The 57671-nt window shown below is 60.1% G+C and carries 47 protein-coding genes and 1 tRNA gene (1 of these 48 running past the window's edge); 24 read left to right on the forward strand and 24 right to left on the reverse strand.

The annotated features are described in order from the left end of the window. Positions 1 to 224: 224 nt before the first annotated feature. The 5 genes from ASC74_RS15570 to ASC74_RS15590 all read right to left on the reverse strand — a co-directional run bounded on the left by ASC74_RS15570 (position 225) and on the right by ASC74_RS15590 (position 5156). Positions 225 to 701, reverse strand: coding sequence for a hemerythrin domain-containing protein (locus ASC74_RS15570; RefSeq protein ID WP_056742219.1), 477 nt, complete (start codon positions 699 to 701; stop codon positions 225 to 227). Between the two features lie 254 nt (positions 702 to 955). Beyond that, positions 956 to 1252 carry a hypothetical protein gene (locus ASC74_RS31135; RefSeq protein WP_082555830.1) on the reverse strand — a complete coding sequence of 99 codons (297 nt, stop codon included), beginning with the start codon at positions 1250 to 1252 and terminating at the stop codon, positions 956 to 958. Positions 1253 to 1438: 186 nt separating this feature from the next. Further along, positions 1439 to 2782 (reverse strand): cation:proton antiporter, encoded by a 1344-nt coding sequence (locus tag ASC74_RS15580; RefSeq protein ID WP_056742223.1) that lies wholly within the window; start codon positions 2780 to 2782, stop codon positions 1439 to 1441. Positions 2783 to 2930: 148 nt separating this feature from the next. Continuing rightward, positions 2931 to 3788: an SDR family oxidoreductase gene (locus ASC74_RS15585; RefSeq protein WP_056742225.1), complete on the reverse strand. Its 858-nt coding sequence runs from the start codon at positions 3786 to 3788 to the stop codon at positions 2931 to 2933. 213 nt (positions 3789 to 4001) lie between these two features. Beyond that, complete coding sequence (locus ASC74_RS15590) at positions 4002 to 5156, reverse strand: MalY/PatB family protein (protein ID WP_056742226.1); 1155 nt, start codon at positions 5154 to 5156, stop codon at positions 4002 to 4004. Positions 5157 to 5379: 223 nt separating this feature from the next. Between ASC74_RS15590 and fdnG the strand changes: the two genes are divergently transcribed. The 7 genes from fdnG (at position 5380) to ASC74_RS15630 (ending at position 14457) form a co-directional block, all read left to right on the forward strand. Next, positions 5380 to 8445: a formate dehydrogenase-N subunit alpha gene (gene fdnG, locus ASC74_RS15600; protein WP_156400826.1), complete on the forward strand. Its 3066-nt coding sequence runs from the start codon at positions 5380 to 5382 to the stop codon at positions 8443 to 8445. Next, on the forward strand, positions 8446 to 9381 hold the full coding sequence (gene fdxH / locus ASC74_RS15605) for a formate dehydrogenase subunit beta (RefSeq protein ID WP_056742230.1): 936 nt from the start codon (positions 8446 to 8448) through the stop codon (positions 9379 to 9381). After that, positions 9378 to 10031, forward strand: coding sequence for a formate dehydrogenase subunit gamma (locus ASC74_RS15610; protein WP_056742231.1), 654 nt, complete (start codon positions 9378 to 9380; stop codon positions 10029 to 10031). The genes fdxH and ASC74_RS15610 overlap by 4 nt, the downstream gene beginning before the upstream one ends. Before the next feature lie 5 nt (positions 10032 to 10036). Then, positions 10037 to 10963 carry a formate dehydrogenase accessory protein FdhE gene (gene fdhE / locus ASC74_RS15615; RefSeq protein WP_056742233.1) on the forward strand — a complete coding sequence of 309 codons (927 nt, stop codon included), beginning with the start codon at positions 10037 to 10039 and terminating at the stop codon, positions 10961 to 10963. A 63-nt stretch (positions 10964 to 11026) separates the two neighbouring features. Then, positions 11027 to 12451, forward strand: a complete 1425-nt coding sequence (gene selA / locus ASC74_RS15620) for an L-seryl-tRNA(Sec) selenium transferase (RefSeq protein WP_056742235.1) — start codon at positions 11027 to 11029, stop codon at positions 12449 to 12451. After that, complete coding sequence (gene selB / locus ASC74_RS15625; RefSeq protein WP_056742237.1) at positions 12448 to 14355, forward strand: selenocysteine-specific translation elongation factor; 1908 nt, start codon at positions 12448 to 12450, stop codon at positions 14353 to 14355. The genes selA and selB overlap by 4 nt, the downstream gene beginning before the upstream one ends. 6 nt (positions 14356 to 14361) lie before the next feature. After that, positions 14362 to 14457, forward strand: a tRNA-Sec gene (locus tag ASC74_RS15630). A 6-nt stretch (positions 14458 to 14463) separates the two neighbouring features. On the opposite strand, the gene ASC74_RS15635 is transcribed toward ASC74_RS15630, so the two are convergent. From ASC74_RS15635 to phbB, 5 genes are all read right to left on the reverse strand, one after another. Further along, entirely contained in the window at positions 14464 to 15804 is a 1341-nt protein-coding gene (locus tag ASC74_RS15635) for an OprD family porin (RefSeq protein WP_056742239.1), read from the reverse strand. Between the two features lie 63 nt (positions 15805 to 15867). Beyond that, complete coding sequence (locus ASC74_RS15640; protein WP_056742241.1) at positions 15868 to 16521, reverse strand: hydrolase; 654 nt, start codon at positions 16519 to 16521, stop codon at positions 15868 to 15870. Positions 16522 to 16660: 139 nt separating this feature from the next. Next, a complete protein-coding gene (phaC, locus tag ASC74_RS15645; protein WP_056742243.1) occupies positions 16661 to 18364 on the reverse strand; it encodes a class I poly(R)-hydroxyalkanoic acid synthase in 1704 nt (567 codons plus the stop codon). Between the two features lie 96 nt (positions 18365 to 18460). After that, complete coding sequence (locus ASC74_RS15650) at positions 18461 to 19636, reverse strand: acetyl-CoA C-acetyltransferase (RefSeq protein WP_056742244.1); 1176 nt, start codon at positions 19634 to 19636, stop codon at positions 18461 to 18463. A 57-nt stretch (positions 19637 to 19693) separates the two neighbouring features. Continuing rightward, the gene (gene phbB, locus ASC74_RS15655; protein ID WP_056742246.1) at positions 19694 to 20440 is read right to left on the reverse strand and encodes an acetoacetyl-CoA reductase; all 747 of its coding nucleotides are present in this window, start codon (positions 20438 to 20440) and stop codon (positions 19694 to 19696) included. Positions 20441 to 20696: 256 nt separating this feature from the next. Between phbB and ASC74_RS15660 the strand changes: the two genes are divergently transcribed. Beyond that, positions 20697 to 21734 (forward strand): AraC family transcriptional regulator, encoded by a 1038-nt coding sequence (locus tag ASC74_RS15660; protein WP_056742248.1) that lies wholly within the window; start codon positions 20697 to 20699, stop codon positions 21732 to 21734. Positions 21735 to 21758: 24 nt separating this feature from the next. Here the strand turns inward: ASC74_RS15660 and ASC74_RS15665 are convergent, their stop codons facing one another. Further along, positions 21759 to 24224 (reverse strand): DUF3141 domain-containing protein, encoded by a 2466-nt coding sequence (locus ASC74_RS15665; protein ID WP_056742250.1) that lies wholly within the window; start codon positions 24222 to 24224, stop codon positions 21759 to 21761. Positions 24225 to 24479: 255 nt separating this feature from the next. Here ASC74_RS15665 and phaP point away from each other — a divergent pair, with 255 nt between their 5' ends. Next, positions 24480 to 25049, forward strand: a complete 570-nt coding sequence (gene phaP / locus ASC74_RS15670; RefSeq protein WP_056742252.1) for a TIGR01841 family phasin — start codon at positions 24480 to 24482, stop codon at positions 25047 to 25049. Between the two features lie 94 nt (positions 25050 to 25143). On the opposite strand, the gene ASC74_RS15675 is transcribed toward phaP, so the two are convergent. The 10 genes from ASC74_RS15675 to ASC74_RS15720 all read right to left on the reverse strand — a co-directional run bounded on the left by ASC74_RS15675 (position 25144) and on the right by ASC74_RS15720 (position 38326). Beyond that, a complete protein-coding gene (locus ASC74_RS15675; protein WP_056742255.1) occupies positions 25144 to 27165 on the reverse strand; it encodes a nitric oxide reductase activation protein NorD in 2022 nt (673 codons plus the stop codon). Beyond that, positions 27166 to 27981, reverse strand: a complete 816-nt coding sequence (locus ASC74_RS15680; protein WP_082555829.1) for a CbbQ/NirQ/NorQ/GpvN family protein — start codon at positions 27979 to 27981, stop codon at positions 27166 to 27168. Further along, positions 27981 to 29351 (reverse strand): cbb3-type cytochrome c oxidase subunit I, encoded by a 1371-nt coding sequence (locus ASC74_RS15685; protein WP_056742327.1) that lies wholly within the window; start codon positions 29349 to 29351, stop codon positions 27981 to 27983. Before ASC74_RS15685 ends, ASC74_RS15680 begins: the two co-directional genes overlap by 1 nt. Positions 29352 to 29366: 15 nt before the next feature. After that, positions 29367 to 30227 carry a c-type cytochrome gene (locus ASC74_RS15690; RefSeq protein ID WP_056742257.1) on the reverse strand — a complete coding sequence of 287 codons (861 nt, stop codon included), beginning with the start codon at positions 30225 to 30227 and terminating at the stop codon, positions 29367 to 29369. A 378-nt stretch (positions 30228 to 30605) separates the two neighbouring features. Beyond that, the gene (gene phaR, locus ASC74_RS15695) at positions 30606 to 31148 is read right to left on the reverse strand and encodes a polyhydroxyalkanoate synthesis repressor PhaR (protein WP_156400827.1); all 543 of its coding nucleotides are present in this window, start codon (positions 31146 to 31148) and stop codon (positions 30606 to 30608) included. 203 nt (positions 31149 to 31351) lie between these two features. Beyond that, positions 31352 to 32620, reverse strand: a complete 1269-nt coding sequence (locus ASC74_RS15700) for an OprD family porin (protein WP_056742261.1) — start codon at positions 32618 to 32620, stop codon at positions 31352 to 31354. A gap of 128 nt (positions 32621 to 32748) precedes the next feature. Beyond that, positions 32749 to 34521, reverse strand: coding sequence for an acyl-CoA dehydrogenase C-terminal domain-containing protein (locus ASC74_RS15705; protein ID WP_056742263.1), 1773 nt, complete (start codon positions 34519 to 34521; stop codon positions 32749 to 32751). 64 nt (positions 34522 to 34585) lie between these two features. Next, entirely contained in the window at positions 34586 to 36256 is a 1671-nt protein-coding gene (locus ASC74_RS15710) for a cation acetate symporter (protein ID WP_056742265.1), read from the reverse strand. Then, a complete protein-coding gene (locus tag ASC74_RS15715) occupies positions 36256 to 36582 on the reverse strand; it encodes a DUF485 domain-containing protein (protein ID WP_048393398.1) in 327 nt (108 codons plus the stop codon). Before ASC74_RS15715 ends, ASC74_RS15710 begins: the two co-directional genes overlap by 1 nt. A 121-nt stretch (positions 36583 to 36703) precedes the next feature. Beyond that, entirely contained in the window at positions 36704 to 38326 is a 1623-nt protein-coding gene (locus ASC74_RS15720) for an acyl-CoA synthetase (protein ID WP_056742267.1), read from the reverse strand. 231 nt (positions 38327 to 38557) lie between these two features. On the opposite strand from ASC74_RS15720, the gene ASC74_RS15725 reads away from it, so the two are divergent. From ASC74_RS15725 to ASC74_RS15745, 5 genes are all read left to right on the forward strand, one after another. Continuing rightward, on the forward strand, positions 38558 to 40834 hold the full coding sequence (locus tag ASC74_RS15725; protein ID WP_056742269.1) for a PAS domain-containing sensor histidine kinase: 2277 nt from the start codon (positions 38558 to 38560) through the stop codon (positions 40832 to 40834). Positions 40835 to 40838: 4 nt separating this feature from the next. Beyond that, positions 40839 to 41474, forward strand: a complete 636-nt coding sequence (locus ASC74_RS15730) for a response regulator transcription factor (protein ID WP_046049845.1) — start codon at positions 40839 to 40841, stop codon at positions 41472 to 41474. A gap of 78 nt (positions 41475 to 41552) precedes the next feature. Beyond that, the gene (locus ASC74_RS15735; RefSeq protein ID WP_056742270.1) at positions 41553 to 42653 is read left to right on the forward strand and encodes an AI-2E family transporter; all 1101 of its coding nucleotides are present in this window, start codon (positions 41553 to 41555) and stop codon (positions 42651 to 42653) included. 157 nt (positions 42654 to 42810) lie between these two features. Then, the gene (locus ASC74_RS15740) at positions 42811 to 43275 is read left to right on the forward strand and encodes a MaoC family dehydratase (protein ID WP_056742272.1); all 465 of its coding nucleotides are present in this window, start codon (positions 42811 to 42813) and stop codon (positions 43273 to 43275) included. Between the two features lie 100 nt (positions 43276 to 43375). Then, the gene (locus ASC74_RS15745; RefSeq protein ID WP_056742274.1) at positions 43376 to 44560 is read left to right on the forward strand and encodes a patatin-like phospholipase family protein; all 1185 of its coding nucleotides are present in this window, start codon (positions 43376 to 43378) and stop codon (positions 44558 to 44560) included. Between the two features lie 229 nt (positions 44561 to 44789). On the opposite strand, the gene ASC74_RS15750 is transcribed toward ASC74_RS15745, so the two are convergent. Together ASC74_RS15750 and ASC74_RS15755 are read right to left on the reverse strand one after the other, a co-directional pair. Beyond that, on the reverse strand, positions 44790 to 45116 hold the full coding sequence (locus ASC74_RS15750) for a nuclear transport factor 2 family protein (protein WP_056742276.1): 327 nt from the start codon (positions 45114 to 45116) through the stop codon (positions 44790 to 44792). 69 nt (positions 45117 to 45185) lie between these two features. Beyond that, positions 45186 to 45833, reverse strand: coding sequence for an MliC family protein (locus tag ASC74_RS15755; RefSeq protein WP_056742329.1), 648 nt, complete (start codon positions 45831 to 45833; stop codon positions 45186 to 45188). 274 nt (positions 45834 to 46107) lie between these two features. Between ASC74_RS15755 and ASC74_RS31870 the strand changes: the two genes are divergently transcribed. From ASC74_RS31870 to otnI, 6 genes are all read left to right on the forward strand, one after another. Next, positions 46108 to 46275 carry a hypothetical protein gene (locus tag ASC74_RS31870; protein ID WP_177338862.1) on the forward strand — a complete coding sequence of 56 codons (168 nt, stop codon included), beginning with the start codon at positions 46108 to 46110 and terminating at the stop codon, positions 46273 to 46275. Beyond that, positions 46268 to 47173, forward strand: a complete 906-nt coding sequence (gene ltnD / locus ASC74_RS15760; RefSeq protein WP_046049850.1) for an L-threonate dehydrogenase — start codon at positions 46268 to 46270, stop codon at positions 47171 to 47173. Before ASC74_RS31870 ends, ltnD begins: the two co-directional genes overlap by 8 nt. 27 nt (positions 47174 to 47200) lie before the next feature. Beyond that, entirely contained in the window at positions 47201 to 48493 is a 1293-nt protein-coding gene (otnK, locus tag ASC74_RS15765) for a 3-oxo-tetronate kinase (RefSeq protein ID WP_056742278.1), read from the forward strand. After that, positions 48490 to 49128, forward strand: coding sequence for a 3-oxo-tetronate 4-phosphate decarboxylase (gene otnC / locus ASC74_RS15770; protein ID WP_056742280.1), 639 nt, complete (start codon positions 48490 to 48492; stop codon positions 49126 to 49128). The genes otnK and otnC overlap by 4 nt, the downstream gene beginning before the upstream one ends. Before the next feature lie 189 nt (positions 49129 to 49317). Beyond that, positions 49318 to 50778, forward strand: a complete 1461-nt coding sequence (locus tag ASC74_RS15775; RefSeq protein ID WP_056742282.1) for a GntT/GntP/DsdX family permease — start codon at positions 49318 to 49320, stop codon at positions 50776 to 50778. Between the two features lie 21 nt (positions 50779 to 50799). Next, positions 50800 to 51582 carry a 2-oxo-tetronate isomerase gene (otnI, locus tag ASC74_RS15780; protein ID WP_056742284.1) on the forward strand — a complete coding sequence of 261 codons (783 nt, stop codon included), beginning with the start codon at positions 50800 to 50802 and terminating at the stop codon, positions 51580 to 51582. A gap of 4 nt (positions 51583 to 51586) precedes the next feature. On the opposite strand, the gene ASC74_RS15785 is transcribed toward otnI, so the two are convergent. Then, on the reverse strand, positions 51587 to 52405 hold the full coding sequence (locus ASC74_RS15785) for a DeoR/GlpR family DNA-binding transcription regulator (RefSeq protein ID WP_056742286.1): 819 nt from the start codon (positions 52403 to 52405) through the stop codon (positions 51587 to 51589). A 214-nt stretch (positions 52406 to 52619) separates the two neighbouring features. Between ASC74_RS15785 and nspC the strand changes: the two genes are divergently transcribed. The 4 genes from nspC to ASC74_RS15805 all read left to right on the forward strand — a co-directional run. Further along, entirely contained in the window at positions 52620 to 53717 is a 1098-nt protein-coding gene (gene nspC, locus ASC74_RS15790) for a carboxynorspermidine decarboxylase (protein WP_056742288.1), read from the forward strand. Between the two features lie 27 nt (positions 53718 to 53744). Then, entirely contained in the window at positions 53745 to 54980 is a 1236-nt protein-coding gene (locus tag ASC74_RS15795; RefSeq protein WP_056742289.1) for a saccharopine dehydrogenase family protein, read from the forward strand. 318 nt (positions 54981 to 55298) lie between these two features. Next, complete coding sequence (locus ASC74_RS15800) at positions 55299 to 57020, forward strand: type I secretion system permease/ATPase (RefSeq protein WP_056742292.1); 1722 nt, start codon at positions 55299 to 55301, stop codon at positions 57018 to 57020. Beyond that, positions 57013 to 57671, forward strand: the 5' end (the start) of a protein-coding gene (locus tag ASC74_RS15805) for an HlyD family type I secretion periplasmic adaptor subunit (RefSeq protein WP_056742293.1). The gene runs 709 nt beyond the window's last position; 659 of the gene's 1368 nt are visible here — the first part of the coding sequence; its start codon is at positions 57013 to 57015; its stop codon lies beyond the right edge, outside the window. The genes ASC74_RS15800 and ASC74_RS15805 overlap by 8 nt, the downstream gene beginning before the upstream one ends.

Here is a 57671-nt window from a genome sequence, read left to right on the forward strand (position 1 = left end):
CCCGGCCATGGATGGCCGATGGCGGCGGGCCCACGGAGCAGGACCGGAGCGAGGGCATGCCGAGCCTAGGCGAGGCACCGAACGACAGGGGCAAGAGCCCTTTGGTTACTTTGGGGCTTTTCCAAAGTGACCCGCCGTAAGGGCGGAACCCTAAGCCGCCATCACCGCAGAAACGGATATGCCCCCAACCTCAAGTGAACAGGGCCTTTGGGTTCCCGCCAGCATCAAGCCGCCAAATTGGCTGCGCTCATTTCTTTCTTGTACTGAATTTTCAAACTTTCCATTTGCGCACCCAGCTCTTCAAGTGTGGCTTTACCCAATAGTTTTTTAGCCTGAGGGAACATCTCGGTTTCCTCTTCTTCAATGTGATGTTCCAGCAGTTCCTTGACCACTTTCACCCGACCGGCAAATTCCGGGGTGGACGGATCGGTGACTTTCAGGTCTGGCAGCACCAGGGAATCAACGGTGCGATGTTCTTCCTTGGCTTCGTAATACATGACGTCCTGTTCCTTGCCCCCGGCTTTCTTGTACGCCGGGTACAAGACTTCTTCTTCGAGACGGGTGTGGATGGCGATCTCCATTTCCAGCTTGGCCAGCAACTCGCCGCGCTTTTTAACACCACGCTCGGTGGATTCGCTTAATTGGGTCAGGATGCCTTTTACGCGTTCATGGTCGGCTTTCAACAAGTCTATGGCGTTCATGGTCGAGTCTCTCAAATAGTCAGGGGGTGAGCGCGAACGGTCTCAAGGCCGCAGGTCGCTCAATGTCCTGGAGCATTTGTCGTGCCGGTTTGCCGGATCGATAACTTGTTTATAAAACAATAAGTTATAGTGACTGATGGCGAACTGAGGTCATGCAGCCTGCATGAGTCCGGATATTCGCTCATGCAGTTCGCAGTGGAGCATTGATGTTTCAGACAATAAAAAGCCCGGAGACTGAGCCGGGCTTTTCAAGTTCAGGATATGGGTTCGGGTTGCTGGAGCGAACGATGAGCATTTTGCGTAGAAATCGAGACAGGCGGGAAATCTTCGTTGAGCAGCCGCAAGTGCTCGATCGCTTCCTCGAACTTCAAGTCGGCCTTCCTTCGCATGGCCTGATAGCGATCAAACCGTTCCACATCCATGTCGCTATCCTCGAGCAACGCAAAGGCGCTACGGTTCAGCGCTTGGGCCTCTTCAAACATCTGACGATTACGTTCCAGGGCGAAGGCCCGGCAGGCTTTGATTTCATCGGAGGTGGAATAGTGAATCATGACCAGCACCTGATTTTCTCGAGGTTCCTGTTGAAAGGTATCGACGCCGCAGGGGAACCGAACCTGGCATGTCCCGCCGTGCAAAAGCTGGGTGGGATTAACGTGTGACCTGCGGGATCGCTAAAGGATTTCAAATTTATTAGCGAAGAAATTCGATAATTCATGCCGTAAATACTCACAGCCAAATCAAAAAAACTGTTTTTTTTGCCGTTCATATCGAGCCAGGATTGGTTGAGTGCTGATCCCGTGGAGGAGAATGCTGAGCGCGACCACGGACAACGTCAGGTCGGTACATAACGTTGCAATCGAATCGCCCAACCCATGGTTCAGGGCATAAAACAGGTAATACAGACTGCCGATGCCGCGTATGCCGAACCAGCCAATCAACATTTGCTGGCGCCCGTTGAGCAAACTGCGCCAAGGCATAGCGACGACGCTCAGTGGCCGTATCAGACAAAACAACACGCCAGCGATCGGCAACGCACGCCAGTCCCAATGCGCCATCAGCACCACGCCGAGCAGCGTCACCAGAAAGACCTCCATGGCCCGTTCCACCAGACTGCCAAAGGCGAGCATGTCGCCCATCATGATGCCCGCCGCGACCTGAGTGTCTTCAAGGCTTGCGGTATCACCGTGAACCGCATGTTGCGGCTCGACGTTCTGATGTCCCACAACCGGTTGAACAAGATGCTCGGCAGGAAGCTCGTCGTTGCCCGTGGATTTGACTTCTTCGTGGCGCAAACCCAGGCCGGCGGCGAACACCGACAAAAAGCCGTAACCGTGAATCGACTCGGCCCCGACATACGCCAGGGCAATCAAGGCGAGGGCGAGGTAATCATTCGGAGAAAGGGTGCTGTCGTCATTTTTGATGCGCATCAACAAGGTCAGGCGGCCAATGCCGCGTCCCATCCAGTAGCCGGTGAGCAAACCGGCCGGGACTGCCCATAACAGACTGTGCAGCACCCAGTCGCTCAGCCAGCCGGGGTTGCCGTCGTGTTGCACCAGCAGCAGGCCGAGGATGACAAACGGGAAGGCGATCCCGTCATTGAGCCCGGCTTCACCCGACAGCCCGAAGCGCACGCTGTCGTCATCCCGGGCGTCGTTGACCTGCACCAGGGCGGCGAGCACCGGGTCGGTGGGCGCCAGAATCGAGCCAACCAACACGGATACGCCCCAGGACAATTCGAAACCGTAATGCAGCAACAGGCTGACACCGGCAATGGTCAACACCATGACCGGGCCGGCCAGACCGTAGGCAATGCGCCAGTTTTTGTTCCTGAGCGGCAAGCGCAACTTCAAACCACAGACAAACAACGAAAACAGCACCGCGACTTCCGTCAGGTGCTCCATCCAAGTGGACGCATCATCGGTGTCCAGTTTCAACAGCCCGAACCCCGCGGGCCCGATGGCTATACCCAGCACGAGGCACACCGCCGACGTAGTCACCGGCATCCATCGCAGGTACGACGACGTCAGTGCCAGCGTCAGCAGCACCGCCCCCAACACTGCCACCCACAAAATGAAACTCATGCTCGGTACTCGTCGGGTGCGTGCCGCTATGTAGAGCCTTTGGCGATCAACCGACGGTCGCGCGCAGGTATTCAGGCGTCAATACGTTGAACCATAGCAGGATCATTGAGACCAGGAGGGTGACCAGCACCAGCAACCCGGGTTCAACTTAAAGCATCGGCTTGCCACCGGTGATTCCATAGCGCTGCCCCGTGATGTAACTGGCCTCATCCGACGCCAGCAACACATAAATCGGCGCCACTTCCACCGGTTGACCCGGCCGGCCGAGCGGGGTCTGACCACCAAAGTTCTGCACTTCTTCATCGGGCATGGTCGAGACAATCAGCGGCGTCCAGATCGGCCCCGGTGCCACGCAGTTCACCCGAATGTTCTTCGGCCCCAGCATCTGCCCCAGGCCAGCGGTGAAGTTGGCAATTGCGCCTTTGGTGGTGGCGTAAGGCAGCAGGGTCGGTTTGGGCATGTCGGAATTGACCGAGCTGGTGTTGATGATCGAACTGCCGGGTTTCATGTGCTTCAACGCGGCCTGACAGAGCCTGAAAATGGCGGTGATGTTGACGTCGAAGGTCATCACCCATTCTTCGTCCGGGATGTCCTCGAAGTGTTCGTGGGTCATCTGGAACGCGGCGTTGTTGACCAGCACATCGATCCGGCCGAAGCGTTCGACCGTCTTGTCCACCAGCGCCTGGCATTGGGTTTTCTGCGCCAGGTCTCCGGGAAGCAACAGGCACTGCCGGCCGGCCTGTTCGACCCAGCGTGCGGTTTCCTGCGCGTCTTCATGTTCATTGAGGTAGGCGACGGCGACGTCCGCGCCTTCACGGGCGAAGGCGATCGCTACGGCGCGACCGATGCCACTGTCGGCGCCGGTGATCAGGGCAATCTTGCCGTCCAGTCGGCCTGAACCCTTGTAGCTTTGTTCGCCACAGTCGGGGTACGGGTCCATTTTCTTTTGGGACCCGGGGACGGGTTGGCTTTGTTTCGGGAAGGGTGGTTTTGGATAGGCAGTCATTGGGAAATCTCCGTTCGCAAGGCAGAAGAGTCAAAGGGTTGACCCTGGTGTTTTGCCTTGAGTTCGGTTGGATTTCAGAGCGCTTGCGACACTCTGGAAAACACACTAGACCCCTGTGGGAGCGAGCTTGCTCGCGATGGCGGAGTATCAGTTGACATAAATGCTGACTGTTGTGACGCCATCGCGAGCAAGCTCGCTCCCACAGGGGATGTGTCAGGCGTTGCGATTGAGCAAACTGCGCTCCATCCGCGCGATGCCTTCTTCCAGCAATGCCCGTGGGCAGCCGAAATTCAGACGCACGAACTGTTTGCTGTCATCACCGAAATCCAGACCAGGGCTCAACCCGACCTTGGCTTGCTCAAGGAAAAACTGCTGAGGGTTATCCAGTCCCAGCGCCGAGCAATCGAGCCACGCCAGATACGTGCCTTGCGGGATATTCATGGTCACACCCGGCAGTCGGGTATTGACCGCTTCCACCAGATAATCCCGATTGCTTTGCAGATAAGCCTTCAACCCGGCCAGCCAAGGGCCGCCTTCGCTGTAGGCGACGCGCGTCGCTTCCATGCCCAACGGGTTGACGCTGTCGACCATGCCGCAGCGGGCGTGGTTGACCTTTGCACGCAAAGCCGAGTCCTGAATAATCATGAACGATGTTTTCAGACCGGCGATGTTGTAGGCCTTGCTCGCCGACATCAGCGTGATGGTGCGCTTGGCGATTTCCGGGCTCAGGGAAGCCGTCGGAATGTGCACCCGACCGTCGAAACACAGCTCGGCATGAATCTCGTCAGAGATGATCCAGGCTTCGTGCTCCAGACAGATGTCGGCGACCGCTTGCAGTTCTTCTCGCGGGAAGACTTTGCCCACCGGGTTGTGCGGGTTGCTCAGCAGCAGCGCACCGCCACCGGTCAGCGCCTGATTCAAGGCATCGAGTGGCGTGGCGTAAGTGCCGTCCGCCAACGCGTCGAATTCGAGTTCAACCTTGTTCAATCCCCAGTGACCCGGCGCATGACGCAGCGGCGGGTAGTTCGGGACCTGAACCACGACGTTCTGCTGCGGCTGGACCAGCGCATTCAGCGCCATGTTGAACCCCGACTCCACGCCCGGCAGGAAAATCAGTTCCTCAGGCAATACGCGCCAGGCGTACTTGTTCCACAGATCGGCGACGATGGCATCGCGCAAGTCATCCTGGGCCACGCTGTAGCCGAGCATCGGGTGTTCCAGACGTTTTTGCAGGGCCTGGATGATCACCGGCGGTGCGGAGAAGTCCATGTCGGCCACCCACATCGGCAACACGTCGGCCGGGTAACGGCTCCATTTGGTACTGCCGGTGTTGTGGCGGTCGAACACCTGATCAAAATCGAAAGTCATGCTCAGTCTCATAAAAAGCGTGGTTGAACGTGGGGCAATGATAAACGCCAAGGACCTGTGGGAGCGAGCTTGCTCCCACAAGGTATTGCCCGATGGTCGGTTTTCACACAGTCAGTTCTAACATTGTCTACAGTTTTAAGTGTCGGCAGCCAGACTGCCGCAACCGTGATTGTCCAGAAAAACCCGGCAAAACTACCGGGTCTCCACCTGACAGGAGTGCACGATGGACCTCAACCGTCGTCAGTTCTTCAAGGTCGCTGGTATCGGCCTTGCGGGCTCGAGCCTCGGCGCGCTGGGCATGGCCCCCGCGACTGCCTTCGCCGAGCAGGTGCGCCACTTCAAGCTTGCCCACACCCATGAAACCCGCAACACCTGCCCGTACTGCTCGGTCGGCTGTGGCGTGATCATGTACAGCCAGGGCGATGCCGCCAAGAATGTCGCGCAAAACATCATCCACATCGAAGGCGATTCCGACCACCCGGTCAACCGCGGCACCCTGTGCCCCAAAGGCGCCGGCCTGCTGGACTTCATTCACAGCCCCGGTCGCCTGCAGTACCCGCAGGTGCGCAAGCCCGGCACCACCGAGTGGACGCGCATTTCCTGGGATGAAGCGCTCGATCGCGTCGCCGACCTGATGAAGGCCGACCGCGACGCCAACTTCATCGAGAAGAATGCCCAGGGCCAAATGGTAAACCGCTGGCTGACCACCGGTTTCCTCGCGGCCTCGGCGGCGTCCAACGAAGCGGGTTACATCACCCACAAAGTGGTTCGCAGTCTCGGCATGCTGGGGTTTGATAACCAGGCGCGTGTCTGACACGGCCCGACGGTGGCAAGTCTTGCCCCGACGTACGGCCGTGGTGCCATGACCAATACCTGGACCGATATCGGTAACGCGAATCTGATCCTGGTAATGGGCGGCAACGCAGCAGAAGCGCACCCGTGCGGCTTCAAATGGGTGACCGAAGCCAAGGCGCACAACAAGGCACGCTTGATCGTGGTCGATCCGCGTTTTACCCGGACCGCCTCGGTGGCCGACTATTACGCGCCGATTCGCACCGGCACCGACATCGCCTTCATGGGCGGGCTGATCAACTACCTGCTGACCGAAGACAAGATCCAGCACGAGTACGTGCGCAATTACACCGACGTGTCGTTCATCGTCAAAGCCGGTTATGGCTTCGAAGACGGGATCTTCAGCGGCTACGACGCGGCCAAACGCAGCTACACGGACAAGTCCGGCTGGGGTTATGAACTCGGTGATGACGGCTTCGTCAAGGTCGACCCGACCCTGCAAGACCCGCACTGCGTCTATCAATTAATGAAGACCCATTACAGCCGCTACAACATCGAACTGGCGAGCCAGATTTGCGGCATGCCGGTGGATGCCATGCAGAAGATCTGGGAAGAAATCGCCACCTGCTCGCAACCGGGCAAGACCATGACGATTCTCTACGCGCTGGGCTGGACGCAGCACTCGATCGGTTCGCAGATCATTCGCAGCGCGGCGATGGTGCAATTGCTGCTGGGCAACGTCGGCATGCCGGGCGGAGGTGTCAATGCCTTGCGCGGGCACTCCAACATTCAGGGGCTGACCGACCTCGGTTTGCTGTCCAATTCACTGCCGGGCTACCTGACCTTGCCGCAGGATGCGGAGCAGGATTACAACGCCTACATCGTCAAACGCACGCAAAAACCGTTGCGGCCGGGGCAGCTGTCCTATTGGCAGAACTACGGCAAGTTCCACGTCAGCCTGATGAAAGCCTGGTACGGCGCGAATGCCACGCTTGAAAACCGTTGGGCTTATGACTATCTGCCAAAACTGGACATCCCGAACTACGACATCCTCAAAGTGTTCGACCTGATGGGCCAGGGCAAGGTCAATGGCTACATGTGCCAGGGCTTCAACCCCATCGCCGCGTTGCCAGACAAAAACCGGGTGATGGCGGCGCTGGCCAAGCTGAAGTGGCTGGTGGTGATGGACCCGCTGTCCACCGAGACCTCGGAGTTCTGGCGCAATGTCGGACCGTACAACGATGTCGAAACGGCCGGCATCCAGACCGAAGTGATTCGCCTGCCCACCACCTGTTTCGCCGAAGAAGACGGCTCGCTGGTCAACAGCAGCCGCTGGTTGCAATGGCACTGGAAAGGCGCCGACGGTCCGGGCGAAGCGCGCACCGATGTGCGGATCATGAGCGAGCTGTTTATCCGTCTGCGCCAGCGTTACCAGGCCAACGGCGGCGCTTATGCCGAGCCGATCCTGAAACTGTCCTGGCCGTACAAAATTGCCGAGGAGCCTTCGCCGGAAGAACTGGCCAAGGAAATCAACGGCTATGCCACCGCTGACTTCACCGACGCTACCGGCGCGGCGATCAAGGGCAACGCGCAACTGGCCGGTTTTGGCCAGCTCAAGGACGACGGCAGTACGGCTTCCGGTTGCTGGATTTTCTGCGGCAGCTGGACTGAAGCGGGCAACCAGATGGCCCGGCGTGACAACAGCGACCCGTATGGCATGAAGCAACATCAGGGCTGGGCCTGGGCCTGGCCGGCGAACCGACGGATTCTCTACAACCGCGCTTCGTGCGACCCGCAAGGCAAGCCGTGGGACGAGAAAAAACGCCTGGTGTGGTGGAACGGCAAAGTCTGGGGCGGCACCGATGTGCCGGACTTCAAGGCCGACTCGCCACCGGAAGCCGGGATGAATCCGTTCATCATGAACCCCGAAGGCGTGGCGCGGTTCTTTGCCGTCGACAAGATGAACGAAGGGCCTTTCCCTGAGCATTACGAGCCGTTCGAAACGCCGATCGGCATCAACCCGTTGCACCCGGAAAACAAGAAAGCCACCAGCAACCCGGCGGCGCGGATCTTCGATTCGGTATGGGATTCCTTAGGCGTGGCCAAGGACTATCCGTATGCCGCGACCAGCTACCGGCTGACCGAGCATTTCCACTTCTGGAGCAAGCATTGCAAGCTCAATGCGATTGCCCAACCCGAGCAGTTCGTCGAAATCGGTGAAGTGCTGGCCAAGGAGAAAGGCATCGTGGCCGGCGACCGGGTCCGTGTCAGTTCCAAGCGCGGGCATATCGAAGCGGTGGCGGTGGTGACCAAGCGGATTCGACCGTTGCAGGTCAACAATCAGGTGGTGCACCAGATCGGTATCCCGCTGCACTGGGGTTTTACCGGGCTCACGCGCCACGGTTACCTGACCAACACCTTGGTGCCGTTCCTCGGCGATGGCAACACTCAGACCCCGGAATCCAAGTCATTCCTGGTCAACGTGGAGAAAGTCTAAATGGCCAGCCAAGACATCATCGCCCGTTCGGCCACCACGACCGTCCCGTCCTCGGTACGCAATCAAGAGGAAGTGGCCAAGCTGATCGACACCACCAAGTGCATTGGTTGCAAGGCTTGTCAGGTCGCCTGTTCGGAATGGAACGAGCTGCGTGACGACGTCGGCCACAACCTCGGCACCTACGACAACCCTCAAGACCTGAGCGCAGATACCTGGACCTTGATGCGCTTCACCGAGCACGAAACCGACGCCGGCAATCTGGAGTGGCTGATTCGCAAGGACGGCTGCATGCACTGCGCCGAGCCCGGTTGCCTGGCGGCGTGCCCGAGTCCGGGGGCGATCATCAAGCACGCCAACGGCATCGTCGATTTCGACCAGGATCATTGCATCGGCTGCGGGTATTGCATCACCGGATGCCCGTTCAATATCCCGCGGATCTCGCAAAAGGATCACAAGGCCTACAAATGCACGTTGTGCTCGGACCGGGTGGCGGTGGGGCTGGAGCCGGCCTGCGTCAAAACCTGTCCGACGGGCGCCATTGTGTTCGGCACCAAAGACGACATGAAAGAACACGCGGCCGAAAGGATCGTCGACCTCAAGAGCCGTGGCTTCGAACACGCGGGTCTGTACGACCCGAGTGGCGTCGGCGGTACTCACGTGATGTATGTGCTGCACCATGCCGATGAGCCCCGGTTGTATGCCGGCCTGCCGGACCAACCGACTATCAGTCCGCTGGTGGAGCTGTGGAAAGGCGTGAGCAAACCCTTTGGGTTGCTGGCCATGGGCTTGGCGGTGCTGGCCGGGTTCTTCCACTACGTGCGCATCGGGCCGCAGCTGGTCGAGGAGGACGAACACCCGACCATCCCCGATCCCGCCGTGCATGAAATCGATCCATCGGTGCACACCTATGATCCGAAGGGGCAGGACAGGCCATGAACGACAAACCGATCCTTCGCTACACATCAAACCAGCGCACTAACCATTGGCTGGTGGCGATTCTGTTTCTGATGGCGGCACTGTCGGGGCTGGCGTTATTCCATCCGGCACTGTTCTGGCTCAGCAACCTGTTTGGCGGTGGGCCGTGGACTCGCATCCTGCATCCGTTCATGGGCGTGGTGATGTTTGTGCTGTTCCTCGGGCTGGTAATCCGTTTCTGGCGCGCGAACTTTTTTATCAGCAACGATCGGTTGTGGCTGAGGCGAGTCGGGCGGGTGATCAAGAACGAGGAGGAGGGCGTGCCACCCATCGGCAAGTACAACCCTGGGCAGAAGCTGCTGTTCTGGACTTTGCTGATTTGCATGCTGGTGCTGCTGTTCAGCGGGCTGGTGATCTGGCGTGCGTATTTCAGCGAGTACTTCGGCATTACAACGATTCGATGTGCGATGCTGCTGCATGCGTTGGCGGGTTTTGTGCTGGTGCTGAGCATCATCGTGCACATCTATGCCGGGATCTGGATCAAAGGCTCGGTCAACGCCATGTTGCATGGCTGGGTCAGCCGCGCCTGGGCGAAAAAACACCATGAACTCTGGTACCGCGAAGTGACCCGCGACGAGCACCCCGACCGGCCGATCAGCAAAAAAGGATAACCCCCTTGGCGACGATTCTTGAGCCTGGCGAGATCGAAGCGGCGGCGAGTTCACCGCCGTTTCTCTACCTGCCACCGAACAACTTGTTCACCTTGCGCGCGTTGCGACTGGAGCGTCTGGTCGACGGCCATCCACTGGCCGATTACCTGCGGCTGGTAACCGGCCTGTGCCACGTGCAGCAGTGTGTGATGGATGATCCGCCCGTGGCCGCCATGCCCGATGCCGAACGCCTGCGAGTGTGCCAGCAACACGGTTTGCCGCCGTTCGCCGCCGACAGTCTGGTGCGCGAAGACGATTGGCTGCCGTTCCTCGAAGCGCTATTGCAGCGTTACCAGCCACCGCCGCAACCTGCCGTGGAAAAAACCGTGGCGACTTTGCGCAGCACCCACGTCGGGCAACTCAAGGCCTGGGCGATTGCGCTGGTCAGCGGCCAGTTCACCTTGCTGCCCGCCGCCGTGGTGCCGTTTCTCGGCGCGGCGTTGCAGGTGGCCTGGAGTCATTGGTTGTTGGGCACGCCGGACCTTGCGCTGAAGCCCGGCGACAGTCTCAGTCAATGCCCGGCCTGCGGTTCGCCGGCCATGGCCGGGGTGATTCGCCATCGCGGCAAGTACAACGGCTTGCGATATCTGGTGTGCTCGCTGTGTGCCTGCGAATGGCATGTGGTGCGGGTCAAATGCGTGTATTGCGAACAAAGCAAAGGCCTTGAATACGTCAGCCTCGATGACGACCGCCACGCCGCCAATCAGGCACCGTTACGCGCGGAGGTCTGTCCTGGCTGCCATAGCTATCTGAAGCTGCTTTACCTGGAAAACGACGCCGAGGCCGAAGCGCTCTCGACGGACCTGACCAGCCTGCTGCTGGACATGCGCCTGGAGCAGGAAGGCTACCAGCGTCCGGCGCCTAATCTGTTGCTGGCACCCGGAGGTGACTGAGCGCTCCCTTTAAACCCAGCGGCTACACTCAGGCGCGACGGTCAACGTTTGCGGGAGCGCCTGATGTCTTCCAGATCCGCCAGCCAAGCTCTGCGGCTGCCTTCCATCGACAGTTTGCTGCGCCATCCCGCCTGCCAACCGCTGGCCGAGCGTTATGGGCGTGACGCATTGCTGGCCAATTTGCGCCAATTGCTCGATGACTTGCGTGAACCGGTGCTTTCAGGGCAACTCGACGCCATTGAAATCGCACCCGAAGCGTTAGCCGGCAGGGCGGGTGAACGCTTGGCCACTCAGCATCGCAGCAACGTGCGCCGGGTGTTCAATCTCACCGGCACGGTGCTGCACACCAATCTGGGGCGAGCGTTGTTGCCGGAGGAAGCCATCGACGCCGTGCAGAGGGCGGCCCGTTATCCGCTCAATCTGGAATTCGACCTGCACAGCGGCAAGCGCGGCGACCGTGATGACCTGATCGAAGGCCTGATCCGCGAGCTGACCGGCGCCGAGGCGGTGACGGTGGTCAACAACAACGCCGCCGCTGTATTGCTGACGCTCAACAGCCTGGGCGCGCGCAAGGAAGGCATCATTTCCCGCGGCGAACTGATCGAAATCGGTGGCGCCTTCCGCATTCCCGACATCATGGCCAGAGCCGGGGTCAGGCTCCACGAAGTCGGCACCACCAATCGCACGCATGCCCGCGATTACGAAGCCGCGATCAGCCCACGCAGCGGTTTGGTGATGCGCGTCCATGCGAGCAACTACAACATCGAAGGCTTCACCGCGCGGGTGCCGACCGCCGAGTTGGCGCAACTCGCGCATAAACACGGTTTGCCGTTGCTTGAAGACCTCGGCAGCGGCAGCCTGCTGGACCTGACGCGCTGGGGCTTGCCCGCCGAGCCGACGGTGCGCCAGGCGCTGAGCGATGGCGCCGACATCGTCACCTTCAGCGGCGACAAATTACTCGGCGGTCCTCAGGCCGGATTAATCGTCGGCCGCAAAGACCTGATTGCGAAGATCAAAAAGAATCCACTCAAGCGTGCCTTGCGGGTCGACAAACTGACCCTGGCCGCCCTCGAAGCGGTGTTGGGCCTGTATCGCGATCCTGATCGACTGGCCGAGCGGCTGCCGAGTTTGCGCCTGCTGACCCGAGCACAGGCAGACATCCTCGCCCAGGCTGAGCGCCTGCAACCCTCGCTGGCCAAAGTCTTGGGCGACGGCTGGAGCGTCAGCGCAGTACCGGCGCTGGGCATGATCGGCAGCGGCAGCCAACCGGTGGCGCGCTTGCCGAGTGCGGCGTTATGCCTGCGACCGTGCGCGTCCAAACGTCTTCGCGGACGGCGGCTGCACGATCTGGAGGCGGCCCTGCGTGCGTTGCCGATTCCGGTGCTCGGGCGCATTGATGACGATGCGTTGTGGCTGGACCTGCGGCAACTGGACGATGAACCGGCGTGGCTGGCGCAACTCGATCAAATTGCAGGAACCGTAGAGTGATCGTCGGCACCGCAGGGCACATCGACCACGGCAAGACTGCCTTGCTCCAGGCACTGACCGGCCTGCTCGGCGACCGGCGTCGGGAAGAGCGTGAACGCGGCATGACCATCGACCTCGGCTACCTTTACGCGGCGCTGGAACCGCATGCGCCCCTGACCGGTTTTATCGATGTGCCCGGTCATGAGCGCTTCACCCACAACATGCTGGCGGGGGCTCAGGGCATTGATCTGGTGTTGCTGGTGGTCGCGGCCGACGATGGCGTCATGCCGCAGACCCGCGAACACCTGGCCATCGTTGAACTGCTAGGCATCCCTCGAGCGCTGGTGGCGATCAGCAAATGCGACCGCGTCGAACCGTCCAGAGTGCAAGCCGTTCGCGATCAGATCCAGACATTGCTGGCTCCGGGCCCCTATGCCAACGCGCCGCAGATTGCGCTGTCAAGTGTGACCGGGGAGGGCGTCGAGACGCTGCGACAGGCTTTGCTCGTGGCGCAACGTGAAGTCCTTCAACGCAGCACCACCGGCGGTTTTCGCCTGGCGATTGATCGTGCCTTCAGCGTGGCCGGCGTCGGTATCGTGGTGACCGGCACTGCGTTGTCTGGCGTGGTGGCCGTGGGCGATACGCTGATGCTCGGCCCGCTGAACAAACCCGTTCGCGTGCGCGGCCTGCATGCGCAAAGTCAGGCTGCCGAGATCGCAATGGCCGGACAGCGAGTGGCGTTGAACCTGAGTGCCGAACGCTTGGCCCTGGAGCAGATCCATCGCGGTCAGTGGCTGTCGGCCGAGTGGCTGTACGCGCCGACCCAGCGAGTGGATATCGATCTGCAATTGTTGGCCAGCGAACCCAAAGCCTTCGAGCACTTTCAGCCTGTGCACGTTCACGTGGGGACTCAGGACGTGACCGGGCGGGTGGCGTTGCTGGAAGGCGCCCGCCTGGCGCCGGGTGAACGGATGTTCGCGCAACTGCTGCTGAATAGGCCAGTGCAGGCCGTGAAGGGTGATCCGTTGATCCTGCGTGACCAGAGCGCCCAACGCACCCTCGGTGGCGCGCGGGTGCTCGACCCGTTTGCACCGACCCGACAACGCCGAAGTCCCGAGCGGCTGGCGCAGCTACACGCCCTCGCCACACGCAAAGAGTTGGAAGACAGCCTGCCGGCGTTATTGGCCAACAGCGACACCGGGCTCGATCCACAGCGTCTTGAGCGTCAGTTCAACCGCCCCCGCAACACGTGGGTTTTGCCCGATGACATGCGCCTGATCGACACTCGCCAAGGTCCGTTGCTGTTCAGTGCGGTCCGATGGGAAGCACTGAAAGCGCCATTGCTGGAACACCTCGCACGTTTTCATCAACTGGAACCGGATCAAATGGGCCCGGACCGGGATCGCCTCCGACGGTTCACGGGCACAGCGCTGGACCGTCCGACGTTCATCAGCCTGCTCGACGAATTACTCGCCAGCGGTGCCATTGCCGCCAGCGGGCCATGGCTGCATTTGCCCGATCATCAGGTGCGTTTGAGCGAAGACGACGAAGCCCTGTGGCAACACTTGCAACCGTTGTTCGAACAGTCTGGTTTTGATCCGCCGTGGGTGCGCGACCTTGACCATGACGAGGCGGTCGTGCGCTTGCTGCTGTGCAAAATGGCGAGGTTGGGATTGTTGCATCAAGTCGTCCGTGACCTGTTCTACACCGACACGATGATCCGCCGATTGGCGGCTATGCTTGTGCAACTGGCCGCGCAAAACCCGGTGATTCAGGTCACGGCGTTTCGTGATGCAGTGGGCCTGGGTCGCAAGCGCAGCATCCAGATTCTTGAATACTTCGACCGGCTCGGCCTGACGCGACGGTTTGGCGACAAGCGCCACATCCGTCTCGACAATGCCTTGGCCCAACGCACCGAGCACTGACTTCAAGGAAGGCAATCGCGCCCGGTGGCGCGGCCGGGCTTCAAACCCGGTTGGGGACGGCATCCGTTCCCGGGCAGGTTCGACTCCGGCTGCCTTCCGCCATTTTTGTCATAAGTGCCCGAAGCTCAGCGGGTACTGGATAATGACGTAGATCCTGTCGATATCATCGCCGGCCTGTGCGCTATTGGCCCGGTGCGACACATGGGACAGTTGCAGGGACAAGCCCTTGGCCGACCCGGATTGCACGATGTAGCGCAGGTCTATGTCCCGCTCCCAATGCCGCCCGCCGTCCCCTTGTTGAGGGACGTACTCACCGAGCGTCTCGTCGAACGGGTTGTAGGCTCCACCCTTGGGCGCATGGGTGCCGTCGATCTGGCTGCCTTTCACATAACGGGTCATGAAGTTCAGCCCGGGAAATCCGTAGGGGCCCAGGTCGAGGTCGTAGCGTGCTTGCCAGGAACGTTCATGGGCGCCGTTGAAGTCGGCGTACTTGATCGAGTTTGCGAGGTAAATGGAGTCGCCACCGACAAAATCGAAGGGCGTGTCGCCATTGATTTTTTGATAGGACAGCGTAAACGCATGGGCATCTTGAGTGTATTTGCCCGATAGGCTGAATGCGGTGTTGTCGATGGCGCCGGCCAGCGCCTGGCCGGTGTCCTGCGTGTGATAGACATTGGCGTCGAGAAACATGCCGGATTGTTTCAGGTGCAGGTTGCCGTAGTACTGATGCCAGGTGTCGGTCAGCTCGGAAGCGTAGAGCGCCCCTCCGACGGGACTCTGGGTGAACAGGTCGGCGCCGAGAAACGAGATACCACCCGCCTCGGTGTTGGCGCCGTAGCCGTAAAAGTCGTCCTTGCTTGAAGAGCTGTCCTGGTTCTTGAACGCGGTGAAGTGGCCGGCCACCAGATTCATACCGTCGATTTCACGGCTGTCGAGCAAAAAACCCGTGGCGTACTCCGGTTGCAGGCGTTTGTCCGCGGTATCGAACACCGGGGTTTCCACCATCATTTCACCGAAGGCCACTGTGGTTCGGGAGGCCTTGATTTTCAACGCCGCGCCGCCGCTGGAGTAGTTTTCTTCACTGCGGCCATCAGCATCCACTGGCAGCAGTCCTGTCCCGGAATGACCCTTACCGCCATCGAGCTTGAGCCCCAGAAACCCATGGGCATCCAGGCCAAATCCAAATGTGCCGGGTGTGAATCCGGATTTAAAAGCGGCGATAAAGCCTTGAGCCCATTCCTGTTTATAATTTTTGCCCGCAGGCGAGGGTGAGCGATAGTCACTGTTGAGGTAGAAATTTCGGCTGAGCACCGACAGCGATGCACCGTCCAGAAACCCTTGGGGGGGCTGAGTCAATTCGTCAGCCAGAGCGGCCCCGGCCGAGTCCGCGAACAGCACCGACACCCAGAACGGCAGCGCGAGTTTAAGGTCTTGCGCGGAAAGCTTCATGGCTCACTCATCATGAGGACAGCGACTCCAGAATGTCCGGAGTCGCTTGTTTTTAGACGGCGCTTAATGGCCTTCCGAGGCACCGAACATGGACTTGGCATAGATCAGGCCCAGACCGTAGGCACCGCCATTGGCAATCGAGGTTTTCACGGTTTCCTCGTAAGTCTCGCTGCGAGCCCAGTCCCGCTGCAGTTCAAGCAGGTATTGCAGGGATGTCATGGGGCGAGCACCGAGTTGGATCATGCGCTGCATGGCCATTTCATGGGCTTCGGTGGTGACGTCGCCGCAGGCATCGGCAATCACGTACACCTCGAAACCCTGGTCGATCGCCGACAGCGCCGGGCCAACGATGCACACGGACGTCCAAAGACCGGCCAGGACGATTTTCTGTTTGCCGGCAGCGTTGACTTCGACAGCGATGCGCTCGTCTTCCCAGGTGTTCATGCTGGTACGGTCGATGACGTTGTGTTCCGGGAACACCGATTTGATTTCGTCGAAGATCGGACCGGAAAAACTCTTCTCGGCGACGGTGGTCAGGATGGTCGAGACCTTGAAGCCGCGTGCGGCCTTGGCCACCAGTGCTGCGTTGTTGCGCAGGGTGACGGCGTCGATCGACTTGGTCGCAAAGGACATTTGCGACTGGTGATCGATCATGATCAGCGTGTGGTCGGTCGGGGTCAGCAGGGTTTTGCCTGGAACAGCTTTTGCGATGGCCATGACGATGTCCTTACGGTGTGAGTGAGGAGGACATGGTTGCCGGGATTGCCGCGAGGATATTGAGCGTATGTGCTGTTTTTACGGAGATGAGTGAAGAGCGAGCCCCCGCGCGATAGTGGTTATCGCGCGGGGTTGTCGATCACTGCATCACATAACGCCCCGGTGCCGACTCGATCGCCGGGTATTGCGCGTTGCCGGTATGCAGTACCGAGGGCTGGCGTTCGCCAGACTGTTCAGCCAGCCAGACGAACCAGTCATTCCACCAGCTACCGGAATGTTGCTGGGCGTTCTTGAACCAGGTTTCCGGGTTTTTGGTGACCCGGTTGTTGGTCCAGTAGTGGCGCTTTTCCTTGGCCGGCGGGTTGATCACTCCGGCGATATGCCCTGAGGCGCCCAGCACAAAACGCTTGGTCCCGGAGAGCAACTCGGTGCTGGCGTAAGCGCTTCTCCACGGCACGATGTGATCGTCATGGGTGGCGAGGATGTACGCCGGAGCATCGATGGCGCGCAGGTCCAGCTTGACCCCGCAACAGTCCAGCTCACCGGATTTCAGGTCGTTCTGCAGATAGGTGTGGCGCAAATACCAGCAGTACATCGGGCCCGGGAGGTTGGTGCTGTCGTTGTTCCAGAACAGCAGGTCAAGGGGGATCGGTTTCTGGCCCTTGAGGTATTTGTCGACGTTGTAGTTCCACCACAAGTCGTTGGGGCGCAACAGCGAGAAGGTATTGCCCATGTCCTCGCCCTTGAACAGGCCGATGGGGCCATCCTGGCCGCCGATGGTGCGCTCGCGGTAGGCCACCAATTGTTCGTCGACGAAGATGTCGATGGGGCCGGTATCGAGGTAGTCGAGGAAGGTGGTCAACAGGCTCACGCTGCCAATCTCGCGGTCGCCGCGCGCCGCCAGGACGGCCAGCGCCGAACTCAACAAGGTGCCGCCGATGCAGAAGCCGACGCAATTGGGCCGCTGCTCGCCGCTGATCTCGCGGGTCACTTGCAGGCCTTTGATGATGCCGGTTTCGATCAGGTCATCCCAGGTGGTGCCAGCGTGTTCCTGGTCAAAGTTGCGCCACGACATCAGAAACACCGGGTGCCCTTGCTTCAACAGATGGGCAACCATCGAGTTGTCCGGGCGCAAGTCGAGAATGTAGTACTTGTTGATTGACGGCGGCACGACAAACACCGGGCGCCGGTACTGGGTTTCGCTTTGCGGGTAATACTGAATCAGCTGGAAGAGTTCGTTCTCGAAGACCACTTCGCCTGGGGTGTTGGCGAGATCGACACCGACTTTGAATGCGCCGGCGTCGCACTGGCGCATCTTGCCTTCTTGCAGGTCGCTGGCCAGGTGCAGCAGGCCGGTGAGGAGGCTGCTTCCCTGGGTATCGACGACCCGTTGCAGCGCATCGGGATTACTGGCCAGAAAGTTGCTCGGCGCTCCGGCGGCGATGGCTTGTTCCACCAGATAGAGCAGGCGCTGACGCGGCTTTTTGTCCGGGATCGCTAACTTGTCGAGCAGCTTCAGCAGAAACCCTGCGTTGAGCAAGTAAAACGCAGCGAGCGAGCCGAACAGTGGCTGGCTCCAGTTGCCGCTGGAAAAACGTCGATCGTCGAAGCTGAATGGCTGACCGGTCAGCAGTTGCTGGCCGAGTTCGCCCCATTGCTGTTGGTAATCCGATTGAAGGCTGTCCAGGGTGCCGCGCGGCAGGTCAAACCACTCGTTGTATTCCTGGCCGGTAAACCACGGATTGCTACTGACCCAGAGACGTAATTGTTGCACTGCAAAGGAGGCAATGAACGGAACCTGGCCTGACCAGAAGGTGTTGAAGGTATGCGCGTTATTGTCCATGGAACTCCTTGCCCACATCCGTAAACCGGGCCGAAAAAAACCGCGGCGCCGGACTTCGGCGCCGCGTCAGCAACTTAAGCAAACACTCCTGTGTTTCTAGCGCTCGATGACCAGGCTGACGCCTTGGCCGCCACCGATGCACAACGTGGCCAGGCCTTTTTTGCCGTCGCGACGAATCAGCTCGTGTAACAGCGACACCAGAATCCGCGCGCCCGATGCACCGATCGGATGACCCAGGGCAATCGCGCCACCGTTGACGTTGACTTTGCTGGTGTCCCAACCCAGTTCCTTGCCGACTGCCAGTGATTGCGCGGCGAACGCTTCATTGGCTTCGATCAGGTCGAGGTCGTCCAGGCTCCAGCCGGCTTTGGTCAATGCCAAGCGGGTGGCCGGTACCGGGCCGATGCCCATGATCGACGGGTCGACGCCAGCGCTGGCGTAAGCCTTGATGCGTGCCAGAACCGGCAAGCCGAGGGCCAGGGCTTTGGCGGCGCTGGCCAGCAACAGCACGGCGGCGCCGTCGTTGAGGGTCGACGAATTACCGGCAGTCACGCTGCCGTCTTTCTTGAACGCGGGTTTGAGGTTGCCCAGCGCCTGCAGTGTGCCCGGACGCGGCTGTTCATCGGTGTCGAAGACCAGCGGCTCACCCTTGCGCTGAGGGATCAGGATCGGGGTGATTTCACGCTTGAAGTAGCCCGCTTCGATGGCAGCAGCGGCTTTCTGTTGCGAGGCCGCGGCGAAAGCGTCCTGGTCTTCGCGACTGAGCTCGTACTTCTCTGCCAGGTTCTCGGCGGTAATGCCCATGTGGTAGTCGTTGAAGGCGTCCCACAAACCGTCCTGAATCACGCTGTCTTGCAGTTGCGCATGGCCCAGACGCAAACCGGTGCGGGCCTTGGGCAGCACATACGGCGCCAGGCTCATGTTTTCCTGACCGCCGGCAATGATGAGTTCGGCGTCGCCACAACGGATGGCCTGGACCGCCAGCTGGACAGCCTTGAGACCCGAGCCGCAGACCTTGTTCAGGGTCAGGGCAGGGGTGGTATGGGGGAGGCCGGCCTTGATTGCCGTCTGGCGCGCCGGGTTTTGCCCCGAGCCTGCGGTGAGTACCTGGCCGAGGATCACTTCATCGATCTGCGAGCCGTCCAGACCGGTCTCTTCCAGCAAACGGCGAATGACCGCCGCGCCCAGCTCGGTGGCTGGAATCGCGGACAAGGCACCTTGAAAACTGCCAATGGCGGTACGAGTAGCGGCAACGATTACGACTTCGTTCATGCGTGACCTCATTAAGATTTTGTCGAGCAAAAGCAGGGCATCCATGCCCTGACAGGTCTACTGCATGTTCATGCCGCCGTTGACCGAGAAGTCGGCCCCGGTGCTATAGGCCGATTCATCGGAAGCCAGCCAGGCCACGATGGAAGCGATTTCTGCAGGTTGGCCGAGACGCCCGACCGGTGTGGCCGCGATCATGGTGTCGAGAATGTCCGGGCGGATGGCCGCGGTCATGCTGGTCTGGATGTACCCTGGGGAAACGGTGTTGACGGTCACGCCCTTGCCGGACACTTCCCGGGCCAGGGCCATGGTGAAGCCATGGATGCCGGCCTTGGCCGCGCTGTAGTTGGTCTGGCCGAACTGGCCGCGCTGACCGTTGATCGAGGAGATGTTGATGACCCGTCCCCAACCCTTGGCCAACATCCCTTCAATCACCTGCTTGGTGGTGTTGAACAGGCCGCTCAGGTTGGTGCCGATGACCGCGTTCCAGTCTTCGGGCGTCAGTTTGCGAAAGGACGCATCACGTGTGATCCCGGCGTTGTTGACCAAGACATCGATCGGGCCGAATTGCTCTCGTGCCATCTCGAACGCTTTGCGCGTTGATTCCCAATCGGTGATGTCGCCATAGATGCATTCGAATTGATAACCCGCCTCCAGTTGGCTCGCCATCCATTCTTTCTTGCGGGCGGAATCTGAGCTGCAGCCCACGATCACCTTGAATCCTTCCGTGTACAGGCGTTGGCTTATCGCAGTGCCAATCCCACCCATACCACCCGTTACCAACGCAATACGACCAAGCGACTTCATATGCTCTCTTCCTTTTTGTATTTTGCGCTGCAAGATGGGGGATTGTTCGGCATTGACGGGGTGTGCGGAAGTGTTGAGAGGTGACGGTCTGGTGTCCAACGGTGCCATGCCTTTGTAATGCCCGGCTGGCTAAATATGAGGAGTACCTATACTGGGATCAATATTGGCAACTGAACCACCCGTTAGTATTTGATTCATCGCAGATCAGTCATGGCTCCGGACAGGATGTTCGGTTCCACAGGTCATTGAGGACGCCATGTATAGAATGAGTTCAGGCTATGCCAGCGTGCTGGTAAATACGCTCTTGGCTCAAGGACTGGATGTTGCCAGTCTGTGTCAGGAGGCTGAACTAGACATGAGGCTCGCGGACAAACCTGGAGCGTTTTGCGAGCGAAAGGCTATCTATCGACTATGGGATCTGGCCGCTCAGGCCTCGGGTGATCCAGACATCGGCTTGAAAGCCTATGGAAGTTTCCACCCCGGCAGTTTTCAAATCGTCGGCTACACCATGATGTCCAGCCTGAATCTGAAAAAAGCCCTTGAACGACTGGTCCGTTTCAGTCCGTTGATCGGCACCGGATTCAGCCTTTTCTTTACATCGGAACAGCAGAATTACCGACTTTCCGGCCTTGATCATCAACAAAAAGGCTCGGTCAAACCGCGCCAATACACCGATGCAGCGCTGGCTTCATTGCTGGGTTTCTGCCGTAAGCTGGCGGGCGGCAACGCACCGCAACCCTTGTGCGTGGAATTCACCTATCCCGAACCAGAAGACACCTCCGAGCATCGACGGCTGTTTGGCTGCGACCTGCGTTTCGATGCGGCGTACGACAGCATTTTGTTTGACGGACAGGAGCTGTTGCGTCCGTTGAGCATGGCCAATGAAGCGTTGGCGGTGCTGCATGACAGTTTTGCCGAGGCTCAACTGGATCTGCTGTTTGGTTTTTGCATCGTCGGCAGGATTCGCGCGTTGATTACCGAGCGTTTGAGTCAGGACCATGGACAGTGCGACATGGAGTCGATTGCGGCGGCATTGAACATCAGCAAGCGGACGCTGCAACGCGCGCTGGAAAAGGAAGGTACACAATTCAAGGACGTGCAGAACGCGGTGCGCCGGCAACTGGCCGACTTCTACCTGCGCCATTCTCACTTCAACATGAAGCATGTCGCGTATCTCCTTGGTTTTCATGATCACAGCAGTTTCAACAAAGCCTGTAGCCGCTGGTTTGGCATGACGCCCGGTCAGTATCGTGCCGATGAATCTTTTGAAGTCGAGGAGGCCGCGCCGGTCTGACGCGGTCCTCGTCAGCATTCAACGTTATTTCACCGGAGGTTTTTTCACGCCTTTCTTGCCCTTGGCAGGTTTGCGCACCGGACTCGCAACCTTGGCGATGGGGTCTGGGGTAACTGCGGTTATTTTCTGCTTGATTGGCTCCGGGGTTACCACCGGGGCTTTCTGCTTGATTGGCTCAGGGATGACCACCGGGACTTTCTCTTCGATGGCATCGGCTTCGCCGGGTGGTTGAGTCAGGCTGAAACCTGGCAGCGGCACGTCGAGCAGCGTGTGCAGCTCACGCCAGAAGGGGTTGTCTGCACCGCTGGTCAGCAGTTCCGGCAGCAAATTGGCGACGGCCGCCAACACTTGCTGGCGTTCTTCGACCTCGACAAGCATCAAGGGCAGGCTGTGCAGGCTTTCTTGCGGGTGGGTGGCGACCAGCAGTTTTTGCAGGCGTAGGGTTTCGCGCAGATCAAGCGGCTCGGCACTGTAGTCCTGAAGCAGCACCTGCAATTGCAGGATCAATTTTTCGACGCTTTCCTTGCCCGGCTCGTCGCTGTCGCGGCCCAGCAGGAACAGGATCCGTATCAAGGCTTCCATCAGGCCGCCAAGGGGCAGGGCATCCTGCAGGCGCTCGATCAGGACCTTGTCGTGCTGCTCGGCATGCGCTTGCAGATTTCGCCCGGGTGCATTGCCGGCGAGGCTGTTGAGTACGCCATACACACCGTAGAAACACATTTCCTGAGCCGCATCGCGCAGATCCCGATAGCCGTTCAAGGCGTCCTGCACCTGGTTGGAAAACAGTTCCTGCCAGTCCAGCAACGGGTTGTTCTGGTTGGCGGGGTGACGATCCTTGCTCACTTGAGCGGCACTGCCTGCCAGCCACCACAGCGCCGGGTTCAAACTGCTCCAGGCCACTTGCTGCTGATGGAAAGGGTGCGCCCGGCGCAGCAGTTCGGCGCTCGGTTCGTTGATCAGCTGGCGCAACCACGGGCGTATGAATTCGTCGTACACACTGTTGTTGATGGCGGACGCGCGCTGGACCAGCGCAAATTCGCGATCGTCATCACGGGGCGGTTGCACCTGACCATGGATGTCGGCGATACGCCGGCGTTCGAAACGCACGGCATACGGCGTCGCTGAATTCTCCGGCAGGTCTTCGATGAGCATTTCATACAGCCCGGCCGACAGCGCATTGATCGCTTCGACCGCACCGAGCAACTCACGGTGTTCACGCCGCGCCACTTCACCGGAGACGAAGATGCCCAGGTGACCGATGCTCGCGTGTCGCAGGTAAACGATGGTGCGTCCGGTATTTTGCAACGCGAGATCGCTGGGATAAACGTCGGAGATCCAGTCCAGTGCCTGCTGCGGGGGGGTGATGTTGTCGCCATACGAGCAGAACACCACCACCGGCACTTCGATCAGCTTGAGGTCAAGCCCGCTGCTCTTGCGCCCCAAGCCACCAGACAGCCGATTGCCGATGAACAGGTCGTCGACAATCATCTCGATCTCTTCGCCATTGAGCAGGGTCGGGCTGCCCCACCAGCGTTCGAAATCCAGAAAGCGTGCGGCCTCGCTGTCGACTTCGCTGAACAGGTGGTAATACTTGCCCCAAAAGGTGTTAGCCGGGTCAAGGTTTTCGAAATTGCTGACCAGCCAGGTGCCGTCGAAACGGTCATTACCGAGGTCGCTCCCCAGGCGCGCCATCCAGCCACCACCCAGCAAGCCGCCGGAATAGCGCATCGGATTGCGGCCATTGACGCCGGCCCAGTACGACAGCGGTGCACCATTGACGATGATCAGCCCCGGCAGCTCCGGCCGGGTGGCCGCGAGGCCCATTAATGCCCAGCCCGCCTGGCAGTTGCCGATCACCACGGGTTTGGTGCTGTCGGGGTGTCGGGCGCTGACGACTTCGATGAACTTCGCTTGGGCTTCTGTGATATCGGCAAGGGTTTGCCCAGGGCGGGGCGAGTGACTGAAGGAGACGAAATAGGTGGGGTGGCCGGCTCTCAAGCTTTCGCCTATGACCGAATCCTGTTTGAAACCGCCGATGCCCGAGCCGTGACCGCCGCGGGGATCAATGATGATCACCGGCTGTTTTTTGCTGTCGATCTGTTGTCCGGGACCGCCAAGGATTTGCAACAGCGAGTAATTGACCGGGCGGGGCAGGTCTTCACCGGCGACCAGCGTTTCATGATTGAACTTGAGCAGTAGCGGATACCCGGCGCGTTCGTGGGCCAGGGTGTTGTCGCCGCGCTGACGCAAGGTGTCCCAGAACAACACGCTGCGTTGGCCGAGGTCGGTGAAGTAGTCCTGCCAGTCAGCAGGCGTTGGCTGCCGGAGTTGCCCAAGGCTTAAAGGCGCGAAGGTTTTTGCCTGGCGCTTCTGCACGGCGTCGAGGACGTTACGGGTATTGAGGCGTTGCAGATGATTCAGGTGTTCGAACAAGCCAGCGGGTTCGGAAAACTCTTCATCTTGCAGCGCAATATTTGATTCCTGACCCATCGTGATCTCCTGACGCTGTGCATGGGAACCGGCCCATCAGAACCCTTTAGTTAAAGAGGGCGAGCCTGGCCGTTCGATGAGCAGGAGTTTACAGCGAATAAGGAGGGCTTTAGCAAAGGTTATTTTGCACCGCACAAAATTAGACGTTGCCAAATGATTTTGTGCACTGCAATATCAAGGCTAACGCGATGACTGGCCGGATCGCTATCGCGTCCTCAGGCCCATCAGGGCCTTCCAGTACCAGGAGATTCAAGCATGTCTTTTTTCAATTCGGAAAAACTGCAAACCGCTCAGAAAGCCAACCTCGATCTTTTGCAGCAAATCAGCGGCAAAGTCTTCGCCAGCGTTGAACAGCTCAGCCAGTTGCAGTTCAAGGCACTGCGCGACTCCACCGAAGAGCACTTCGAAGGCGTTCGCAAGCTGCTGGCCGTCCGTGATCCACAAGGTTTCGCCGAGCTGCAGGCTTCTTTCACCCAGCCGAGCGCGCAGACCGAACGTCTGGCCGAGTTCAATCGTCAAGTTCAAGCACTGATCGTGGGTACTCAGTCGGACATCGCCAAATTGACCTCGGGTCAGGTCGAAGCGGGCACCCAACAGGTGCAAGAGTTCGTTGAAGCCATCAGCAAAAATGCACCGGCCGGCTCCGAGCCTGTTGTGGCTGCGTTCAAGTCGAGCCTGGCGAATGCCGGTACAGTGTTCGAAAGCGCACAGAAAGCCGTAAAACAGGCTGCCGATGTGGCTCAGAGCAGTTTTGACGCAGCGACTGCCGCGGCCACCAAAGCGGCTCCAGAAGCAAGCGCCAAGGCTACCAGCGGTAACAAGTAAGTCACGTCAAGCAAGCGGCACCAATGGCGATGGGTTTATTCCCTATCGCCATTTTTTTTGTGCCGCGAAAAACCGTGGCGGGGCGGGCTCTGGCTCACGCTGATACCAGTCGTCTGATCCAGTCCAGCAGCACACTGGGCAACAGTTCGGGTCTGTGCAACAAGGCGTATTGCCGCGAACCGAATACCGCTGGCAAGTAATTCGCCGCCTGGCGGTCGATGGTCAAACAGAAGGGATAGATGCCTTGGAGTTTGGCTTCGATCACCGCCTGACGCGTGTCTTCCACACCATAGCGGCCTTCGTACTGATCAACATCGTTCGGCTTACCGTCGGAGAGCAGTAACAAGAGACGGTGCGTGGCGGCTTCGCGCATCAGCAATGTGCTGGCGTGGCGCAGGGCGGCGCCGGCCCGGGTATAGCGTTCCGGTTCGAGGGCGGCAATGCGCCGACCGACTTCATCGCTGTAGCGCTCATCGAATCCTTTCAGGGTGCGGATCGTGACCCGCTGCGGCCCTTCGCCGGAAAACGCCAGCACGCCATAAGGCTCGCCCAGGCTCTCCAGCGCTAGACAGACCAGCAGCAACGCCTCGCGTTCGACATCAATGACCCGGCGATGGCTGGACAGCCAACTGTCGGTGGAGCCGCTGACGTCGATCAGCAACATGATCGCCATGTCGCGCCGGCCACGGCGCTGGGTCTGATACAGCGCCTGCGGCATGCTCAGGCCAGCGCGGGCCTCGGCGCAACCGTCGATATACGCCTCCAGATCGATATCGTCGCCCTCCCATTGTTTGCGCAGCCTGACGCGTTGGGCTCGCAGACTTTCGAATTGCCGGCGGATGGCATCGAGCACCGGACGGTGAGTGTCGAGGGTTCGCTCGACCCACTGCTGCGGGCCTTCCAAGGCTGGACACAGTTGCAGGGTCGCCCCCGGATCACGGTAGACCTGGCGGCGGTAATCCCACTCGGGGTAGCTGATTGCGTTGTTGGCGAGATCCTGTGCACCGCGCTGAGCGCGGGTCTGTGGTGGGTCGTCGGACAGCAGCACTTCTTTCGGGCGACCTGCCGCGATCACCAGTCGGGCTTCGTTGAGTTCGGACAATGACTCGGCGAAATCAGCCGCCGGGGTGTCGGTATCCCGGTCGGCAGGGCGCTGCATTCCCATGGGGTCTTCGGCTTTTTCCAGCGGTTCAGCGGGCTGCACCATCCACAAGCCTTGTTCCTGATCGTCGTCCTCGTCGGCACAGGCTTCGCGCACAGTGGGCTGACGTGCGAGGCGGGCGCTGCGGGGCAGGGTGTCGGTTGTGTCGATTTCGCCGGGCAGGGGCGACACCTTCTGACCCGCCGACGGCTCGCGTAGGTCGCCGGTCCAGGCATCGAGCAGCAACAGATGAGCGCCCAGTCTGTGCGGTTCGTCGATGGACAGGAAACGTTGCGCAAGGGTTTCTGACTGTTGTACCGAGTCGGCCGTTTTTACGGGTATCTCCAGCCCCTCAAGAGGCTTGCCGCATTCGCTAAGCAGCAGTAAACGAAGAAAATTTTCCAGGGGTTGTCGCGGATTGGGAAAGGCGTGAATCGGCGGGCGAGTCGCCAGGGCATGTTGGCGCAAGCCATGGATCGATGGCGCCAACCCCGGCAACAGTCGCACTAAATCCGTATCGGCGGCCCAGGCTTCCAGAAGTAGATAGACGCTGCGCTGCATCGGGTTGTCGAGGGCTGACAGGGCGCAGGCACTGCCTCGTCGGGCACGCATCGCCTGTTGCAAGGCCAGGGTTTTATAGCGTTGCAGCGTGAGCGGACCCTCGTGGCTGCCCAAGTCTTCCGGCAGCCATATCGTCACGCCATCGGTCGCCGGGACGGCGCTTTGCCGACACGGCTTTTCATGACGCAGCAATAGCTTTTTCAGGAACGTGGGGGGCGAGGGTGGTTGCGCGACGCGCAGCGAATAGTGGGTGTTGAACACCGCCTTGATCAGTAAATCGAGGTGTTGTGCGACATCCCCGAGGGTGATGATTTTTGCAGTGTCCGAGGGTGCCCGGTGACGACGCCATAACGCCTGCGCATACACCGTAGCGTGGCGTGCGACGTCGGTGATGAGATCCTCGGCTTCGGCCATTTAGATAAATGTCAGGTCGACGAGGTCGCGCATGGCCGCGACCAGCACCGCGTCATCGGACAGCGGCGAGATCAACGCGACCCGGCACGCGACGGGCGCAGCAATGCCGTGGGTGATCAGCCGTGCCGTGGCAATCAGCAGACGGGTGCTGGGGACTTCAGCCAGGCCCCGATCCTGCAAGGCGCGTAGCCGCTGGGCGAGAGTGACCAGGGAGTGCGCGGTGGCGTAGTCGGTTCCACCCTCATGGATGACGATGGCGATTTCGCGCTCGGCCGGCGGGAAGTCAAAATCCAGCGCCACAAAGCGCTGTCGGGTACTCGGTTTCAAATCCTTGAGTATTCGTTGGTAGCCGGGGTTGTAGGAGACCACCAGTTGAAAGTGGGGCGAGGCTTCGAGGGTCTCGCCGATTTTGTCCAGCGGCAGGATGCGTCGGTGGTCGGTCAGCGGGTGCAGGACGACAATCGTGTCTTGCCGCGCTTCGACCACCTCGTCCAGGTAACAGATAGCGCCTTCGCGCACGGCTCGGGTCAGCGGGCCTTCCGTCCAATGGGTGCCCTGATGTCCGATCAGGAAACGTCCGACCAGGTCGCTGGCACTGAGGTCGTCATGGCAGGAAATGGTGATCAACGGGCGTTTGAGTCGCCACGCCATGTGTTCGACAAAACGGGTCTTGCCACAACCGGTGGGTCCTTTGAGCATCACGGCCAGTTGCTGCGCATGGCATTGCTCGAAAATCGCCACCTCGTCGCCGCTGGGCTGGTAATAGGGTTCAGCTTGCAGCGCTGCGGGTTCGGCGTGCATCAGCGAACGTTCCATCACAACGCCGCGCCTGAGGCTCGAGGTGTGGCCAGGACCGGATCGGCTTCATCGACATTGAAGTCCGGTGCATGGCGGAAAAATTCGAAGATGAATAGCCCCGCACCCAGGCTAAACATCGACGCCGTCGCCACCAGCATCAGGAAGTGCACCTGAATCTTCAGCTGCACGTCCAGGTAGCCCAGGCCGAGAATGCGCTCCAGGTACACCTGACCAATGCCCGCGGTGGCGAATGACAGGGTCATGCCGAACATTCCCCCCAACTGCAGCCAGAACGCCCAGTAACCGATACTGCTTTCCTCCACCGGACGACGGGTCATGCCGGGCAGCGCATAGGTGATCATCGCCAGGACAATCATGGCGTAGGCGCCATAGAAGGCCGCGTGGCCATGCATGGCGGTAATCAGGGTGCCGTGGGTCCACTTGTTGACGTCGGGGAAGGTGTGAGCCAACCCCAGCAGACCGGCGCCGAACATGGTGAACACCGCGCTGCCCAAGGTCCAGTGCAAGGCCAGTTTGTTGGGGTGAGACAGACCGGAGCGGCGCATCGCGTTGTAGGCATAGATCGCCATGCCGATCAGCGCCATCGGCTCAAGCGCACTGAAAAAACCGCCCAGTGGCAGCCAGTAATGGGGAACGCCGATCCAGTAATAATGATGAGCGGTGCCCAGAATGCCGGCAATGAACACCAGGCCGACGATCACGTACAGCCACTTCTCCATCACCTCGCGGTCAGCGCCGGACAGCCGGATCAGCAGATAGGCAAGGAAGCCACCCTGGATCATCTCCCAAACACCTTCGACCCACAGGTGGATGGTCCACCAGCGGTAATAGATCGACACCACGTAATTTTCATAGTGCAGCAACGCTGGCAGAAAGAGCACGGCGGCGCTGGCCAGGCCCAGTAGCAGGACGCCCTCGGTGGCGGTGAAACGCCCGGCCTTTTTGATCGTCATGCCGATGTTGTAGAGGAACATCAGCATGCAAATCACGATCACGATCTTGTGGGGCAGCGGCTGTTCGAGCAGCTTGTTCCCGGTGCCATAACCGAACAGGTAGCCAAGAACAGCGGTGACACCCATGGCCGTCCACAACCCGAGCTGGATGTAGGCCAGTTTGGTGCTGTGCAACTCGCCACGGGATTCGTCCGGCACCATCCAGTAGGTCGCGCCCATGAACCCGGTGAGCACCCAGACGATCAACAGGTTGGTGTGAATGGACTTGGTGACATCGAATGGCAAGAGGTTCAGCAGCGGATCCGGCCCGAGGTATTTGGCCGCCGAGAGCAGGCCGAAGACCAGTTGCAGGCCGAACAGCACCATGGCAACGGCGAAATACCAGTAGGCGACGGATTGAGATCTGTAGCGCATGGTCATCCCCTTCGGTTACTGGAACGACGCCAGATAGGCGACCAGTTGATCGATCTGTTCGGGCGTCAGCGATTTTGCGAAGGTGTCCGGCATGAAGGACATGCCGTTGGCGGAAAACATCTCGCCCGGATGCAGGTAGGCACTCGGCGTGACGATGGATTCGCGGATGAAACTTTCGGCGTCCTTGGCCTTGCCTTTGTAGTCTGGCGAGGCGATGACCTGCTTGGCGCGGTTGGCCAACCCGGCCAGTGATGGTCCGGCGAGGTTGACGCCCGGCGCAATCGAGTGGCAAGCGCTGCACACCGGGCTGGCGGTTGTTCGAAACAGCGCCTCGCCCAGGGCGATCGGGTCTTCCTTGCCGGACACCGGGCGGGCGGCGGGCGGTGGTTGGTCGCCGCCGGTGGCATTCTGCTGTGCCACGGTGAGGTCCATGCCAGGGATCGATGCACCGGTCACCAGAATCGGGCGCGGTGGCCAGCCTTGATTGTCGACCTTGCTCACCCAGTCGAGGAAGGTGATCAAATCGGCGATTTCCTCGTCGCCGAGTTTCAGGTTCGGCATCAGACGACGATGGCGTTTCTCGTCATAGAACTTTGAGGGGTCTTTGAGGAACGCAGTGAGATAAGGGGCGCCACGCTGCTGGGTGATTTTCGTCAGGTCCGGGGCGTAATAAGCCCCCTCGCCGAACAAGGTGTGGCAATTGATGCAATTGTATTGATGCCAGACATCCTTGCCGCGAGTCACCTGCGGCGTGATTTGCTGGGCATTGGTCAGTGTGGGGAACTGCCGGTGACTATCAACCGTCATGCCCAGAAACACCACAGTGGCAATAGCCGTCGATATCAGCGCGAATGAGCGTGTCTGGCGTTTGTTCATTGCGAACTCCCTATACGCCGATACCGGTCCAATAGGTGATGCCGATCACTCCGGCATAGACGACCGCGCTGGCCATCAGCACGAGCACTGCATAGCTGACGAGCTTCAAGACGTTGTGCACGACTGCCTCCCTACATGAAAGTGCGGGTGGAAAGTGCCTGGTTATTCGCGTTGCACATTAAGTAATGTTGCACACGAAAGAGCGTTAGCCCGTTGCGCTGACGATTGCTTGAAGTCTGCATTCGAACAACTGCGAACAGGCGCTAAAGATTGACGACTTCACCAAGCCTTGGGTTCAAGTGCCGTGGTTCAGTGGGGGAGGCAGGATGACTGTGAGCCTAGTAGACGTCGCGCGACTGTCAATGACTCGGGTGTACTTCATTCACCGTCTTTTTTCTTTCCACCATCAGCGTTTGGTTTGCCGCCGAACATGCCAAACAGATTCTGGGTGTTCAGGTACAGCGCCTTCGACTGGTCGACATACTGGCGCATCAGGTCCTGCATCACCGGGGCTTGTTGATGCATGAAGTCGCTCCAGGCCTCGGACGACTGGGCGCCGGTCTGGGACTGGATGTCGATCACGGTCTGAATGCTCTTGTCCAGATAGCTACCGAGTACGCCCTGATAAGGGCCGTAGAACTGGATAATCCCCATCAGCATTTCGGTAGTGAAGATGGGCTCACCGCCGCTTTCAGCTTCCAGAATCACTTGCAGCAGGATGCTGCGGGTCAGATCCTCGCCGCTCTTGGCATCGACCACCTGAAAGGCAACTTTGTCGACCACCAACTGGCGTATGTCCGCCAGCGTCAAATGACTGCTGGTGTGGGTGTCATACAGTCGGCGATTGGGGTACTTCTTGATCAGGCGGGGGGTGGTATCAGTCATGCGGGGCGTCTCGCGGCGGGCCTGGTTTGCAGGCATCTTAACCTACAATCACCATTGGTGTTTTTGAGGCCGCCTTCGCGAGCAAGCCCGCTCCCACATTTAACCGCATTCTCATGGGAGACTCGGTCAAGTGTGGGAGCGGGCTTGCTCGCGAAGAGGCCCGCCATCACCACACAAATCCAGCAGCAAAAAGGAGACTGCGCCGTCAAGCGAGTCCCCCTTGTGTTGCCAGAACTGACTTACCAGATCGGCAGGGTGTAGCTGACGATCAGGCGGTTTTCATCCAGGTCGCTGCCGAAGTTGGTCGAGCGAACCGTCGCGTTACGCCATTTCACCCCGACATTCTTCAACGGCCCGCTCTGCACGACATAGCCGATGTCGGTATCACGTTCCCATTCCTTGCCTTCAGGACGATTGCCGCCCAGATCGATATTGTCGCCGGTGAGGTAGCGGGTCATGAAGGTCAGCCCGGGAACGCCAATGGCTGCAAAGTTGTAGTCGTAACGCGCCTGCCAGGACTTTTCGTCCTTGCTGGCGAAGTCGCCGATCTGCACGAAGTTCACCAGGAACGCATCGGTGCCGTTGACGTAGGCGTAGCCAGTGTCGCCGCTCATGCCTTGATAACCCAGGCCCAACGCATGCCCGCCGAGGTTGTAGGTGAACATCGCGCCAATCGCATTGTTATCGACATTACTGCCGCCATCATCCGTGGAACGGGCGAAGCGCAGATCCGTCTTCAGCGACTGGCCCGTCGTCACCGGCAACACGTAAGTCAGGTTGACCAGGTGCTGGCTGTAGAAGTTGTCGAGGTGACCATAGCTGTAGCCGGTGGCGAGGTTGCTGGTCCATTTGTAGTTCAGGCTGGCGAAATCGAAGCTGTCGCTGTCGAGATGACGTGTGGTGATGCCCTTGGCGCCGGTTCGGGTGATGCCCATGTCCTCGTAGTCCGAGGAATCGCGCTGATTGACCTGCGTCAGTCGCCCGGCATCCACGGTCAGGCCTTCGATTTCCAGCGAGGTCAACTGACCGCCCTTGAAGGTTTGTGGCAACAGCCGTGAATCGTTGGCCAAAACCGTCGGCAGTTTCGGCAGCAGCGTGCCGAGTTTCAGCGTACTTTTTGAGGCACGCACTTTGGCCGTCAGTCCCAGTTCGCCGTACTCGTCCTGAGCACCTTTGCTCGTGTCGCGGTGACGTTTTAGCAGGCCGGAGCCTGCGCGATCAGGGCTGGAATCGAGCTTGACGCCGACCAGGCCAATGGCATCGAAGCCGACACCGATCAAACCGTCGGTGAATCCCGATTCATAGCGCAGCAGGAAACCCTGCGCCCATTCCTCTTGTTTGGATTGGGCGGCATTGTCCTGGCGATAGTCACGGTTGAAATAGAAGTTGCGCAGCTCAAGGCTGGCCTTGCTGTCTTTGACAAAGTCAGCGGCGGCGGGGGCCGAGAGGCTGATGACGCCGCCGGCCAGCAACAGTCGGGTAGCGAGATTGCGGGTGTTGCGGTCCATGGTGAAGCCCCTTTGTTTTTATTATGGAAAGACAGGTCCCGCGGCCCTCGCCAGGTGGGCGAGGGCTTATCAATAAAAAAACGCGAACGCCAAAAGATAGGAGCGTGGCGCCGCGTGCGGTTCAATCGTTAGAACTGTTCGGCGCTCAGGCCAAACAAGGAGGCACTGCCCGCGCGGATGGATTGCTCCAGACTCAAAATGCGCGGCAGCAGGCGATGGATATAGAAGTCGGCGGTGGCGATTTTCGCGCCATAAAACCCTTGGTCTTCGTGCAGCTTTTGCTTGGCGACCTGCGCCATGCGCGCCCAAAGCCAGGCGTAGGCGACGTAACCGAACAGGTGCAAATACTCCACCGACGCGGCACCGACTTCGTTGCGGTTGGTCGCGGCCTGATCCTGCAGCCAGTCGCTCAGGTCTTCCAGACGCTGCACGGCATCGAACAGATGAGCGGAGTAGGGCGCGTCAGGCTGATGGGCGAAATGACGGATCTCGCCGGTGAACTGGCGCAGCGCGAAGCCCTTATCGGCGAGCACTTTGCGCCCGAGCAGGTCCAGGGCCTGAATGCCGTTGGTGCCTTCGTAGATCTGCGCGATGCGTACGTCACGGACCAATTGTTCCTGGCCCCATTCGCGGATGTAGCCGTGGCCGCCGAACACTTGCTGGCCGTTGATGCAGCTTTCGAGGCCGGTGTCGGTGAAGAACGCCTTGGCCACCGGCGTCAGCAGCGCAACCAGGGTTTGCGCGCTGTCGCGTTCTTTGGCGTCATCGGAAAACTTCGCCAGGTCCAGTTGCTGCCCGACATAGCTGGCAAACGCGCGGCCGCCCTCGGTCATGGCTTTCATGCTCAGCAGCATGCGGCGCACATCAGGGTGAACGATGATCGGGTCGGCCACTTTGTCCGGGGCAATGGCACCGGTCGGCGCGCGGCTCTGCACACGTTCGCGTGCATAGGCGACAGCGCTCTGATAGGACGCTTCGGCGCAACCAATGCCCTGAATGCCGATGGACAGGCGTTCGTAGTTCATCATGGTGAACATTGCCGCCAAACCTTTGTTGGCTTCGCCGACCAGCCAACCGCTGGCGCCGTCGAAGTTCATCACGCAGGTGGCCGAGGCCTTGATGCCCATCTTGTGTTCGATCGAACCGCAACTCACGGCGTTGGCATCGCCGAGGGAGCCGTCGGCATTGACCAGTACTTTGGGCACTACGAACAGTGAGATGCCTTTCGGTCCCGCCGGTGCGTCCGGCAGTTTGGCCAGCACCAGATGGACAATGTTTTCGGTCAGGTCCTGATCGCCCCCGGTGATGAAGATCTTGCTGCCGGTGATGCTGAAACTGCCATCGGCCTGAGGTTCGGCGCGGGTGCGGATAATCCCCAGATCGGTGCCGGCGTGCGCTTCGGTCAGGCACATGGAACCGGCCCAGCGGCCTTCGTACATCGGCGGCAGGTAGAGGTTTTTCAGGGTGTCGCTGGCGTGGGCATCCAGCGCCAGACAGGCACCGGAACTCAACGCCGAATACAGGGCGAAGCTGGAATTGGCGCCGTAGAGCATTTCTTCGAACTGCACGGCGAGCATCTTCGGCATGCCCATGCCGCCGAAATCAGCGTTACCGGAAAGGCCCACCCAGCCGCCTTCGATGTAGGTGGCATAAGCCTGTTTGAAACCGATCGGCGTGCTGACCTGGCCATCGACCCACTGGGCGCCTTCCTCGTCGCCGCTGCGATTCAATGGCGCAATCAGGTGCGAGGTGACTTTGGCCGCCTCCTCAAGAATGGCGTCAGCGGTGGCGGCGTCGACACTGTCGGCCAGGGCCGGCAGGCGTGCCCACAGGGCCGGGGCGTCGAACACTTCATGCAAGACAAAGCGCATGTCGCGCAGCGGGGCGTTGAATTCGGGCATAACGTGAACCTCAAAAGGTTGTGCGATGGGCACGGCGCCGCTTGAGCAGGCCGTGCCTTTTCTATCAATGGCTGGAAGCGCTGGCGGCACCGAGGCCGGTCTGGGCGCGAACGAACTGGTCGGCGTAAGCGTCACGCTCCTTGTCGGCCCGCACGCTGCGGTCGAGTGTCGACACCACGACGATCACGAAGAACGCCAGCGGCATGGAGAACAGCGCCGGGTGGTCGTACGGGAAGATCGCGTGAGCATGGCCGAGCACGGTGACCCAGACGGCTGGCGAGAGGATCACCAGCACCAGCGCACAGATCAGGCCGGCGAAACCACCGATAATCGCGCCTTTGGTGGTCAAGCCTTTCCAGTACATGGCCATGATCAGCACCGGGAAGTTGGTCGATGCGGCGATGCCGAAGGTCAGGCCCACCAGGAACGCGACGTTCATCTTCTCGAACAGAATGCCCAGCAGAATCGCGATGATGCCCAGGCCGACAGTGGCCATGCGGGTCACGCGCATTTCCTGTTTCTGGGTGGCTTTGCCTTTCTTGAACACCGTGGCGTAGAGGTCATGGGATATCGCCGAGGCACCGGCCAGGGCCAGCCCGGAGACCACCGCCAGAATGGTCGCGAAGGCCACGGCCGAGAGGAAACCGAAGAACAGGTTGCCACCGACCGCTTTGGCCAAGTGCATGGCGACCATGTTGCCGCCGCCAATCAAGGCGCCGCCGACTTCACCATTGACGTAGTACTGCGGGTCGGTGCCGATGATCACCATCGCGGCAAAGCCCAGGGTGCAGACAACAAGGAAGAAGAAACCGATGAAGCCCGTGGCGTAGAACACCGACTTGCGCGCTTCCTTGGCGTTAGGCACGGTGAAGAAGCGCATCAGAATGTGCGGCAGACCGGCAATCCCGAACACCAGGCCCAGCGACATTGAAGCGGTGTTGATCGGGTCGGCGAGCATTGAGCCGGGGCCCATGATGTTCCAGCCGCTGGCGTGGGCTTCGACAGCTTTGGTGGCCAGGGTTTCGTAGCTGAAACCGAATTGCGACATGGCCATGAACGCCAGGGTCGTGCCGCCGGCAAGCAACAACACAGCCTTGATGATCTGCACCCAGGTGGTGGCGATCATGCCGCCAAAAATCACATACACCAGCATCAGCGCGCCGACGATCACCACCGCAACCGGATAGTCGAGGCCGAACAGCAACTTGATCAGCTGACCGGCACCAACCATCTGCACGATCAGGTAGCAGCACACCACCGTCAACGAGCCAAACGCGGCGAAGATCCGCACTTTGTTCTGGTCCAGTCGATAGGACACGATGTCGGCAAAAGTGTAGCGCCCCAGGTTTCGCAGCCGCTCGGCCATCAGGAAGGTGATGATCGGCCAGCCGACGAAGAAACCGATGGTATAGATGAAGCCGTCGTAGCCCTTGGCGAACACCAGGCTGGACAGCCCCAGCAGCGTGGCGGCGGACATGTAGTCGCCGGCAATCGCCAAGCCGTTCTGGAACCCGGTGATGCCACCGCCCGCGGTATAGAAGTCAGACGTGGATTTGGTTTGCCGTGCCGCCCACCAGGTGATGGCCAGCGTGCCCAGCACGAAGACGAAGAACATGCCGATCGCATGCAGGTTGAGCGGTTGTTTTTCCACCACACCCAGCGCGGGTGCAGCCAGCACAACGGAGGCCGGCAATAGCCCGGCAGCGGCGAGGAGCAGTTTACGGAGCAGAGTCATCACTTGCTCTCCTCGAGAATGGCGGCGCCCAGTGCATCGAAACGTGTGTTGGCGCTGTAGACGTACCAACCGGTCAGTAGCCAGGAAAAAATGATGATCGCCGCGCCAACCGGCATGCCCAGGGTCAACATCCGATGCTCGGCGATCGGCGCATGCAGCCACTGCGGGGCAAACGCCACCACCAGCATGAACGCATAATAAGTACCCAGCACCGCAGCGCTGAGTGACCAGGCCAGGCGCGAACGGCTGCTCACCAATTGAAGGAATTTCGGGTTGGACCGAATGCGTTCACAGCGTTGGGTATCGGTTGAATGGATGTCGATCATGGGTGGCTCCACATTGTTTTTGTTATCAGTGTGTGGGTCAGGGCAGGGCCAAATTCAGCCTGCACGAGCCCGAAGCGGCAGGTAAAACACCTGCCGCCTGGTGGGTACAACGTCGATTCGGTTAGAGCGCTTTGGCCCTGTCGCGCAGAACGTACTTCTGGATCTTGCCGGTTGAAGTCTTCGGCAGCAGGGTGAAAATCACCGTGCGCGGGACTTTGAATCCGGCCAGGTGTTCGCGGCAGAAGCTGATGATGTCGGCCTCGCGGACGTCCTGGTGATCCGCCTTCAACGTGATAAAGGCGCAGGGCGTTTCGCCCCACTTCTCATCGGGACGGGCGACGACGGCCGCTTCCATGACGGCTGGATGGCGATAGAGCACACCTTCCAGTTCAATGGTGGAAATGTTCTCGCCGCCGGAAATGATGATGTCCTTGAGTCGGTCCTTGATCTCGACGTAACCGTTCGGATGACACACCGCCAGGTCGCCGGTGTGGAACCAGCCGCCTTCGAACGCTTCGGCCGTGGCGGTCGGGTTCTTCAGGTAGCCCTTCATCACGGTGTTGCCGCGCATGAAGATCTCACCGATGGTCTGACCGTCTCGTGGGGTCGGCTCCAGCGTCTTCGAGTCGCCGACCATCACGCCTTCGAGCGTCGGGTAGCGCACGCCTTGACGGGATTTGATTTGCGCCCGTTCGTCCAGCGGCAACTCATCCCATTCGGCATGCCAGGCGCAGAGCGTCACCGGGCCATAGGTTTCGGTCAGGCCATACACGTGGGTGACCTTGATGCCCATTTCTTCCACGGCACCGATTACTTTGGCCGGTGGCGCGGCACCGGCGACCATCGCGTTGACCGGGTGATCGATCGCCGCTTTCGCCGATGCCGGCATGTTGACCAAGGCATTGAGCACGATCGGCGCAGCGCACAGATGGGTGACCTGATGCTCGCGGATCAGCGTAAGGATTTTCTGTGGATCGACACGGCGCAGGAACACATGCACACCGGCCATGGCGGTGATGATCCACGGGTAGCACCAACCGTTGCAATGGAACATCGGCAGGGTCCAGAGGTACACCGGATGGTTGCCCATGGCCCAGGTCATCTGGTTGCCCAACGAGTTCAGATAAGCACCGCGATGGTGGTAAACCACGCCTTTGGGGTTGCCGGTGGTGCCTGAGGTGTAATTCAGCGAGATGGCTTGCCATTCGTTCTCCGGCCACTGCCAGGCGAAGGCCGGATCGCCTTCGGCCAACAGCGCTTCATAGTCCAGATCGCTGACCGCCTGACCTTCGCCGTATTCCGGGTCATTGACGTCGATCACCAGTGGCGGGTGATCGAGCATGCCGATCGCCGCGTGAATCACATCATGGAATTCGCGGTCGGTAATCAGCACCTTGGCTTCGCCATGCTGCAGCATGAAGGCGATGGCTTCGGCATCCAGACGCACGTTGAGCGGGTTGAGCACCGCGCCAATCATTGGCACGCCGAAATGCACTTCAAGCATCTCGGGAATGTTGGGCAGCATCACCGCCACCGTGTCGTTCTTGCCGATGCCGCGACCGGCCAGCGCCGAAGCCAGGCGGCGGCAGCGGGTGTAGGTCTGCGCCCAGGTGCGGCGAATAGAACCATGGATGACGGCGGGGTAGTTGGGGTAAACGCTGGCGGTGCGCTCGATGAAGCTGAGCGGAGACAAGGCAATATGATTGACAGCCGCAGGGCCTAGCCCTTGTTCATAGATCGACATGTACGGGTACTCGGTGGCTGATTGTTAGCTCTATAGGTGACCCTTGCAGCGTCGCCGCTGAGGGCACCTTTTATGTCCGGCTTGCTTTATATAACATTCAGCTACTGATATGGAAGTACAACCTACGTCATATAGTATATGTACTATATTTGATTCTTTCTGTTCTAAATCAATACAGTCACACCGCCAAGGCCGGTATATCCTTGGCTTCCCCAACGAAGCGGACCTGTGATGACCCTGACTCCCGTTCGATTGCACAGCTGGTTGCGCCTGCAGCGCGAGGGTGTGTCTCTGGCCGCCCGGGCCGATGCATTGTGCCGTGCGCTGCAGGAGTGTCCCGAGGTGCGCCGGGCGGTTTATCTGAGTTGGCAAGCCAATGCGCGGATTTACAGCCACGAGGGCGCCGCCCAGCATTTTCCACCGGGCCTGGGCGACCCATCGCTGGCCAGCGATCAGTTGCTGTTTGATCGGCTGGTCGAGGCGGGGCGCCTCGATCTGCCGCAAGTGCGGCAACTCGATTGCTGGTTGTCCGGTCGATTGCGTCGGGCCGCCATCAGTCATGGCCAGGTGTTTGATCTGGCCTTGCAACCGGGGCAGCCGGGGTTGTTGCTGGTGGAAGTGTGCGAGGGCGTGAGTCTTGATTGGCTGGGTTGGGTGCAGGATTTGCTGACGACCTTGCTGAGCAGCGTCAACGGCATGCTGCGTGGCTCACCGCTGTTGGGCCACGATCCGCAACCGAGTCTATTGCTCGATGCCCAGGGCCGACCGCTGGAATTCAATGCGGCGCTGCTGGCGTTGCTGGCCGAAAAACCGTTGACCGAGGTGCTGGGCTTTTTGCCGGTGAATCACCGGGTGCTGGTCCGTGCCTGCCTCGACCAGCAACGCGCCATCGAAGGGGTCGAAGCCCAGTTCGAAGCGCAGATCCTGATCTGGACGTTTATCCCCGATCCCCAGGACAACCGTGTACTCGCCCGTTGCCGCGATGCCACGGCACAAGTGTTGGCCGAGCGCGAAGCAGCCACGGCGCGGCGGCTGTACAGGTTGATCATCGAGAACACCACCGACCTGATTTCCCGACACACACCGGACGGACGCTTTCTGGATGCCTCACCCGCGTCCTGGACATTGCTCGGTTATTGGCCGGAAGAGTTGCGCGGGCAAATGGCCCAGGGTTTGTTCCATGGTCAGGACCTGGCCAGTCTGGTGCAGCGCGCACGGGATGCCCTGGAGCAGGACGGTTATCACACGATGACCTATCGCATTCGTCATCGAGACGGGCATTACTTGTGGTTTGAAACCGCGAGCCGGGCGATTCGTGAAACCTACACCGGAACGGTGGTCGAAGTGGTCAGCGTGTCCCGGGATATCACCGCCCGGGTGCAAGCCGAAGAGAACAAGCGGCGTCTGGCTGAGGTGGTCGAGGCCAACACCGATCCGGTGTTGTTCATCGACCCCGAGGGGCAAGTCACTTATCTCAATCCAGCGGCGCGGCGCATTCTCGGGATCGACGAGCAACAACCGATGCCGGCGTTGGCAGAATTGTTCACCAGCGCCGACCTGACACGTCTACAGCGTGATGGCTGGAGCAGCGCCGAACGCGATGGCGTCTGGAGCACCGATGCGCGATTGCAGCCACCGGGTGGCGGCACTTCAGTGCCGGTATCGCTGGTGTTGCTGGCGCACCGCTCGGCCGGTGGCGAGCGTTATTACTCCTTGGTGGCGCGGGACATGACCGAGCGTGAACTGCGTGAAGTGCAGCAGCGCCGCCATCAGGACGAACTGGCGCACACCGCGCGGTTGGTCACCCTGGGTGAATTGGCCTCGGGCATCGCTCACGAAATCAACCAGCCGTTGGCGGCGGTGGTCAATTATGCCAATGCCAGCCAGCGCTACTTACAGACCCTGGATTCCAATCCCCAGGCCGCCGCCCGAGTGGCGCAAGGGCTGGAACGCATTACCCATCACGCCACGCATGCCTCAGAAGTGATCAGACGTTTGCGCGCGTTTCTGCGCAAGGGACAACGCCGGATGCAGGCCCTGAATTTCACCGACGTCGCCCGCGAGGCCGTGCGTTTGTGTGCCTGGGAAGCGAGCAATTGCCAAGTGACAATCGAGGATCGCCTGCCGGATAATCTGCCGCCGATTTATGCCGACCGGGTGCTGCTGGAGCAGGTGCTGCTCAATCTGTTGCGCAATGCCATCGACGCCAACCGCGAACAACATCCGGGGCAACCGTCACTGATCGTGATGGCTGCGGAGCAGGGCGGTGGTGCAACCGTGGAAATCAGTGTGCAAGACCAGGGACCGGGCGTCAGCGAGCCCGAACTGGAGCAGATATTTACCCCGTTCTATACCAGCAAGGCCGATGGCCTGGGACTTGGCTTGTCCATGAGCCGCAGCATCATCGAAGGTTTCGGTGGCGAATTGCAGGCCCTGCGCCAACCGATCGGACTGCTGATGTGCTGCCGCTTGCCGCTGGCCGGCCCAACAAAACAACAACAGGAATAACGTAATGGCAGGTGTGACGGAGCACGTGGTGTATGTGGTCGACGACGATCAAGGCATGCTCGACTCAACGGTCTGGTTATTGGAGTCGGTAGGGCTCAAGGCTTTGCCGTTTACCAGTGGCGTGGAATTTCTCAATGCCTGTGATGCCACGCTCGATGCCTGCGTGCTGCTCGATGTTCGCATGCCCGGCATGGGCGGTTTGAACGTGCAGGAGGAAATGCGCACACGTGAGCTGAACCTGCCGATCATCTTCGTCAGCGGGCACGCGGACGTGCCGATCGTGGTTCGCGCCTTCAAGGCGGGCGCCCATGACTTCATCGAGAAGCCCTATAACGAGCAATTGCTGCTGGACAGCGTGCAGCAGGCGCTCAGCAACTGCGCGGCAAACCGCTCAGGCAATCAGGGCCATGAAGCCTTGCAGGCACGTTTGCTGACACTGACCCCACGGGAGCGCGATGTCTTGCTGCCGCTGGTCCAGGGTTACACCACCCGTGAAATCGCTGAACAACTGGGCGTGAGCGCAAAAACCGTCGACTTGTATCGTTCGCGGGTGATGAAACGCATGCAGGCCAATACCTTGCCGGACCTGGTGGGCATGGCCATCGCCGCTGAACTGGTCGATCCGCTGAAGCTGCGGTGATTTCTCACGTTTTCTAATGAACGTCTATGCTGGGCTAACCGATCTCATCCCTCTGCAGCAATCTGCAAGGAGGCAGCAATGGTGCCCACATCCAGTTCCGAAAAGGCGTTCACACGCAGTCTGCTCGATGTTTTGATCCGTGCCGGACTGATTGCCGTACTGGTGCTGTTCTGCTTTGAGATCTTCAGCCCGTTCCGCGACCTCATGCTGTGGTCGCTGATCCTGGCAATCACCCTTTACCCGCTGCAAGAGCGGCTCAAGGGGCCGCTGGGTCAGAAAGACGGCTACATTGCGACGCTGATTGTGCTGATCGCTATCGTTGTGCTGATGGTGCCGATCTATCTGTTGGTCACCTCGATTGCCGATTCGGTCGCGCATGCCATGACCACCGTCAAGGATGGTAGCTTCCATATTCCGCCACCCGCCGACTCAGTCGCTGCCTGGCCGTTAGTGGGCAAGTCGGTCTCTGCTTTATGGCTGCAGGCCTCAACCGATCTTCCCGACCTGGCAGCGAAGTACCTGCCGCAGATAAAACATTTCAGCGTGAGTTTCCTGGGCAAACTGGCCGGCGTCGGCATGGGTTTCCTCACCTTTATCTTTGCATTGATCATCGCCGGCATTTTCATGGCCTATGGCGAGAGCGGCAGCCGCAGCGCGGTACAGATCGCTTCACGCATCAGCGACCCGGGCAAGGGGCCGAAAATCGCCGAACTCTGTACCGCAACGATCCGTGCGGTCGCGCTGGGGGTGGTCGGCATCGCTTTCATCCAGATGCTGCTGGTGGGCATCGGATTCGTGATCAAGGGCGTCCCCGGTGCCGGGCTGCTTGCCTTGGCGGTGCTGCTGCTCGGCATCATGCAATTACCGGCGACGCTGATTACGCTGCCTGTGATTGCCTTTGTGTTCGCCACCGAGGGGGCCAGCACGGGGACCATCATCTTCGCCATCTATGTGTTCGTTGCCGGCCTGGTGGATAACGTACTCAAGCCCTTGCTGTTGGGGCGCGGTGTCGATGTGCCGATGCCGGTGGTGTTGATCGGTGCCCTGGGTGGCATGGTCACCAGTGGCATCCTCGGGTTGTTCATCGGCCCGGTGGTGCTTGCGGTCGGCTATCAGTTGTTCTGGCAATGGGTGGAGGATCAGCCGCAAGACAGACCGAACGTCCCGCCAACGTTATGACTGCCCGGGCTTGCGCTAGCATGAAAGATGTTCAGGCCACTCGCCCTGACGAGCAGGGCTGTCGCCATGACTGCACAGAATCCTCACTGCTTCGTCGACACGACTAAAACGTGGACGTGAGTGGCGGCCTGCCTGTACGCCTAGAGAGGGTTGAATCATGACCATCCATTCCTGGGAAAAACTCTACCTCGATGACCTGAGCCTGGGTCAGCAGTTCGAAAGCGACAGCCTGCGTGTCCATCGAGCGTCGATGCTGGCCTTTGCTCAGGAGTTCGACCCGCAACCGTTTCACCTCGATCCTGAGCTCGCCGAGCTGAGCCTGTTTCGTGGCCTGGCAGCCAGTGGCTGGAATACCGCCGCCCTGACCATGAAACTGCTGGTGGAAAGCGTGCCGTTGGCAGACGGGATCATCGGCCTGGGCATCGAGTTGAGCTGGCCGACGCCGACCTACCCGGACGACCTGTTGCGTCTGCAATGCACCGTGCAGGCCATCGACCCATCCAGCTCCAAACCGGATCGGGGTGTGGTGACCCTGTTTATGGAAACACTCAATCAGGATGACAAGGTCGTGCAGCGAGCCACCGGTAAACTGCTGGTCTTCAGAAGACCGGCGCCTGATTGAGAACGTAGTCATGGGTGTGTGGAGCGTGCGTGATCGGCAAGGCGTCTTGCCGTTGCATTGAGCGCGTTCTTTGTCGATTGCAGGGGCCGGAGGCGGCGTTGTGAAAACATTCCTGCTCAGACCTAGCGCCTCAACGCTGAACATGTTGCGTCAAGCATGCCTGCAACGCCGAGATGCGGTGCCGCCAACGTTAACTGAAAAAGCGCTCATCCCTGACATTCCAGATGCCCGTTACTGGCTGGACCAGGATCTGACGCCGTTCATTCGGGATGTGAGTCAGGCCAACCTTCGAGAGGCGGAGGCGCTCGCCAGCGCAGGGATGCCCAATGACACCCTGCCGCTGGCAAGCATGTTGGCCGTTTCGGGGGGCGGCGATGCAGGCACATTCGCGGGGGGCATCATTGCGGGATGGACCCTGCATGGATCTCGACCGGTGTTCAAAGTCGTCACCGGCATTAGCGCTGGCGCCCTGGTCGCCCCGTTTGCCTACCTGGGGCCCCAGTACGACGGTGTCATTCTGGGTATCTGCAATGCAGTCGGTCCAAAAGACATTTTCCATGCGCGCAATGTGCTGACCCGCCTTGCCAGTGACGGTATCGCGCACAGCAAGCCTCTGTCGCGGCTGATTGCACAGCACATCACTGCCGAGGTTCTTGCGGCGATCGCGTCGGAATACGCCAAAGGGCGTCTGCTGATGATCGGCACCACCGACCTTGATTCTGGACGCCCGGTCACCTGGAACATGGGCGCTATTGCCTCCAGCCAGGCACCGGGCGCGCTCGACCTGTTTCGCAACATCATGATCGCGTCGATGAGTATTCCCGGCGCCGTCTCACCCGTCATGATCGACGTGGAGGTTGACGGTCAACAGTTTCAGGAAATGCACGTGGACGGAGGCGTCCTGACTCAGGTGTTCCTTTACCCACCCGGCACCGTGATGGCGCTGAACCGAGTGACCGGGGCGCGCTTGCGTGATGAACGGCATTTCTATGTCATTCGCAACGGCAAACTGGAGTTGCAGTGGTCCGGAACCAAGCGCCGCACCTTGAGCATCGGCGGTCGCGCCATCAGCGCATTGATCCAGACTCAGGGGATCAGCGATCTGGATCGCATTTACCGAATTGCACAGCAGGATGGGGCGGACTTCAATCTGGCGTACATCGGCTCCGATTTTGATACTTCTCGCGCTCATAAATTCGATGGCGAGTACATGAAGCGCTTGTTCGATTACGCCTTTCAACTCAGCGCGAAAGGCTATCCGTGGCATAAATCGCCGAATACGTGAGAGAGGTCGGCGCTCTGCCTAATGCCAGTCAGTTAAGCAATTTCAGTTGCAGCGCATACTTTGTAGCAGCTGGCGAAGCCTGCGTTCGGCTGCGAAGCAGTCGTGAAATCAGGCAGTGCGGTTCTTCAGGACTACCTCGCGGGCAGGTTTCACGACTGCTTCGCAGCCGAACGCAGCCTCGCAGGCTCGGCAGCTGCTACAGATCGCGTTACGGCTTAACTGACTGGCATCAGGAAATATCCAGAGACGCGATCTTGCCTTCGGCGAGTTCGAAGGTGTAGGTGAGCTCGACAGGGCTGCCAGGAAAGTTTCCGCTTAGCCGGGCGAGCAGGGTAACGGTTTGCCCTTCCTGTGAGCTGCTCAAGGGTTCGACGCTGTATTGGTACTTGGCCTGGGAAGCTTGCTTCCAGGTTTTGATGGCCTCCAGTCCTTTGTACGTCCGGCTTTCGTCGCGAACCACGGCATCTGTGGCGAAGCAGCGGTCCAGCATCTCGGCGTCGTGACTCTTCTCCGCTGCAAGGTAGCTGGCGATGGGTTCAGGCAATTCGATGTTCATATTGCGTTACCTCTAGGGTGTGAGATTGCTCCACCGACATACTCGCTCTTGTGCACTTGCGCCAAAAAATCAGCTGACCGGCTCGGCCGTACAACTCATCGCCCCTGAACCTGGCTTCTGGAAAATCACCCCCGCGCCGTCTTGCCAGAAGCGGTAGTTCCCCTGGGAATCCTTGCCAGTGTATTGGGTTCCCGAATCACTCGGCACCTGGCTCAGGGTGATCGAGGCGTTCGCCCATTTCAGGTACACGACACCTGGCTGCGTGTTGAAGAAGGTGGCGGCAATCAGTGCGTTAAACCCGGTACAACGAAAAGCCAAGGGGCCTTCGGTGAGCCTGTTTGGGTCCTTGGTTCTCACAATGGCCGAGCCTTGGCGTAGCTGGTGCGCGCGCTCGGCATAACTTCGGATCGTGCACGCCTTGGGCTCACGGTCCGAGGCACACTGATTACGGGAGTCGATCCAGAACTGCTGGTCGATCAAGACTTTGTCTGGCCGCGGTACTGAACGTTCATCTGTGAGCGCCAGGCGATAAAGACGCGTCAATTCGATATCCATCTGCGCCAGTTGCGGATCGCGACAGATAAGCTTTTCGACGGATGCCCTTGCCGTGGCGCAGTCGAAGCTGGTCTTGAACGACGCAGCATTCGCGCAGGTGCTCGTCGCCGCGCAAACGCTGGCAGCGAGCAGACAGGTGAAAAGGGTCGTGACCGTTTTCATGTTGGCTTCACCCAGATGATTACGTGATCCCCGGATTGCCATGGAACCTATCGATCTATTGAACATTCATTCGTTCGCATTGGGTGTATCGCAGTGTAAGTCAGTGCTCAAAACTTGCCACTCCCGGCGTTGGCCGGGTTGTAGGAGGGTGCGGCGGAAGCCATGTTAAAAAATGTTAGATTGAAAAAATACTTCACATAATCTGATCATTGGTAGATGATCTTCATCAGCCGGTATGACAACCTGATAACACGACAAAAACAGGATGGCCTTGATGTTCGATGAGATCCCGACTCATGTGCTGAATGACAGCGCCCCTCAGCGGGTTTATCCGCTCGGCGCTGATCCTGTCTACCGCAGCCCTCTCTACAACGCGGCCAATGTCTGCGCCTCGCAGGTGCGCAAGCAGTCGCTGCTTTCCACTGGAGTACCCCATGAATAACAAGAATGTCGGTGTTGTCGGTCTGGGCGCGATGGGCCTGGGTATTGCTCGCTCGTTGTTGCGCAGCGGTTTCAATGTGCATGCCTGTGATGTGCGGGCTGCGGTGACTGAACAGTTTGCCGGGGAGGGCGGTGTGGCTTGCTCTTCGCCATCGCACATGGCCGCTGAGTGCGACGTGATAGTGACCGTGGTGGTTAACGCCGAGCAGACCGAAACCGTACTGTTTGGTGAGGGTGGTGCCGTGGCCGCACTGCGGCCGGGCAGTCTGGTGATCGGCTGCGCCACCGTAGCCCCGACTTACGCGGTGGATCTGGGCCAGCGCCTGGCTGCGCTGGGCCTGCTGTATCTGGATGCACCGATTTCCGGTGGCGCCGCCAAGGCTGCCGCTGGCGAGATGACCATGATGACGTCGGGTCCGGCCGACGCCTATAGCAAGGCTGAGTCAATCCTGGCGGGCATGGCCGGCAAGGTGTATCGCCTGGGTGACGTCCATGGCCTGGGGTCGAAGGTCAAAATCATCAACCAGCTGCTCGCCGGGGTGCATATTGCCGCCTCTGCCGAAGCCATGGCGCTGGGCCTGCGTGAAGGGGTCGATGCCGATGCGCTGTATGAGGTGATCACCCATAGCGCCGGTAATTCCTGGATGTTCGAAAACCGCGTACCGCACATTCTCAAGGCTGACTACACACCGTTGTCCGCGGTGGATATTTTCGTCAAGGACCTGGGCCTGGTGCTGGATACCGCCCGGGCCAGCAAATTCCCGCTGCCGCTGTCGGCCACCGCTCACCAAATGTTCATGCAGGCATCCAGTGCCGGCTTCGGTCGTGAGGATGACTCGGCGGTGATCAAGATTTTCCCGGGCATCGAATTGCCGACTGCCAAGCCCCAGTCCGTTTGAAGCCCGAGCCCGTTTGAGGAACACCCCATGACTACCTCCACCGCACGCCCGCTGCTGGGCTGCATCGCCGATGATTTCACCGGTGCCACGGACCTTGCCAACATGCTGGTACGCGGCGGAATGCGTACCGTGCAAAGCATCGGAATCCCGAGCGCAGACGTTGCTGCCGGGCTTGACGCCGACGCGATCGTCATTGCCCTGAAGTCGCGCACCATTCCTGTCGCCGACGCGGTCGAACAGTCTCTCGCAGCGCTGGCCTGGCTGCGCGAACAAGGCTGCGAGCAGATCTTCTTCAAATACTGCTCGACGTTCGACTCCACCGCGGCTGGCAATATCGGTCAGGTCAGTGAAGCGCTGCTGGCGGCGCTCGGTAGCGACTTCACCCTGGCCTGTCCGGCGTTCCCGGAGAATGGCCGGACGATCTTTCGCGGCCACTTGTTTGTGCAGGATCAACTACTCAGCGAGTCGGGCATGCAGCATCACCCGCTGACGCCGATGACCGATGCCAACCTGGTTCGGGTCCTGCAATCGCAGACCGGTCTGAATGTCGGTCTGTTGCGCTACGACACCATTGCCCGCGGCACTGAGCAGGTGCGTGCGCGAATCGCAGAGCTGAGGGCTCAAGGTGTCGGCATGGCCATCGCTGATGCCTTGTCGGACAGCGATCTGTACACCCTCGGTACTGCCTGTGCCGATCTGCCCTTGTTGACGGGTGGTTCGGGGCTGGCCCTGGGTTTGCCGGAAAATTTCCGTCGCGCCGGCAAGCTGCGCGACCTCGATGCCTCGAAGCTCCCGGCGGTATTCGGCGGGGAAGTGGTGTTGGCCGGCAGTGCGTCGATCGCCACCAATGGGCAAGTGGCGGCCTGGCTCGAAGCCGGGCGGCCGGCCTTGCGCATTGATCCGTTGGCCTTGGCGGCGGGTGAACCGGTGGTGGCGCAAGCCTTGACCTTCGCCCGTGATAACGAACAAACCGTATTGATCTACGCCACCAGCTCACCGGATGAGGTCAAGTCGGTGCAACAGCAACTGGGTGTCGAGCAGGCTGGCAGTCTGGTGGAAAACGCCTTTGGCGAAATTGCCCAAGGTCTGCGCCAGAGCGGCGTGCGCCGCTTCGTGATCGCCGGCGGAGAAACCTCGGGCGCTGTGGTTCAGGCGTTGGGCGTACAGCTGCTGCAGATTGGCGCGCAGATCGATCCGGGTGTGCCGGCGACCGTCAGCAGTACTGACGAACCTTTGGCGTTGGCACTCAAATCGGGCAACTTCGGTGGCCGCGACTTCTTCAGCAAAGCCTTGAACCAACTCGCGGGAGGTGCGCAATGAGCAACGAAAGCGCCCTGCGTGAGGAAATTTGCGAGGTTGGCCGTAGCCTTTACCAGCGCGGTTACACCGTCGGCAGCGCCGGCAATATCAGCGCGCGTCTGGACGATGGCTGGTTGATCACGCCGACCGATGTCTGCCTCGGGCGCCTCGATCCCGCGACTATCGCCAAGGTCAACCTTGCCGGCGAATGGGTGTCCGGTGACAAGCCTTCAAAGACCCTGGCGCTGCATCGTCAGGTCTACGACCGCAACCCGAGTGTCGGCGGCGTGGTGCATACCCATTCCACTCATCTGGTGGCGTTGACGCTGGCCGGTGTCTGGCAGGCGGACGACATCCTGCCGCCGCTGACGCCCTATCAGGTCATGAAGGTCGGGCATATCCCGTTGATTGGCTACCAGCGACCCGGTTCGCCGAAGGTTGCCGAGCAAGTCGCGCAACTGGCCAATAGTGTTCGTGGCGTGATGCTCGAACGGCTTGGCCCGGTGGTCTGGGAGAGTTCGGTCTCCAGGGCCAGTTACGCCCTGGAGGAGCTTGAGGAAACTGCGCGGCTCTGGCTGATGAGCGATCCCAAACCGGAACCTCTCGACCAGTCGGCTCTGGACGAGTTGCGAGAGACCTTCGGCGCGACCTGGTAAAGCGCTGGCTTAACACCACAAATCGATACAGCAGGCCCTGTACATGAGACGCGCAGCGACTCTCGATGGACCCGGCTTGCCTGAAAAAACAATAACAACAGGAAATCCAAGCATGACTCACCTTCACGGCGGCATTTTCAGATTCAGTGGCAGAACCGTTTTGTTTACCCGGCGTGGAGGGGTTCTGAAATGAGCCCTTTAGTCCTGATGATTACCGCAGGGATGGGCATCGCGCTGTTGTTGTTCCTGGTGCTCAAGTACAAGTTCCAGCCCTTCGTAGCGTTGATGCTGGTGAGCATTCTGGTGGCGCTGGTGGCCGGGGTGAAACCGGCCGATCTGGTGGCGACCATCGAAGGCGGCATGGGCAAGACCCTGGGTCATATCGCGATCATCATTGCCCTGGGCGCGATGATCGGGCGGATCATCGAACTCTCCGGTGGTGCCGAGGCGCTGGCCAAGACCCTGATCACTCGTTTCGGCAACCGGCGTACACCGCTGGCGCTGACGATTGCCGGGTTCATGGTCGGGGTGCCGGTGTTCTTCGAGGTCGGCGTGATCATCCTGATGCCGCTGGCCTATGGTATTGCGCGCAGTGCGCGTAAGCCGCTGTTGGTGTTTGCGCTGCCGATGTGCGCTGCGTTGCTGACCGTACATGCCTTCCTGCCGCCACACCCAGGCGCCGTGGCCGCTGCCAGTCAGTTGGGCGCGGACCTGGGTCGCGTGCTGATGTTCGGCCTGCCGCTGACTGCGTTCCTTTGCTATGTCGGCTACCGCGTGGCCGGGCGCATGACCCGTCGGGTGTACCCGATGACCGACGATATTCGTGCCGAGGTCTATGGCCCGCATGTCACCAACGAGGATCTGGCCGCCTGGTCCAATGGCAACGGCAAGAGCACTGAGCGAGCGGCTGTGGCCGTGTCGCACATGGGCCTGGAAGAGTCCACCAGCAGCATCGTTTCCAAGTTGCCGCCGGCACCCCCACCGGGGTTTGGTCTGATCGTCAGCCTGATCGTGCTGCCCATCATTCTGATTCTGCTGGGAACATTGTCCACCTCGTTGCTGCCTGCTGAATCGACCCTGCGCGGCATCATGACCGTGCTCGGCGCGCCGCTGGTGGCGCTGCTGCTCGACACCTTGCTGTGTGCCTGGTTGCTGGGTTCGCGTCGGGGCTGGAGCCGGACTCAGGTGTCCGACGTGATCGGTTCGGCCTTGCCCGGTGTGGCCATGGTGATCCTGATTGCCGGTGCCGGCGGGGTGTTTGGCAAAGTGTTGGTGGATACCGGAATCGGCGCCGTGGTCTCCGACATGCTGCGCACCACCGGTCTGCCGGTGCTGGCGCTGGGCTTTCTGCTGACCCTGCTGTTGCGCGCGGTGCAGGGCTCGACGACGGTGGCGCTGGTGACCACTGCCGGCATCATCAGCCCGCTGATTGCGACCCTCAATCTCACCCCGAACCACATGGCGCTGCTGTGCCTGGCCATGGGCGGTGGCGGGTTGGCCATGTCCCATATCAATGACGCCGGTTACTGGATCTTCACCAAGCTGTCCGGACTGAGCGTGGCCGACGGCTTGCGCACCTGGACGGTGTTGACCACCTTGCTCGGCACTTTGGGTTTCTGTATTACCCTGCTGATCTGGCCGTTTGTCTAACTCTTAATCTCAGGAGCTACCATGCCTCGTTTTGCTGCCAACCTCAGCATGCTCTACCCGGAACATGCGTTTCTGGATCGATTCGCCGCCGCGGCCGCCGATGGTTTCGAAGCGGTGGAGTATCTGTTCCCCTACGACTACAGCGCTGAAGAACTCAAACAGCGCTTGAGCGACAACGGCCTGGTGCAGGCACTGTTCAACGCGCCGCCCGGTGATTGGGCGGCGAGCGAGCGGGGCACGGTGTCGTTGCCGGGTCGTGAGAGTGAATTTCGTAGCGGCTTTGATCGTGCCCTGGAGTACGCCGGCGTGCTGGGTAACTCGCGCATCCATGTCATGGCCGGCCTGCTGCCTTCCGAGAGTGATCGGGCACGGCATCACGCCATTTATCTGGAAAACCTGGCCTATGCCACGGCCCAGGCGGCCAAGGTCGGTATCACGGTGCTGCTGGAACCGATCAATACACGAGACATGCCGGGCTTTTTCCTCAACCGGCAGGACCAGGCGCAGGCCATCTGCAAGGAAGTGGGCGCCAGTAACCTGAAGGTTCAGTTCGACTGCTACCACTGCCAGATCGTCGAAGGTGACCTGGCCACCAAACTGCGTCGGGACTTCGACGGCATTGGCCACATCCAGATCGCCGGCGTGCCGGATCGACATGAGCCGGACCTGGGAGAAGTTAACTATCCCTATCTGTTCGAGTTGATCGACCAGTTGGGTTATGACGGCTGGGTAGGGTGCGAATACCGGCCGCGTGGCAACACGTCGGCCGGCTTGCAGTGGCTGCGTGACTGGAAGGCGCGCTAACGCCCTACGCGTTGCTATCAGAAGGCAGCAACAGTTCGACTCCCTGCTTGCGAATGCCATCGGCCGCGGCCGGGGTCAATGCATCGTCGCTGAGGATAATATCGAACTGCTCTAGCCCGGCAATCTTGTACATGCTGAACGTGCCGTATTTCGAACTGCTGGCCACCAGCACCACTTGCGAGGCCGACTGCATCGCGGCTTGTTTCACCTCCACCTTCAGGGCCGAAGGCGTGGTGAGGCCGCGACGCAAATCCCATGAGCTGGTCGATATGAACGCGATGTCGGTGACGACCTGGCGCAAGGTGGCCACCGCCAGGCCACCCACGCACGATTGATTGGAGTGGTCCAGCTGCCCGCCGGTATGAATCACCGTGACATGGGGGGCGTCGATCAGCGCCTGGACAATGCCGAAGTCGTTAGTCACCACGGTCATGCCGGACAGCGCCTTGATGTAGGGGACGATTTCCAGCGTGCTGGTTCCCGCATCCAGGTAGATCGTCATATCGGCATGCAGTAGCCGGGCGGCGAGCTTGGCCATGGACTGCTTCTGTGGCAACTCGACCACCGCCTTGAACTGATGGCTGGGCTCACTGTGGAGCTGGCTGGCGATCCGCACCCCACCCGTTACCGAATAGGCACGACCTTCCTGCTCCAGCAGCGCGATATCGCGACGTATGGTCATGTGCGAACAGTCGAACATTTCCATCAACTGATGCACGCTCAGCACCTGATGCTTGCGCAACTGTCGCAGCATCAATTCACGGCGCTGTTCAGGAATCATCGGTGCGCCGCTTTCGGCGGCGATGTCCTTTTGATTAGGCATTCGGGCTCCAGATTAAGGAAAGCTGACGGTAAAGCTAACGGTCAAACATAGTAGCGAATCTGTGGCGGGATCAGTAGCGCGGCGATGTGACGGGGCCTGGGACTAAAATTGAGTCACGTTTCGCGTGGAGAGCGCTTCCTGCTCTTTCGATATGCAGCGAGTGAAGGCACAATGCGCATCCTTTTTTGGCTGGCCTTGCCGGAGGCGCCTCGAAATGATCAAAACGCCGTACTACCTCATCGATAAACAAAAGCTGCTGGCGAACATGCAGAAGATCGCCTATGTGCGCGAACAATCCGGGGCCAAGGCGCTCCTGGCACTCAAGTGCTTCGCCACCTGGTCGGTGTTCGACCTGATGCAGCAATACATGGACGGCACCACGTCGTCGTCGCTCTATGAGCTCAAGCTCGGTCGACAGAAGTTCGCTGGCGAGACCCATGCCTACAGCGTGGCCTGGGCCGACGACGAAATCGAGGAGATGCTCGACAACTGCGACAAGATCATCTTCAACTCCATCGGCCAGTTGCAGCGCTACGCCGAGGCTTCAGCAGGCAAAGTGCGCGGTCTGCGGGTCAATCCGCAGGTGAGCAGCTCGGATTACCTGCTAGCCGATCCGGCGCGTCCGTTCAGCCGTCTGGGCGAGTGGGACCCGGTGAAGATCGAGCAGGTCATCGATCAGATCTCTGGCTTCATGTTCCACAACAACTGCGAGAACGGTGATTTCGGCCTGTTCGACCAGATGCTGTGCACCATCGAAGAACGCTTCGGCGACTTGCTGCACAAGGTCGAGTGGGTCAGCCTCGGTGGCGGTATCCACTTCACTGGCGAAGGCTATGCGATCGACGAGTTCTGCGCGCGCCTCAAGGCCTTCTCGCAGAAATACGGCGTGCAGGTCTACCTGGAACCAGGCGAAGCGGCCATCACGCAGAGCGCGTCGCTGGAAGTCACCGTGCTCGACACCCTCTACAACGGCAAGCACCTGGCGGTTGTGGACAGCTCCATCGAAGCGCATATGCTCGATCTGCTGATCTATCGCCTGAATGCCAAGCTGGCGCCCAGCGATGGCGAGCACACGTACATGGTGTGCGGCAAATCCTGCCTGGCCGGAGACATTTTCGGTGAGTATCAATTTGATCGTCCGCTGGCGATCGGGGATCGGCTGTCGTTCATCGACGCAGCGGGTTACACCATGGTCAAGAAGAACTGGTTCAACGGCCTGAAAATGCCGTCCATCGTAGTGAAACAACTCGACGGTACAGTCGAGGTGGTTCGTGAGTTTGGTTACAACGACTACATGTCCAGCCTTTCGTAAGCTGGCAGAGAAGGAGAGAGAGAAAAATTGAAGAAGAACGTGCTTATCATTGGTGCAGGAGGTGTCGCCAAGGTGGTGGCCCACAAGTGCGCGCAGCACAACGATGAACTCGGTCGTATTGCTATCGCGTCGCGCAACATCTCCAAGTGCCAGGCCATCATCGACAGCGTCAAGGCCAAGGGCAGCCTCAAAGTGCCCGCCGAAATCCAGGCCTTCTCGCTGAACGCCATGGATGTCGAAGCGACCAAGGCGCTGATCCGCGAAACCGGATCGCAGATCGTCATCAACGTCGGTTCCGCCTTCCTCAACATGTCGGTGCTGCGCGCCTGCATCGATACCGGCGTGGCCTATCTGGACACCGCCATTCACGAAGAGCCGGGCAAAATCTGCGAGACGCCGCCCTGGTATGGCAACTACGAGTGGAACCACCTCGAAGAGTGCAAAGAGAAGAACATTACCGCCATTCTCGGCGTGGGCTTCGACCCGGGTGTGGTCAACGCCTATGCAGCACTGGCGCAACAACAGTATTTCGACCGCATTGATTCGATCGACATTCTCGACGTCAACGCCGGTTCCCATGGCAAGTATTTCGCCACCAATTTCGACCCGGAAATCAACTTCCGCGAATTCACCGGACAAGTGTGGAGCTGGCAGAACAGTCAGTGGACCAGCAACACGATGTTCGAAGTCAAACGCACCGATGACCTGCCGGTCGTAGGCGCGCAGAACCTGTACCTGACCGGCCACGATGAAGTGCACTCGCTGTCGAAGAACCTCGACGTGCCCAACGTGCGTTTCTGGATGAGCTTCGGCGAGCACTACATCAATGTGTTCACCGTGCTCAGGAACCTCGGCCTGCTCTCCGAGCAACCGGTCAAGACCGCCGAGGGCCTGGAAGTTGTGCCGCTGAAAGTGGTCAAGGCCGTGCTGCCTGATCCGAGCTCGCTGGCGCCCGGCTACACCGGCAAGACCTGCATCGGCGATCTGGTCAAGGGCACCAAGGATGGACAGCCGCGCGAGGTGTTCATCTACAACGTGGCTGATCATGAAGACGCTTACGCGGAAACTGACAGCCAGGGCATTTCCTATACCGCAGGCGTGCCGCCCGTGGCAGCAGCCCTGCTGGTCGCCCGCGGCGAGTGGGACGTGCAGCGCATGGCCAACGTCGAGGAGTTGCCGGCTGAGCCGTTCCTCAAGGCACTGGATGTGATGGGCCTGCCGACCCGCATCAAGGACGAGAATGGAGATCGTCCGTGGAGCTGAAACGCTTGAGACTCGCAACAGACAGTTGAACCGAGTTTCCCGCTCCATACGCAAAAACGCCGCTCTTTGAGCGGCGTTTTTGTTTGTGCGTAATGGGGAATGCAACATTCCCGCCCGTCACCCACATGCAAACCCAGCCCGTCGAACCGGCACTAACCCGTGGATGCGTGGTCAGTAATTGGCGCCTGAAGCGACGAGGATCGTCTCTGATTAGCGGCGCATCCGGCTACGTTTAGTGTTTTCTCCAATACCTTGGGGCAAAAAAACTCGCGATGGATTGCGTCCTGGACCGACTTTTCCTTTTGCGGGCGACACTCTATGGGTTTGCTTCTCGATCCGCGTCATGACATTGATGCCGCTTTATTAAGCTATCGCCGAGTGTTCTGGTCGCTGGCGCTGTTCAGTGGGGTGATCAACCTGCTGGTGCTGGTGCCGTCGCTCTACATGATGCAGGTGTACGACCGGGTCCTCAGCAGCCGCAACGAAACCACCTTGTTCATGCTCACCTTGATCGCCCTGGGACTGTTCATGTTCAGCGCCTTGATCGAGTGGGCACGCGGCGAGGTGATGATTCGCATGAGCGCGGGGCTGGACGACGCATTGGGCGAGCGGATTTTCGACGCTGCCTTCGCCCGCAGCCTGCGCGAGCACAACGCCAACCCGGCGCAGGTGCTCACCGATCTGGCGACACTGCGGCAGTTGATCACCGGCCAGGGCCTGATCGCCTTGCTCGATGCGCCGTGGTTGCCAATCTTCCTGCTGGTGGCGTTCATCTTTCATCCCTGGTTCGGCGTGCTGACGCTGGTTCTGGCCCTGGTGCTGATCGGCCTGGCGCTGTGGGGCGAGTTGGCGACTCGAGCGCGTCTGGGCGAAGCCAATCGCCTGGGCGTGCAGTCGTCGATCTATGTAAACAGCACGTTACACAATGCCGAAGTCATCCAGGCCCTCGGCATGCTCGGGCCGTTGCGCCAGCGTTGGAGCCTGCTGCAGCAACGGATCATTGCCGCCCAGGCCCATGCCAGCGACCGTGGCGCGCGTATCACTTCGATGACCCGTTTCGTGCGCATCTCCGGACAGTCTCTGGCCTTGGGCCTGGGGGCGTTGCTGGTGCTTGAAGGCCAATTGTCGGCAGGCATGATGATTGCGATGTCGCTGCTGCTGGGGCGTGCCCTGGCTCCCGTGGAAATCGCCATTGGCTCGTGGAAGCAATTCAACTCCGGCCGCCAGAGCTATCAGCGCCTGAGCCAACTGCTTGCCCAGCATCCGCGCGAGCGCCTGCGCATGCCTTTGCCACCGCCCACCGGCGCGGTGCGCCTGGAGCAGTTGTATGTCGGCCCGCCCGGCGCCTCGCAACCGATCCTGCGGGGCATCAATTTCAGCCTGGCCAAAGGGGATGTGCTCGCCGTCGTCGGCCCCAGCGCCAGTGGTAAATCGACGCTGGCCAGGGCGCTGGTCGGCGTATGGCCGGCCATGGGCGGCTCGGTGCGTCTGGACGACGCCGAGATCAGTCAATGGTCCCACGACGCCCTGGGCCCGCACCTTGGATACCTGCCGCAGGACATCGAGCTGTTCGACGGCAGTGTGGCCGACAACATTGCCCGCTTCGGCGAGCAGGACGCCGACCAGATCATCGCCGCCGGGCGTCACGCCGGCATTCACGAGATAATCCTGAGGTTCCCCAAGGGTTACGACACGCCGCTGGGTCCCGGCGGGCTTGGCTTGTCCGGTGGACAAAAGCAACGCCTCGGCCTGGCGCGCGCGCTCTACGGGCGCCCGGCGCTGATCGTGCTCGATGAACCCAACTCCAACCTCGATGAAGCCGGAGAGTTGGCACTGGTGCAGGCCATCAGTGCGCTCAAGGCTGCTGGCAGCACCGTGGTGCTGATTACGCATCGGCCTAATGTGCTGGCGGTGGTCGATTACATCCTGGTGCTCAAGGACGGCACTCAACAAGCATTTGGTCCACGGGATCAGGTAATCAAAGCATTGATGCCGGGGCCAAGACCGGCCGCGGTCAGGGAGACTGGCGAAGATGCGTGATCTGACCCCTGGGGCACAAACGTACAGCGAGCAGGGGCCGAGCGTGCGCGGCGCCACAACGCTGCCCGCCAGTACCGATGCCGGGGGGGCTGCACGTTATGGTGTCGGCTTCCTGGTCCTGACGCTGGGCGGCTTCCTGCTTTGGGCCTGCCTGGCGCCGCTCGACCAGGGTGTCGTGGGCAGCGGCACCGTGGTGGTGGCGGGCGAACGCAAGGCTGTGCAGTCGTTGGTCGGCGGGGTGGTGGAAAAGCTGCTGGTCAGCGATGGCGACCGCGTCACCCAGGGGCAGTTGCTGGTGCAGCTCAATACGGTGCAGGCGCAGTCGCAACGGGACGTAACCCTGGGCAAGTTGCTCAACGATCGCAGCGTCGAGGCGCGGTTGATTGCCGAGCGCCTGGGCTCAGCCGAGATCCAATGGCCCGCTGATCTGCTGGAACGCGCCGACGAGCCGCGGGTCAAGGCTTCCATGGCCTTGCAGAGCCAGTTGTTTTTGACCCGCCGCGCAGAACTGGGCAGCCGCTTGCAGATCATCGAACACGAAGCCGCGGCATTGCAGCAGCAATTGCTCGGCTACGAAGGCGTCAAGCGCAACTACGACACGCAGATGCGCTTCCAGCAACAAGAGCTGGAAGGCCTGCGTGAATTGGCCCG

It is taken from the genome of Pseudomonas sp. Root329 (assembly GCF_001424925.1).
Lineage (GTDB): Bacteria > Pseudomonadota > Gammaproteobacteria > Pseudomonadales > Pseudomonadaceae > Aquipseudomonas > Aquipseudomonas arabinosi.

Coding starts and splice junctions, on each gene's coding strand:
- ASC74_RS15570 (WP_056742219.1), bottom strand. CDS start 701: ATGAACGCCATAGACTTGTTGAAAGCCGACCATGAACGCGTAAAAGGC.
- ASC74_RS31135 (WP_082555830.1), bottom strand. CDS start 1,252: ATGATTCACTATTCCACCTCCGATGAAATCAAAGCCTGCCGGGCCTTC.
- ASC74_RS15580 (WP_056742223.1), bottom strand. CDS start 2,782: ATGAGTTTCATTTTGTGGGTGGCAGTGTTGGGGGCGGTGCTGCTGACG.
- ASC74_RS15585 (WP_056742225.1), bottom strand. CDS start 3,788: ATGACTGCCTATCCAAAACCACCCTTCCCGAAACAAAGCCAACCCGTC.
- ASC74_RS15590 (WP_056742226.1), bottom strand. CDS start 5,156: ATGACTTTCGATTTTGATCAGGTGTTCGACCGCCACAACACCGGCAGT.
- fdxH (WP_056742230.1), top strand. CDS start 8,446: ATGGCCAGCCAAGACATCATCGCCCGTTCGGCCACCACGACCGTCCCG.
- ASC74_RS15610 (WP_056742231.1), top strand. CDS start 9,378: ATGAACGACAAACCGATCCTTCGCTACACATCAAACCAGCGCACTAAC.
- selA (WP_056742235.1), top strand. CDS start 11,027: ATGTCTTCCAGATCCGCCAGCCAAGCTCTGCGGCTGCCTTCCATCGAC.
- ASC74_RS15635 (WP_056742239.1), bottom strand. CDS start 15,804: ATGAAGCTTTCCGCGCAAGACCTTAAACTCGCGCTGCCGTTCTGGGTG.
- ASC74_RS15640 (WP_056742241.1), bottom strand. CDS start 16,521: ATGGCCATCGCAAAAGCTGTTCCAGGCAAAACCCTGCTGACCCCGACC.
- phaC (WP_056742243.1), bottom strand. CDS start 18,364: ATGGACAATAACGCGCATACCTTCAACACCTTCTGGTCAGGCCAGGTT.
- ASC74_RS15650 (WP_056742244.1), bottom strand. CDS start 19,636: ATGAACGAAGTCGTAATCGTTGCCGCTACTCGTACCGCCATTGGCAGT.
- phbB (WP_056742246.1), bottom strand. CDS start 20,440: ATGAAGTCGCTTGGTCGTATTGCGTTGGTAACGGGTGGTATGGGTGGG.
- ASC74_RS15660 (WP_056742248.1), top strand. CDS start 20,697: ATGTATAGAATGAGTTCAGGCTATGCCAGCGTGCTGGTAAATACGCTC.
- ASC74_RS15665 (WP_056742250.1), bottom strand. CDS start 24,224: ATGGGTCAGGAATCAAATATTGCGCTGCAAGATGAAGAGTTTTCCGAA.
- phaP (WP_056742252.1), top strand. CDS start 24,480: ATGTCTTTTTTCAATTCGGAAAAACTGCAAACCGCTCAGAAAGCCAAC.
- ASC74_RS15675 (WP_056742255.1), bottom strand. CDS start 27,165: ATGGCCGAAGCCGAGGATCTCATCACCGACGTCGCACGCCACGCTACG.
- ASC74_RS15680 (WP_082555829.1), bottom strand. CDS start 27,981: ATGGAACGTTCGCTGATGCACGCCGAACCCGCAGCGCTGCAAGCTGAA.
- ASC74_RS15685 (WP_056742327.1), bottom strand. CDS start 29,351: ATGCGCTACAGATCTCAATCCGTCGCCTACTGGTATTTCGCCGTTGCC.
- ASC74_RS15690 (WP_056742257.1), bottom strand. CDS start 30,227: ATGAACAAACGCCAGACACGCTCATTCGCGCTGATATCGACGGCTATT.
- phaR (WP_156400827.1), bottom strand. CDS start 31,148: ATGCCTGCAAACCAGGCCCGCCGCGAGACGCCCCGCATGACTGATACC.
- ASC74_RS15700 (WP_056742261.1), bottom strand. CDS start 32,620: ATGGACCGCAACACCCGCAATCTCGCTACCCGACTGTTGCTGGCCGGC.
- ASC74_RS15705 (WP_056742263.1), bottom strand. CDS start 34,521: ATGCCCGAATTCAACGCCCCGCTGCGCGACATGCGCTTTGTCTTGCAT.
- ASC74_RS15710 (WP_056742265.1), bottom strand. CDS start 36,256: ATGACTCTGCTCCGTAAACTGCTCCTCGCCGCTGCCGGGCTATTGCCG.
- ASC74_RS15715 (WP_048393398.1), bottom strand. CDS start 36,582: ATGATCGACATCCATTCAACCGATACCCAACGCTGTGAACGCATTCGG.
- ASC74_RS15720 (WP_056742267.1), bottom strand. CDS start 38,326: ATGTCGATCTATGAACAAGGGCTAGGCCCTGCGGCTGTCAATCATATT.
- ASC74_RS15725 (WP_056742269.1), top strand. CDS start 38,558: ATGACCCTGACTCCCGTTCGATTGCACAGCTGGTTGCGCCTGCAGCGC.
- ASC74_RS15730 (WP_046049845.1), top strand. CDS start 40,839: ATGGCAGGTGTGACGGAGCACGTGGTGTATGTGGTCGACGACGATCAA.
- ASC74_RS15735 (WP_056742270.1), top strand. CDS start 41,553: ATGGTGCCCACATCCAGTTCCGAAAAGGCGTTCACACGCAGTCTGCTC.
- ASC74_RS15740 (WP_056742272.1), top strand. CDS start 42,811: ATGACCATCCATTCCTGGGAAAAACTCTACCTCGATGACCTGAGCCTG.
- ASC74_RS15750 (WP_056742276.1), bottom strand. CDS start 45,116: ATGAACATCGAATTGCCTGAACCCATCGCCAGCTACCTTGCAGCGGAG.
- ASC74_RS15755 (WP_056742329.1), bottom strand. CDS start 45,833: ATGAAAACGGTCACGACCCTTTTCACCTGTCTGCTCGCTGCCAGCGTT.
- ASC74_RS31870 (WP_177338862.1), top strand. CDS start 46,108: ATGTTCGATGAGATCCCGACTCATGTGCTGAATGACAGCGCCCCTCAG.
- ltnD (WP_046049850.1), top strand. CDS start 46,268: ATGAATAACAAGAATGTCGGTGTTGTCGGTCTGGGCGCGATGGGCCTG.
- otnK (WP_056742278.1), top strand. CDS start 47,201: ATGACTACCTCCACCGCACGCCCGCTGCTGGGCTGCATCGCCGATGAT.
- otnC (WP_056742280.1), top strand. CDS start 48,490: ATGAGCAACGAAAGCGCCCTGCGTGAGGAAATTTGCGAGGTTGGCCGT.
- ASC74_RS15775 (WP_056742282.1), top strand. CDS start 49,318: ATGAGCCCTTTAGTCCTGATGATTACCGCAGGGATGGGCATCGCGCTG.
- otnI (WP_056742284.1), top strand. CDS start 50,800: ATGCCTCGTTTTGCTGCCAACCTCAGCATGCTCTACCCGGAACATGCG.
- ASC74_RS15785 (WP_056742286.1), bottom strand. CDS start 52,405: ATGCCTAATCAAAAGGACATCGCCGCCGAAAGCGGCGCACCGATGATT.
- nspC (WP_056742288.1), top strand. CDS start 52,620: ATGATCAAAACGCCGTACTACCTCATCGATAAACAAAAGCTGCTGGCG.
- ASC74_RS15800 (WP_056742292.1), top strand. CDS start 55,299: ATGGGTTTGCTTCTCGATCCGCGTCATGACATTGATGCCGCTTTATTA.